Source organism: Nonomuraea sp. NPDC049152 (assembly GCF_040648355.1).
Taxonomy (GTDB): Bacteria; Actinomycetota; Actinomycetes; order Streptosporangiales; family Streptosporangiaceae; genus Nonomuraea.
Genome location: NZ_JBEZDO010000003.1, coordinates 446,450 through 491,187 on the forward strand (window position 1 = coordinate 446,450; position 44,738 = coordinate 491,187).

Here is a 44,738-nt window from a genome sequence, read left to right on the forward strand (position 1 = left end):
GGCCGTGATCGCCGAGCAGAAGTTCGACTCGCTCGGCCTTGTCTGGCCGCGCGAGGTCGCCCCCGCCGACGTCCACATCGTCGGCACGGGCAAGGAGAACCAGGTCGAGGTGGCCGTCCAGCTCGCCGAGGAGCTCGAGTCGCGCGGCCTGCGCGTCCTCGTCGACGACCGTCCCTCGGTGTCGCCCGGCGTGAAGTTCAAGGACGCCGAGCTGCTGGGCCTGCCCACCATCCTGGTGATCGGCCGCGGCCTCAGCCAGGGGGTCGTCGAGCTGCGCGACCGCGCGACCGGGACCAAGGAGGAGATCCCGCTCGCCGAGGCGGCCGAGCGCGTACTCGCCGCCTGCCACAACTGACCCACCCGGCATTACGGCACCCCCGAGCCCGGTGGTACGACACATCCGGGCCCGGCGGTACGGCGCGCGCGGGGGGTCCCCGGCGGTACGGCACGCACGGGTCAAGGCCACCGGGGTCACCGGTGGCCGCCCGTCCAGCACGCCGCTCCAGCGCGACTTCGGCAGGCCGCCGTTACATCGCCCCGTCACGGGAAGCTGTGTCCGTGTGAAGCATCGACGTTGACGGGGTGCGGACCTTCTACCGGGAGGCCGGCCCGCAGGACGCCCCTGTCGTGCTCCTCCCGCACGGCTACCCGTCGTCCTCGTTCCAGTTCAGAAACCTCATGCCCGCGCTGGCCGACCGCTGGCGCCTGGTCGCGCCCGACTATCCAGACTTCGGCTACAGCGCGACGCCCGCGGACTTCGCCTACACCTCATCCAGAACGGTGACATCTACGAGGACGAGCTCGGGCCCAAGTACAAGCCGCTGCGGGCCTACCTGAGGGAGCATCGCCCGCCCACGCTGATCGTCTGGGGTCCGCAGGACGGCTACATGCCCGAAGGCGCCGCCCGTGCCTACCTGCGCGACCTGCCCGACGCCGAGCTGCATCTGCTGGAGGGCGGGCACTGGGCGCTGGAGACCGACCTGGACCAGATCGTCGCCCTCGTCCGCGCCTTCCTCTCCCGCCTGGCGCCCCTGTAGCCCCTGGCGGCCGGTTAGTAGCGGTAGTGGCGGTGTCCGCGCCCGCCCAGCGACTTGCTGAGGTGGAAGCCGCCGGGGAGCCTGAGCGTGAGGTGGCGGCGGCCGTCGGGGGTGGTGCTGACGTGGAACCTGCGGTTGCCGAAGCTGTGGCCGACCCCGTGGCGAGAAAGGTGGATCCTGAACGGTCCCAGCTTGATCGACTTGCGGTAGTGCCAGCCCATCGATCCTCCTTGGGGAAAAGTCCGTGGTGCCCTGAAAACGAAGGGCACCACGGAAGAGTTCCCTGATCAGCGGTGAGAGCTGCTCCCCATGGTCTTGCGCCAGTGGAAGCCGCCGGGGAGGTTCACCGACAGCGTCCGGCGCCCGTCGGCGGTCTTCGTCACGCGGAAGGCCCGGTTGCCCCAGCTGTGGCCGACGCCGCCGCGTGAGAGGTTGAGTCGGAACGGGCCTATTTTGATGGACTTCCTGAAGCTCCAGCCCATGAATGCCTCCATCGGGGGGAATGTGACCCACCCCCGCTACCCGTGACGATCGTTTCCAACCTGTCCCGAGGCGGCGGCTCATCTGGTGCACGGTGGCCAACCAGATCATGGCTTCGTGCTGTTCGGGCTCGCGTTCGTAGATCCGGACGAGCCGACGGATAACGGGCCAGCCGGGCGAACGTTCTTTCCACCACCCACCTGCGGGGCAGGACGGCGAAGCCGCGTTATCAGGAACCCGCTCCTGTTCGCGGGCACATCCTGCCAGGCAACCTGTACGACGGCTCGCACCGCGCGGCCCTGCGCCCCCGTCCGTGCCCCGCCACGGGCTGCGGCTGCCACATCGGGTACGTCCACCTGGAACCACTCGGCCTCTACGACGTCTTCACCGGCGGCATCCTCGAATGCATCCCGAATTTCTAGTCCGGACCGAACCTTTCGACCCGTCACCGGCGTCGGTAACGGTTGAGAGGAGTCGCCTTGGACCGCAATGACAGCTTCCGCGAGTTCGTCGCCGCGCATCAGCAGGCGCTGATGCGCACCGCGTACCTGCTCGCGGGGGACGCCCCTCAGGCCGAGGACCTGCTGCAGAGCGTCCTGCTGAAGGTGCTCGGACGCTGGTCCAGGCTGTCGCGCATCGAGCACCCCGAGGCGTACGCGCGCAAGGCGCTGGTGAACCAGTACATCTCGTGGCGGCGGCGCCGGGTCACGACCGAGTTTCTGACCGCCGAACCGCCCGACCGGCCGTACTCGAGCGAGGACTCCACCGTCGCGCGGCTCGTCATGCGCCAGGCCCTCATGCGGCTACCGCCCCGGCAGCGGGCGGTGATCGTGCTGCGTTACTACGAGGACCGGACCGAACGCGAGACCGCCGAACTGCTGAACTGCTCGCTCGGGACGGTCAAGAGCCAGACCCACTACGCGCTGGCCCGCTTACGCGCTCTGGCGCCCGAACTGGCACCGAAGCTCGCCGACATGGAAGCCGAGGAGGCAAACCGATGACCTGGCTGCGGGACGTGCTCGTCGACCTGGCCAACGACTCTCCGCAGGTGGACCTGGCCGAACGCACGATCGCGACGCATGACCGCAGGCGGCGTACCGCGGTCTCGCTCCTCGCGGCGGCCATGGTCGTGGTCACCGCGCTCGGCGTGACGGCCGCCATCCGCCTGCTGCCCTCTGAGCCGCAGGAGGCCGCCTCGACCGGTGACCTGCCAGCGCGCGGGGTGGGGCCGCTGAGCCACGCTTACAAGACCTTCTGCGAGCCGGACAGCGGCAAGGCGCCGTCTGGCTGCCGCGACGGGGGCTGGCGGGTGGTCACCCGGAGTGGCAAGACCTACCACGTGCCGGAGGCGCTGCCCAGCCTTGCCCCCGGCCGGACAGGCCTGCGCGACAGCCCGCTGGCGATCAGCCGGGACGGCCGCAAGATCGCCTACTACAGTGCCAAGGAAGGCACCTTCCAGGTCCGCGACCTGGCCTCGGGCCAAAAGACGACGGCTCCGAGCAAGGTGCCGAAGGACTGGCTGGGCAGCGTCTCGCGTCTGATGCTGTCGGACGACGGCCGGTTCGTGGCCTTCAGCAAGGTCCCCGAGTTCAAGGACCCCGCGCTGCTCATCGACATGCGCGACAGGGTCGTCCGCCAGTTGCCGAACCGCTGGGTCCCCATCGGCCTGTCACAGGATGGCGCCACCATCACGCTCGCGCAATACTCGCCCAGGTCACGGTTGCGAACGATCTCGAACCTGCGGCCGAGCTCCTCAGGGGGCAACACCACATCATCGGTCATCCTGCCGGGGCACTACTTCTTCAGCCCGCTCGCCCCCGACGGGAAGAGCGTCGCGGTGATCGAGAACCGCAGCACCGCCGAGAAACCCTGCCGCCAGGGCAACCTCGCCCTCATGGACTCGTTCACCGGCGAGAAACGGAAGACGACCGTCATCAGCGGTTTGTCCCCGGACGTCAGCCAAATCTCGCTGCGCACCTGGCTCAGCGCCGACGAGGTTACCGCTCTCACCATGTCCGTGCGGTGCAGGCCGGCGTCCGAGGTGCCGGACGACGAGCCCGCGGTGATCGACCCGCCGTACCGGACCATGACCGTCTACGCGGTGAACGTCAGGACAGGCAAGGCCAGGAAGCTCACGACGTACAGAGCGCAGGGCTTCTTCGAGATCGTCCTGCCTGGCCCTCCCGGGGCGATGTGACCTCGTCATGGAAGGCGAGGATCGTCTGTTCGGGAGAGGCGGGGCGGTCAGCCGGTGGGGGTGGGAGAGGGTGGCTGGGGCGCACGCGGGGGCATGCCGGGGAAGGCGGTGACCGTGGGGCGGAAGCCGTACGACCTGACGGCCGACTCCTGCATGGCGAGCGCCGCCATGCGGCGGGTCGTGGCCTGGGCGGCGGCGGTCAGCTCCAGGTAGGCCGCGGTGACGCCCGCCTCCACGAGGACGGCCAGCCGTACGGCCTCCGTCGCGTTGCCCGGCACCACGGGAAGCGTGTAGGCGGCCTCGGGCTCGGCCGGCTTGCCGCCCCCTGAGGAGATGAGCGCGCGCAGCTGGTCGCGTCTGGCCCTGTGGGCGTCGAAGGCGGCCGTCACCTTGGCCCGCAGCGATCCCGTCGTGCGCGCGCCCATGAGGCCGTAGGCGTAGATGGCCGCGTGCTCGGCGGCCAGCGCCTTGTTCATGGCCGCCACGTCGTTCGCAGCCCCCGTGGTCAGTCCCGTGGCGAGTCCTGTGGTGCTCACAGCGACCTCGGCAGGGCGAGGGCGTGCAGGGCCTCGCAGGCCCCGATGCTGGCGATCAGCTGGGCCAGGGAGGGGGAGGCCGTGCCGAGCTGGCGGGCGCGCATGGCGGCCGCCTTCCGCTCGGTGTCGCGCAGCCTGGTCAGCGACACCTTCGGCGGCTTCTTCGATGGGGAGGGCGGCGAGGAGGGTGTGGCGGAGGCCGAGGGCGTGGTCTCGGCGGGCAGGCGCTCACGCAGCGCGGCCAGGTGCTCCTCGTGCCGCGCCATGAACGGCGTCAGCTTCGCGCCGCCCGCGCCCACCAGGACGGCGTAGAGGCCGATCGTGCGCTCCTTGTCGGCGATCAGCTCGCGCAGCAGGAGGTGCTCGGGGTCGGGCGCCTTCGAGGCGGCGGGCTCGGGCGGCCCCGCCGTACAGCCGGAGAGCGCCGCCATCGCCGCGCCGCCCGCGAGCACGGCACGCCGGGACAGGGGACGCAAGGAGAACCTCCGGTCGGGTGAGGAAGGCACACAGCATGGTAAGGGCTGGGACGTGCCGTTGGCGCGTTCCGCCTGATCGTGCCGTGGTGCGATATGGTCTCGCTCTCTTGAGTCCGCGCCGCTCGACCCTGTCGAGTGGCGCCCTTTCCGTGCCTTGGTACGGATAGGGTATGGAGCAGTCGTCGACTGAGCGGCCGCCATCACGGGCGGTCATGGATCGCAACACAATAGGGAGGTCGATATGGGCAGCGCATCATCCCGCGACCACCTGATGAAGCTCCTGGAGCCCGTCGTCGCCACAGCAGGCCTCGACCTGGAGGATGTCTCGGTCACCAAGGCGGGCAAGCGAAGCCTGCTGCGCGTGGTCGTCGACAAGGACGGCGGGGTGACGCTCGACGACATCGCCGAGGTCAGTCAGGCCGTGTCCGACGCGCTCGACAACGACGACACGATGGGCCAGTCGCCCTACACGCTCGAGGTCTCCTCTCCGGGCGTCGACCGCCCGCTCACCGAACCGCGCCACTGGCGGCGCGCGGCCAAGCGCCTGGTCAAGGCGGAGCTGCGAGACGGCGGCCTGGTCGAGGGCCGCATCCGCGGCGCCGACGACGACGGTGTGGAGATCGACGTCGAGGGCACACTGCGCAGGATCGACTATCAGGACCTGACCCGAGGACGGGTGCAGGTGGAATTCCGCCGGTTCGAGGACGAAGAAGACGACCTCGACGATGACGGCGACGAGGGCTAAGGGGGAAGCCTCGTGGACATCGACATGAGCGTCCTGCGCAGCCTTGAACGGGAGAAGGACATCTCCTTCGACCTGGTCGTGAAGGCGATCGAGGACGCGCTGCTGATCGCCTACTTCCGCACGGAGGGCGCCGCGGCCAAGGCCAGGGCGGAGCTCGACCGCGCCACCGGGCACGTCACCATCTACGCCGCCGAACTCGACGACGAGGGTGACATCGTCAGGGAGTTCGACGACACCCCCAACAACTTCAGCCGCATCGCGGCCACGACCGCCAAGCAGGTCATCCTGCAGCAGCTGCGCGACGCCGAAGACGAGATCAACTTCGGTGAGTTCGCCAGCCGCGAGGGTGAGCTGGTCTCCGGCGTCATCCAGCAGGGGCAGGACCCCCGCGTGGTGCTCGTCGACCTCGGCAAGATCGAGGCCGTGCTTCCGCACAACGAGCAGGTGCCCGGCGAGGACTACGTCCACGGCGAGCGCATCCGCGCCTACGTGGTGCAGGTGAAGAAGGGCCACAAGGGCCCGTCGGTGACGCTGTCGCGCACCCACCCCGGGCTGGTGAAGAAGCTCTTCGCGCTGGAGGTGCCCGAGATCGCCGACGGCACCGTCGAGATCGCGGCGGTCGCCCGCGAGGCGGGGCACCGTACGAAGATCGCGGTTCGCTCGCGCAAGCCGGGCGTCAACGCCAAGGGCGCGTGCATCGGGCCGATGGGCTCGCGCGTGCGCAACGTGATGACCGAGCTCCACGGCGAGAAGATCGACATCATCGACTGGTCGGAGGACCCGGGAGAGTTCGTGGGGAATGCCCTGTCTCCCTCGCGTGTTTCCCATGTTGAGGTTCTCGATCTGGAGGGCCGAGTGGCGCGCGTCACGGTGCCCGACTACCAGCTTTCCCTGGCCATCGGCAAGGAGGGGCAGAACGCCCGGCTGGCGGCCAGGCTCACGGGGTGGCGGATCGACATCCGTCCTGACACCCAGGCGGATGATCCCGCCGGTTCCGTAGATGCGTCCAAGCGGTAAGCTGGAATATGGTGGCCAGGCGGCCCCGCTGAGAACATGCGTGGGCTGCAGGGTTCGCACGGCTAAGTCCGAGCTGCTCCATCTGGTGCTGGTCGAGGGCCACGTGGTCCCTGACCTGCACGGACGGCTTCCCGGCCGGGGTGCCTCGCTGCATCCCGACCTGAGCTGTCTGGAGCTTGCCGAGCGTCGCCGAGCGTTTCCGCGTGCGTTTCGCGTGCCGGGGCCGCTTGACGTCTCGCGACTGCGAGCGCACCTAGAGGGAGAACCACATGTCATGTAGGACGCCGAGTTGATGGGCGGAGTCAGATTGCTATGAGCGCCTGATGAGCACGCGGCGATGAAGACGTCAAGGTAACGACGGTCCGGACGGCACTGCCAGCCTCCCGGGCCGAGTAAGGGAGTGCAGTGGCGAAGGTCCGGGTATACGAGCTCGCTAAGGAGTTCGGCGTTGAGAGCAAGGTCGTCATGGCCAAGCTCCAGGAGATGGGAGAGTTCGTCCGTTCGGCGTCCTCGACCATCGAAGCGCCGGTAGTCCGCAGGCTCACCGAAGCTTTGGGCGTATCCAAGCCCACGAAGGGCGGCGGTTCGTCGTCCAAGCCGCAGCCGCCGAAGGCTGCGCCCCGACCGGCTGACAGCCAGGTCGGTAACGGCGCCGCGGAGGCGCCTGTCTCCTCGAGCCCGCGTCCGGGCCCGATTCCGAAGCCGGGGCCCCGCCCCGGTCCCGCCGGTGGCACTCCGCGCCCGCCGGTTCCGATGCCTCACCAGGCGCAGCCGGAGGCCGCGCCCGTCGAGGCTCCTCGCGAGGCGCCTCAGGCCCCGCAGGCTCCCAGATTCGAGGGTCCGCGCCCCACGCCCGGTCCCCGTCCGAGTCCCGCGGCCCGTCCCGCCCCGCGTCCCGGCCCCGCCCAGCAGGGCGGCCGCCCCTCCGGTCCCGGTGGCCAGCAGTCCGGCGCACCGCGTCCCGGTGGCCAGGGTGGTCCGGGCCAGCGTGAGGGTGGGCGTCCAGGACCGAAGCCGGGTCCCCGTCCGGGCCCCCGTCCGGGCAACAACCCGTTCTCGTCCAACGCGACCGGCATGGGCCAGCGTCCGCCGCGTCCCGGCGGTCCTCGTGAGGACCGTCCTCGTGAGGACCGTGGTCCGCGTCCCGGTGGTCCCGGTGGCGCTCCGCGTGACGGCGCGATGCCGCGTCCGCCCGCCGGTCGTGGCCAGGGCGGTCCCGGCGCGGGTGGTCCGCGTCCCGGGCCTGGCGCCGGTGGTCCGCGTCCCGGTCCCGGTGCGGGTGGTCCCCGCCCCGGTGGGCCGCGTCCCAACCCGATGATGATGCCGCAGGGTCGCCCTGCCGGCCCCGGCGGCGGTGGCGGCGCAGGCCGTCCCGGCGGTGGCGGCGGCGGTCGTCCCGGTGGTGGCGGAGGCGGCCGTCCCGGTGGTGGCGGCGGCTTCGCCGGTCGTCCCGGCGGTGGCGGTGGCGGTGGCTTCGCCGGTCGTCCCGGCGGCGGCGGTGGCGCTGGTCCGCGCACCGGCACCGGCGGTCCCGGTGGCGGCGGCGGTGGTTTCGCCGGTCGTCCCGGTGGCGGCGGTCGCGGTCGCGGCGGCGGTACGGCAGGTGCGTTCGGCCGCCCAGGCGGTCGTCCCGCGCGTGGTCGCAAGTCGAAGCGCCAGAGGCGCCAGGAGTTCGACAACATGTCGGCGCCGGCGATCGGCGGCGTGCAGGTTCCTCGCGGCAACGGCGCGACGATCAGGCTCCCGCGTGGTGCGTCGCTGTCCGACTTCGCCGACCGCATCGGCGCCAACCCGGCGTCGCTGGTGCAGATCATGCTGCACCTCGGCGAGATGGTGACCGCCACGCAGTCGGTCAACGAGGAGACCCTGCAGCTGCTGGGCGCCGAGCTCGACTACAACATCCAGGTCGTCAGCCCGGAGGAGGAGGACCGCGAGCTTCTCGAGGCCTTCGACATCGAGTTCGGCGAGGACGAGGGTGACGAGGGCGACCTCGCCGCGCGTCCGCCGGTCGTGACCGTCATGGGTCACGTCGACCACGGTAAGACGAAGCTGCTCGACGCCATCCGCAAGACCAACGTGGTGGCGCGCGAGGCCGGTGGCATCACCCAGCACATCGGTGCCTACCAGGTCTCCGCCGAGCACGAGGGCGAAGACCGGAAGATCACCTTCATCGACACCCCCGGTCACGAGGCGTTCACCGCCATGCGTGCCCGTGGTGCCAAGGCCACGGACATCGCCGTCCTGGTGGTCGCGGCCGACGACGGTGTGAAGCCGCAGACCATCGAGGCGCTCAACCACGCCCAGGCGGCCGACGTGCCCGTCGTCGTCGCGGTCAACAAGGTCGACAAGGAGGGCGCGGACCCGAACAAGGTGCGGGCCCAGCTCACCGAGTACGGCCTCGTCGCCGAGGAGTTCGGCGGCTCGACCCTGTTCGTCGACATCTCCGCCAAGAACGGGACCGGCATCGAGAACCTTCTCGAGGCCATCCTGCTCACCGCGGACGCCGAGCTCGACCTGCGGGCCAACCCCTCGATGGACGCCCAGGGCATCACCATCGAGGCGCGCCTGGACAAGGGCCGCGGCCCCGTCGCGACCGTCCTGGTCCAGCGCGGCACGCTGCGCGTCGGCGACTCCATCGTCTGTGGCGAGGCCTTCGGCCGCGTCAGGGCGATGCTCGACGACAACGGCGACCCGGTGGAGGAGGCCACGCCGTCCTTCCCGGTCCTGGTGATGGGTCTGACCGCGGTCCCGAGCGCCGGAGACAACTTCATCGTCGTCTCCGACGACCGGATGGCCAGGCAGATCGCCCAGCAGCGCGCGGCGCGCAAGCGCAGCGCCGACATGGCGAAGTCGAGCCGTCGCCGCACCCTCGAGGAGCTGTTCAGCGACCTCGAGAAGGGCCGCGTCGACGAGCTCAAGCTCATCATCAAGGGTGACGTGTCCGGTTCGGTCGAGGCACTGGAAGACGCCCTGCTCAAGATCGACGTCGGCGACGAGGTCAGGCTCCGTGTCCTGCACCGCGCCGTCGGTGCGATCACCGAGTACGACGTCAACCTGGCCGTCGCCGACGACAACGCGGTGATCATCGGCTTCAACGTCAGGCCCGAGCCCCGGGCCCGCGACCTGGCCGAGCGCGAGGGCGTCGACATCCGCTACTACTCGGTCATCTACCAGGCGATCGAGGAAATCGAAGCGGCGCTCAAGGGCATGCTCAAGCCCGAGTTCGAAGAGGTCCAGATGGGCACCGCCGAAGTCCGCGAGGTCTTCAAGGTGCCGAAGATCGGCAACGTCGCCGGTTCGCTGGTCCGGTCGGGCACGATCGTCCGCAACAGCAAGGCCCGGATCATCCGGGACGGCGTCGTCATCGCCGACAACCTCACGGTGTCGTCGCTGCGTCGCTTCAAGGAGGACGCGACCGAGGTCCGTGAGGGCTTCGAGTGCGGTATCGGTGTCGGGTACAACGACATCAAGCTCGACGACGTCATCGAGACGTTCGAGATGCGGGAGAAGCCGCGCGTGTAACGCGCGGTCAGGCGCCCGGCGGAGTCTTCGCCGGGCGCCTCTCGCACGCCAGGGTCCGTTCGGATCTCCCGCCCGGGTGCCGGGACGCTCATCGGGCCTCCCCGGGGCTGCCGGGTCTCGTGTCCTCCCGGGTTCCTCCGAGTGGGCGCGGCCCGGTGTGGGCCGGGGTCGCCGTGGGTTCGCCGGGCCTGCCGGGTCTCGTGCCGGGCCTTCGGGGCCGGTACGGCTCGGCCGGTTTCGCGCGGGCTGGAGCCGTACGGACTCGTGCGGTGTGCAGTCTCACCCAGGTGATCCGGACTAACGGGTCGTGTGGGAACGTTGTCGATAATGGCGTCGTCCGTGTGCGCACGGATGGCGCCGCACCGCACGCCGGGGGACGGCCCGGGCGCGCGGGGCGTGCGAGGAACCGGGTAGGGCCTTCCACCGCGGCCCGTCCGGACGGCCTCGCACGCGACCGGAAAACGGACTCGCGGTGGTTGCCAACGATGTATGTCGGTGCCCTGACCCTGGACATCCTGCTCGGCGACGTTCACTCGCTGAAAGAGAAACGATCCGTGGTGCGTCCCATCGTCGCCGAGGTGCAACGGCGCTTCCCCAGCGTCGCCGTCGCCGAGACCGGCCATCTCGATCTGCATCGCAGGGCGGAGATCGGCATCGCCGTCGTCTCCGCCACCGCGGGCAACTGCGGCGAGGTGATGGACGCCTGCGAGCGGTTGGTGGCCTACCGCCCCGATATCGAGTTGCTGTCGGCCAGGCAGCGGCTCTACAACGACGAAGATTGACCGAACACTAGGGGGATCGAAGATGGTGGACGCCGCACGAGCGCGCAAGCTCGCCGACCGCATCCAGCAGATCGTCGCCGAGATGCTGGAGCGCCGGATCAAGGACCCGCGGCTGGGCTTCGTGACCGTGACCGACACGCGCATCACCGCTGATCTGCGGGAGGCGACGGTCTTCTACACGGTGTTCGGCTCCGAGGCCGAGCGTGCCGACAGCGCCGCCGCGCTGGAGAGCGCGAAGGGCATCATCCGCTCGGAGGTGGGCAGGCAGACCGGCGTGCGCTTCACGCCGACGCTGACGTTCAAGCACGACCCGTTGCCCGACAGCGCTCGCCAGATGGACGAGCTGTTCGCCGCGGCGAAGGAGCGTGACGAGGAGGTCGCCAAGCGCGCCCAGGGCGCCTCCTACGCGGGCGAGGCCGACCCGTACAAGAAGCCGGAGCTCGACGAGGAAGAGGACGAGCCCTCCGACCGCGCGGGATACTCCGCGACGTGACGCCGGACGCGCGCGACGAGACCCGCCGCCCGTCCGCCGGACCTTTCCCGGGCACGGCGGGCGGCGGTGCGGCGCGCCCCGCGTCCTCCAACCGTGACCCCGAGCGCGACGGCCTGAACGCGCCCGCGGGTGGCGGCCCGCGCGGGGGCGCGTCAGGGGCGATCTCCGAATCGGTATGGGACGAGGCGCTCGGCCTGATCCGCGACGCCGACGAGGTGGCGCTGGCCTGCCACATCTCGCCTGACGGCGACGCGCTCGGCTCGATGCTGGCCGCGGCCAAGGCGCTGACGGCGATGGGCAAGCGGGTCGTCGCCTCCTTCGGCGACCGCAGGTTCGCGGTGCCCAGGCTGCTGCGCTTCCTTCCCGCCCAGGACCTGCTCACGGTCCCCTCGGCCTTCCCCGCCGAACCCGAGGTGATGATCACCTTCGACTCCTCGACACTCGACAGGCTCGGGCTGTTGGCGGTCAACGCCGCCAAGGCGCGCGAGGTGATCGTCATCGACCACCACCCGTCCAACGACGGCTTCGGCACCGTCAGCCTCATCGACCCCGGTGTTGCGGCGACCGCCGTCCTGGCCGAGGAGCTGATCCGGCGTCTCGGGCAGCCGCTCGACCGCGACATGGCGACGCTGCTGTACGTCGGGCTGGTGACCGACACGGGGTCGTTCAGGCACTCCTCGACCACGCCCGCCGCGCACGAGATGGCGGCCAGGCTGGTGGCGGCGGGGCTGCGCACCGACGAGATCGCCCGCGAGCTGTGGGACCGGTCGCCGTTCGGGTATCTGAAGGTGCTCGGCGCGGCGCTCGACCGCGTGGTGCTGGAGGACGACCTGGTGTGGACGTACATCAAACACACCGACAGGGCCGCGTACGGCCTGCCGTACGACGAGGTGGAGGGGATCATCGACGTGATCCGCCGCACCGACGAGGCCGACGTCGCGGTGGTGCTGAAACAGGACGACGACGGCGTGTGGCAGGTGTCCACGCGCTCCAAGGGCGGCGCGGACGTCGGCGCGATCTGCACGGCGCTCGGCGGCGGCGGCCACGCCTACGCGGCGGGGTTCACCTCGCACGACGGTGTGGAAGCGACGATGGACCGGTTTCGAGAACTGCTGAGGAAAAGGTAAATGGCCGAGAGCGGTCTGATCATCGTGGACAAGCCCGCCGACTGGACCTCCCACGACGTGGTCGGCAAGATGCGGCGCATCGCGGGCACCAGGCGCGTCGGGCACGCCGGCACGCTCGACCCCATGGCGACAGGGGTGCTGGTGATCGGCGTGGAGAAGGCGACCAGGCTGCTGGGGCACCTGGCGCTGACCGAGAAGGTGTACGAGGCGACGATCAGGCTCGGCGTCACGACCAACACCGACGACGCCGAGGGCGAGGTCACGGCCACCACGCCGACGGACGGCGTGACGGCCGAGGCCGTGCGCAAGGGGATCGAGGCGCTGACCGGGCGGATCATGCAGATCCCACCGCAGGTTTCGGCGATCAAGGTGAACGGCGAGCGCGCCTACAAGCGGGCGCGGGCCGGTGAGGAGGTCGAGCTGGCGGCCCGGCCGGTCACCGTCCACGACTTCGACGTCACGTCCATCGACGGGCCCGAGGTCAAGGCCACGATCAGGTGCTCGAGCGGGACCTACATCAGGGCGCTCGCCAGGGACCTGGGGGCGGCGCTCGGGGTCGGCGGTCACCTGACGTACCTGCGCAGGACCAGGGTGGGGCCGTACGACCTGTCGCTCGCCAAGACGATCGAGGAGCTGACGGGGGAGTGCGTCGTGCTGCCGATCGGGGAGGCCGTCACCGCGGCCTTCCCCCGGCGGGACGTGACCGAGGACGAGGCGCGGGTGATCTCCCACGGGGGGCGGCTGCCTTCGGCGGGCCTCGGGAAGGGGCCGATCGGGGTGTTCGGGCCCGAGGGCGAGTTGCTTGCGCTGGTGGAGGAGCAGGGCCGCCTCGCCAAACCCCTGGCGGTCTTCGTCGGCTGACCTTTCGGCGACGCCGGGTGTTCTGGGAGCGGCCGGTGGGGTTACGGCTTGCGGGCGACCATGATGTCGCGGACGATCGCCTGGTCCACCCAGTGGGCGAAGTCGGGGTAGGCCCGCACGTCGAGCCCGTTCGAGGTCAGGATCGCCGCCAGATCGTCGCGTGACCCGCCGTAGGTGTTCCAGGCGATCCCGATCGCCCCTCCGGGCCGCAGCAGCTCGGCCCACACCGGCACCGCCTTGGCGATCAGGTCGAGCGGGCTGCGCGACAGGCCTGTGGAGCCCTTGCTGCCGTGCTGCACGCCGTACGGCGCGTCGGTCACGATGACGTCGAACGAGCGCGGCTTGAAGAACTCGCGGCTGCGCAGGGTGTCGGCGTTGACCACGGCCACCTGCTGCGTCTCTCCCGCCTTGAACGCCTCCTTCGACAGCCCGAACGACACGTTGAGCCGCCGTCCCACCAGCGCTCGCTCCCGCCTGACCGGCACGGTCTCAGCGGTGTGCTTGAGCCGCTTGTTCTTCAGCCACGTCCTGAGGAAGCCGCCGTAGGCGTCGAAGTCCTTGCCGTCGACGTCGATGCCGTAGGCGTCGTAGCCGTACATGAGGGCCTGGTTGAGGGTCGTGCCGCGCCCGCACATCGGGTCGAAGACCGACAGGTGGCCGTCCAGCGGGAAGTCCGAGGCGAGCACGGTGACGTTGAGCAGCAGCTTGGTGAAGTGCTCGTTGGTCTTGCCCGCGTACTTCTGGATGGTGATGAGATCGCTGGAGAGCCGGTCGAGCGGCCGCATCTCCATGGGCCGCAGCAGGTCGCCCTCCATGCCGAAGATCGCGTAGACCGACGACAGGTTCGACAGGAGCGCCAGGTCGGGCTCGTCGGCCTCGAACGTCACGTACGGCACGCCGCCGATCCGCGTCTCCTCCACGTCGGAGACGGTGGCGAAGACCTCGAGCTCGCTGCGGGTCAGGCGGACGGAGCTCTCGCCGTAGACCCGGTTGAAGGCGGGCAGGATCAGCAAGGCGTAACGGGACATGCAGCGGATGGTACCGCCTGGCCGTTCGCGCTGTTCCCGACGGGAACGCCGGTGCGCGCCCTCACCCCGTTGCGAACCACCCCGCACGGCATGGCACGCTTGAGGGTGTTTGATCCGCCACGAGACGCATCACGAGACGAATGGGGCGCGGGCGTGCAGGAGTCGGAAAGATCCGTCGTCACGGTCGGTGTGTTCGACGGCGTGCACCTCGGTCACCGGCCAGTGGTCGAGCGCGCCGTGGCCGTCGCCCGCTCGCAGGGCCTGCCGTGCGTGGCCGTCACGTTCGAGCCGCATCCCGCCGAGGTCCTCAGGCCCGGCACCCAGCCGCCCCGTCTGACCACCGCCAGGCACAGGGCGGAGCTGTTGACCGCGCTGGGCGTGGACGAGGTGTGCGTGGTGCCGTTCACGATGGACCTGTCGCGCCTCAGCCCCGCCGACTTCGCGCAGAGCGTGCTCGCCGACCGGCTGCGCGCCGCCGTGGTCGTGGTCGGCGCGAACTTCACCTTCGGCCACCAGGCCGCCGGTGACCCGTCGACCCTGCGTGAGCTGGGCGGCAAGTATGACTTCACGGTGGAGGAGATCCCCCTGGTGTCCGGTGTTTCATCCACTCTTGTCCGCGAGCTCGTCGCCGCGGGGGACGTCGAGTCCGCCGCCCAGGCGCTCGGCCGCCCGCACCGGGTCGAGGGCGTCGTCGTCCGCGGCTACCAGCGCGGCCGCCAGCTCGGCTTCCCCACGGCCAACGTCGAGACCCCGCCGAACACCGCCATTCCCGCCGACGGCGTCTACGCGGGATGGCTGCGGTGCGTGGCCGTCGGCAACCTGCCCGCGGGCTACGACGGCTGCGTCTGGCCCGCGGCAATCTCGGTCGGCACCAACCCCACCTTCGAGGGCGTGCCGCGGACGGTGGAGGCGTACGCGCTCGACAGGGACGACCTCGACCTGTACGGCATGCACGTGGCCGTCGACTTCGGCGCGCGCCTGCGCGGGAACACGAAGTTCGACTCGATCGAGGCGCTCATCGCGCAGATCCACGCTGACGTCGACGAGGTTCGCCGCCTGACCGGCGGAGGGCCTGAAACCGCGTAGGGGATCCTCAGGGCTCGGGCGGACTCGCATCCCACGACCGAGGCTATCGTTGGGAACCTATGGGAGGTCATGTGGGATCCGGCGGCCGTCGAGCCCTGACGACGCTGCGCGCCGACTGCGAGCGCTGCGTCGGGTTGTGCTGCGTCGTGCCCGCCTTCGCGGCCTCGGCCGACTTCGCGATCGACAAGCCGGCGGGGAAGGCGTGCCCCAACCTGCGCGCCGACCACCGCTGCGGGATCCACAGCCGGCTGCGGGAGAAGGGCTTTCCCGGGTGCACGGTCTACGACTGCTTCGGGGCCGGTCAGCAGGTCACCCAGTCGGGCCTGGCGGGCAGGGCGGCCGAGGTGTTCCCCGTCATGCGGGACCTGCACGAGCTGCTCTACTACGTCACCGAGGCGCTGGGCTGGCCGGCCGCCGAGCCCGTGCGCGAGGAGCTGGGCCGTACCGCCGACGAGATCGAGGGGCTGATCGGCGGTGACGCCGACGTCATCGCCAAGGTCGACACGGGGGCGCTGCGCGCCGAGATCAGCCCGCTGCTGCTCAGAGCCAGCGAGCTGGTCCGCAACCACGGCGGCCGGGTCGGGCGCAAGATGAAGACGGACCTCATGGGCGCCAAGCTCAAGGGCGCCGACCTGCGCCGCGCGACCCTGCGGGGCGCCTACCTGATCGGCTCCGACCTCAGGGGAGCGGACCTGCGCGAGGCCGACGTCATCGGCGCCGACTTCAGGAACGCCGACCTCGGCGGCGCCGACCTCAGGGGCTGCCTGTTCCTGACCCAGTCACAGCTCGACGCCGCCAGGGGCGACGAGACGACGCGCATCCCGCCGTCGCTCACTCGTCCGGGACACTGGCGACAGCGGTGATCTCCACCAGCTGCCCCGGATACCCGAGACAGGCCACCCCGAGCAGCGTGGAGGCGTGCGGGCCCACCGACAGCCCTGACGCCCTGACGACCCGCCAGACGGTGGAGAGATCCGCCGGATCGTCGGAGACCACGTAGACGGTGCTCGCCAGCACCCGGCCGAGCTCGCTTCCGACCGCGCGCAACGCGGTCTCCAGGTTGGCGAGGACCTGCTCGGTCTGCGCGGCCAGGTCGGACGGCCCGACCAGGTCGCCCTTCTCGTCCAGCGGGACGGCGCCCGCCATGAACGCCAGGCGCCGGCCCGCCTCGACCACCCCCGCGTGGGCGTAGCCGGGCGGGGGGAACAGGCTAGGAACGGTGATCTGCATGGGCAGAGCCTGTCAGACTGGTGGCCGCGGGTCGTACTGGATAAACGCCGCGGCTGGCGGGCCGCCGACGGCCGCTGGGGCAAGGCCGGTCATGAACGATGTGTCAGGGGACGGACCGCGATGGTAACCTTGCATGTCGGCTCTGTAACGGTGGCGCTGCGCGCTGCCCTGAAGTGCCTTCTCGCGGCGACTGTAGGCACGCACGGTCGCTCGCTATCTCATCTCATTGACGCGTGTCCGTAGATTGAAGGAGAGCCGTGTCCCTCGACACCGCTGCCAAGAAGGCAATCATCAGCGAGTACGCGACGGCCGAGGGCGACACCGGGTCGCCCGAGGTGCAGATCGCGCTGCTCAGCAAGCGCATCAGCGAGCTCACCGAGCACCTGAAGACGCACAAGCACGACCACCACAGCCGTCGTGGTCTGCTTCTGCTCGTCGGTCGCCGGCGCCGCCTGCTGAAGTACCTGCAGAACAACGACATCGCGCGTTACCGTGCGCTCATCGAACGCCTCGGCCTGCGCCGATAGACTGTGAAGGGAGCGGCGCTCGGCGCCGCTCCCTTCTCATATAGCTCCCGGCGCGCCTAGTGTCGGACAACTGAATAACCGAGACACACTGAAAGCCCCCGCGTCCGCTACAGCACCATGCGACCCGCGACGCCTGCGGGCCGGTCCTCGGTAGTGGCTTCCGGTCATAGTGACCGGGCGCTTCGATCGAAGACCGGCGCTGCACCTTACGAAGGGTGCCGGTGAAAGAGGGCGCGGGAGACCAACTCATCTAGGAGGTCCCCCGTGGAGGGTGTCCACACCGCCGAAGCCGTCATAGACAACGGCTCTTTCGGCACGCGCACGATCCGGTTCGAGACTGGACGGCTCGCGCGGCAGGCGGCCGGCTCGGCCGTCGCCTACCTCGACGGCGAGACGATGGTCCTGTCCGCCACCACCGCGTCCAAGAATCCCAAGGACAACCTCGACTTCTTCCCGCTGACGGTCGACGTCGAGGAGCGCATGTACGCCGCGGGCCGCATTCCCGGCTCGTTCTTCCGCCGTGAGGGCCGTCCCTCCGAGGACGCCATCCTCACCTGTCGCCTGATCGACAGGCCGCTGCGCCCGTCCTTCGTCAAGGGCCTGCGCAACGAGGTCCAGGTCGTGGCGACCATCATGGCGCTGAACCCCGACCACCTCTACGACGTGGTCGCGATCAACGCCGCTTCACTGTCCACCCAGCTGGCGGGGCTGCCCTTCTCCGGCCCGATCGGCGGCGTCCGCGTCGCGCTGATCGACGGCCAGTGGGTCGCCTTCCCGACCCACCCCGAGCTGGAGCGCGCCACGTTCGACATGGTCGTGGCCGGTCGCGTGCTCGAGGACGGCGACGTCGCAATCATGATGGTCGAGGCCGAGTCGACCAGGCACACGCTCAAGCTCGTCGCCGACGGCGCGGTCGCCCCGACCGAGGAGACCGTCGCGCAGGGCCTGGAGGCGGCCAAGCCGTTCATCAAGGTGCTATGCGAGGCGCAGTCCAAGGTCGCCAAGGTCGCGGCCAAGGAGACGGCCGAGTTCCCGGTCTTCCTCGACTACCAGGAAGACGCGCTCGAGGCGGTCGAGGGCGCGGTCAAGTCCGAGCTCGCCGCCGCGCTGACGATCGCGGGCAAGCAGGAGCGCGAGGCCGAGCTCGACAGGGTCAAGGGCCTGGTGGCCGAGAAGCTGCTGCCCGACTTCGAGGGCCGCGAGAAGGAGCTGAGCGCCGCCTTCCGCAGCCTGACCAAGAAGCTCATGCGCGAGCGGGTCGTCAAGGAGGGCGTCCGCATCGACGGTCGCGGTCCCAAGGACATCCGCGCGCTCAACGCCGAGGTCCACGTGGTCCCGAGAGTCCACGGCTCGGCCCTGTTCGAGCGCGGCGAGACCCAGATCCTGGGCATCACCACGCTGAACATGCTGCGCATGGAGCAGGTCGTCGACACGCTCAACCCCGAGCGGACCAAGCGCTACATGCACAACTACAACTTCCCGCCCTACAGCACGGGCGAGACCGGCCGCGTGGGTTCGCCCAAGCGGCGCGAGATCGGTCACGGCGCGCTGGCCGAGCGGGCGCTGGTCCCGGTCCTGCCGACGCGTGAGGAGTTCCCCTACGCGATCCGCCAGGTCTCCGAGGCGCTCGGCTCCAACGGCTCGACCTCCATGGGCTCGGTCTGCGCCAGCACCATGGCGCTGCTCGACGCGGGTGTCCCGCTCAAGGAGATGGTCGCGGGCATCGCGATGGGCCTGATCGGCGAGGGCGACACTTTCGTCACCCTGACCGACATCCTCGGTGCCGAGGACGCCATGGGCGACATGGACTTCAAGGTCGCCGGCACCAAGGAGGTCATCACCGCCCTCCAGCTCGACACCAAGCTCGACGGCATCCCGGCCTCCGTGCTGGCCGCCGCGCTGAAGCAGGCCAAGGGTGCCCGCCTGGCGATCCTCGACGTGATGCAGGAGGCGATCGACTCTCCGGCGGAGATGAACCCGACCGCGCCGCGCATCATCACCATCAAGGTCCCCGTCGACAAGATCGGCGAGGTCATCGGCCCCAAGGGCAAGATGATCAACCAGATCCAGGACGACTCGGGCGCCGAGATCACGATCGAGGACGACGGCACGATCTACATCGGCGCCACCGACGGCCCGTCGGCCGAGGCCGCGCGCAGCGCGATCAACGCCATCGCCAACCCGCACATGCCCGAGGTGGGCGAGCGCTACCTGGGCACGGTCGTGAAGATCGCCGCCTTCGGCGCGTTCGTCTCGCTGATGCCGGGCAAGGACGGCCTGCTGCACGTCTCCCAGATCCGCAAGCTGCACGGCGGCAAGCGCATCGAGAACGTCGAGGACGTCATGGGCGTCGGCGAGAAGGTCCAGGTGGAGATCGCCGAGATCGACTCGCGCGGCAAGCTCTCCCTGGTTCCGGTCGAGGTCATCGAGAAGGAGGCCGCCGCCAAGGAGGCCGCCGGTTCGGGTGCCGAGGAGGAGGCCGCTCCGGCCGCCGCCGCCGAGGCCGCTCCCGCCGAGGACAAGTCGCGCGACGACAAGCCCCGCCGTACCCGCACCAGGGTCCGCAAGCCCGCGGGCGAAGGGGAAGACCGGAACTCGTGACCGAGGGTAGCGAGGGCACCATCAGACACAGCGCGGCTGTTGTCATGGGGCCTCCGGAGGAGGGCTCGTGACAACGACCACACTGCATCCGGGCAAGGACGGTGCGGGGATCGTCAGGCGCACCGTCCTGCCCGGCGGGCTGCGTGTGGTGACCGAGACCATGCCGACCGTGCGTTCCGTCGCGGTCGGCATGTGGGTCGGCATCGGTTCTCGTGACGAGGCCCCCGAGCACACGGGGGCCACCCACTTCCTCGAGCACCTGCTGTTCAAGGGCACTCCCACACGCGACGCCATGGAGATCTCCGCGTCCATCGAGGGCATCGGCGGCGAGATCAACGCCTTCACCGCCAAGGAGTACACCTGCTACTACGCGCGGGTGCTGGACGAGGACCTGCCGCTGGCCGTCGACGTGCTGGCCGACGTGGTCACCTCATCGTTGGTCACCGAGGAGGACGTCGAGTCCGAGCGTGGCGTGATCCTGGAGGAGATCGCCATGCACGACGACGACCCCTCCGACGTGGTGCACGAGCAGTTCTCCGCCGCCCTGTACGGCGACTCGCCCATCGGGCGGCCGATCCTGGGCACCGTCGAGTCCATCAACGCCCTCGGGCGTGACCGGATCGTCGAGTACTACCGCGCCTACTACCAGCCGCCGCGCACGGTCGTCTCCGTCGCGGGCAACATCCGGCACGAGCAGGTGGTGGAGCTGGTGGCGCGGGCGTACGAGCGGGCGGGCGCGCTCGAAGGGCCACGTGAGTGCACGCCGCCGCGAACGAGCGGCCCAGGGGCGCGCACCCAGTCCGAGGTCCGGGTGCTCGACAGGCCCACCGAGCAGGCCAACCTCGTGCTGGGCACGACCGGCATGTCGCGCACCGACGACCGCCGGTTCGCGCTCGGCGTGCTCAACGCGGCGCTGGGCGGCGGCATGTCGTCCAGGCTGTTCCAGGAGATCAGGGAGAAGCGCGGGCTGGCCTACTCCGCTTACAGCTACACCTCGGCCTACGCCGACACGGGTCAGTTCGGGATCTACGTCGGCTGCATGCCGTCGAAGATCGACGACGTGCTCCAGATCTGCCGCGACGAGGTGGCCAGGGTGGTGTCGGACGGGATCACCGAGGAGGAGATCCTGCGCGGCAAGGGCCAGATGCGCGGCGGGCTGGTGCTCGGGCTGGAGGACACCGGGTCGCGGATGTCGCGGATCGGCAAGAACGAGCTGGTCTACGACGAGCTGATGTCGGTGGACGAGGTGCTGTCGCGGATCGAGGCGGTCACGCCGGAGGAGATCACGGCGGTGGCCAAGGACGTCCTGAGCCGCCCGCTGGCGCTGGCGGTCATCGGCCCGTACGCGGACAAGGACTTCTCCTCGGCGATCTCCTAGTCACCGCGCAAGCGTTTCTTCCCGCTCTCACGGCAGGCGGGGTCGAGGCCACCGGGGTCACCCGGTGGCCTTCCGCTTTCCACGCCACTCCAGCGGGACTCCGGTGCTCGCCGTCACGCCGGGGTCGTCAGAGGCCGCCGCGTGACGGCGGCCCCGCTATGGTGGGGGACGTGATTAGAGTGGGTGTGCTCGGGGCCCGTGGCAGGGTCGGCATCGAGGTGTGCAAGGCCGTCGAGGCGGCAGGTGACCTGGAGCTCGTGGCGGCGGTCGACAAGGACGATCCGATCGAGTCGCTGCAGGGCGCGCAGGTGGTCGTCGACTTCACCCATCCCGACGTGGTCATGGGCAACCTCGAGTGGGCCATCTCCCACGGCATCCACCCCGTGGTCGGCACCACCGGGTTCGACGAGGGACGGCTGGCCACCGTGCGCGGCTGGCTGGAGCGCTTCCCCGGCACCAACTGCCTGATCGCGCCGAACTTCGGCATCGCGGCCGTGCTGATGATGCACTTCGCCCAGCAGGCCGCCAAGTACTTCGACTCGGTCGAGATCGTCGAGCTGCACCACCCGAACAAGGCCGACGCCCCCTCGGGCACCGCCCGCCGTACCGCCGAGCTGGTGGCCGAGGCGCGCGCGAAGGCCGGGATGGGGCCGATGCCCGACGCGACCAGCTCCGAGCTCGACGGGGCGCGCGGCGCCAACGTCAACGGCGTCCACGTCCACGCCGTACGGCTGGCCGGGCTGATCGCCCACCAGGAGGTGCTGCTCGGTGGTGACGGTGAGATTCTGACCATGAGGCACGACACGATGAACCGCGCCTCGTTCACGCCCGGCGTGCTGCTCGGGGTGCGCAGGGTGGGCGAGCTGCCAGGCCTCACGGTGGGCCTGGAGCACCTCCTCGACCTGTGACAGGAGGATGTGCCCATGCCGGAGCACGGGCACATCCCGCGGAGGGCTCCGGCCCCGCACGGCCGGTCGCGATCATCACACTAATGCCAAAGTCGACCATCCCCTGAAAGGTGAGTGCGTGTCGTTGGTGCGTTGGGCGGACAAAGAGGAGTTGCCGGGCCTGGCCGAGGTGGAGCGGGCGGCCGACGGGCTGTTCGCGCAGGTCGGAATCGTTTTCCCGCCCGGGACGACAATGATCGAGGAATGCGACGACCCCGGCAGGGTGCTCGTCGAGGGGAGGGGCTTCGCCATGATCAGCATGGTCGACGGCAACGTGCATCTCGACCAGCTCGCTGTCCATCCCGACAGCATGCGGCAGGGGATCGGCGGCAGGCTGATGACGGCCGTGATCGACCACGCGCTGGCCGTGGGCGCGCCGGGGGTGACGCTGACGACGTTCCGCGACGTGCCGTGGAACGGGCCGTGGTACGAGCGCCACGGGTTCGCGGTCATGGACGAGCCGGGCCCCGAGCTGCGGGCCATCGTCGAGCACGAGCGCGAGCTCGGCATCGAACTCGCACCACGGATAGTGATGTACCGTCCCGTAGTGTGAGGTTTCGCGATGAACTGTGGCGGGCGATGGACGGCATCTACCGCCAGATCCTGCGGCATCCCTTCCTCGAAGGGCTGACCGACGGGTCGCTCCCGCGCGAGGCCTTCCGCCACTACGTCATGCAGGAGGCGCACTTCCTGCCCGACTACGCCAGGGCCCTGGCCGCCTGCGCGGCCAGAGCGCCGCAGCCGGCCGCCGTGCACAGGTTCGCCGCCGACGCGGCCAGGACCGTCGAGGTCGAGCACAGTCTGGTGGTCGAGCTGCTGGCGGCGTTCGGGCTCGACGTGGCCGAGGCCCTGAAGTCGCCCGCCGGGCCCACCACCGTCGGCTACGCGTCGTACCTGGTGCGGACGTGCTCGCTCGGCGCGTTCCCCGAGGCGCTCGGCGCGATCGTGCCCTGCTACTGGATCTACGCCCGCGTCGGGGAGAAGCTGCTGGCCGACTCCTCGCCCGACCCGCTCTACGCGTGGTGGATCGAGACCTACGGCGGCGAGGACTACCAGGACACCGTCGCGGGCGTGCTCGACCTGCTCGACGGCCTCTCGCTGACCGCCGACGAGCGCGAGCGGCTGGTGGAGCGGGCGGTCACCACCGCCCGCTACGAGTGGATGTTCTGGGACGCGGCGTGGCGCCAGGAGAGCTGGCCATGCGGCTGAGGGACCTCGTCCAGGACGACCACCTCGCGCTGAAGGTGCTGACCGGCCACGACCTGCTCGACCGCAGGGTGCGCGGCGTCGCCACCACCGACCTGCCCGACCCGTCCCGCTTCGTCAAGCCGGGTGAGCTGGTGTTGACGGAGCTGACCTGGCACACCGGCGCAGACTCCTCCACCGCGTTCGTGCGCAACCTGGGGGAGGTGGCGGCGCTCGTCTGCGGGACGGCGCTCAAGGTGCCGCCGTCCGACCTGCTCGACGCCTGCGCCGTCGCGGGACTCCCGCTGCTGACGCTTCCGGTGGACGTGCCGTTCAGCCAGCTCACCGAGCACGTGCTGCGGGCGCTGATCGCCGAGCTCGGCTCCACCCCCCGCAGGCCGTACGGCGGGCGCAGGCGCCTGGCCAGCACGCTGGTGGACGGCGGCAGCCTCACCAAGCTGGTCGACACCGTCGCGGGCGAGCTGGACGTGCCCTGCTGGGTGATGTCGCCGACCGGACGCGTGATCGTCGGCTCGCAGCCGCTCGACGAGAGCTCACGTGTCCGCCTCGCGCACACGTTCCTGACGGCGCGCTTCCTGCCCGGCATGGTCGACCGCCTGTCGGTCTTCCCGATCAGCAAGGGCGCCCCCCACCGGATCGCCAACTGGTTCCTCGCCTACAGAGGAGAGGGCGCGCAGGGCGACAGCGAGGACGTCCTGGTCGAGCTGGCCGCTCTCGTCGCCCTCGAACGCTCCCGCCTGGAGGCCGCCCAGCGCATCGAACGCCGCGTCCTCGACCAGCTGCTGCGGCTCCTGGAGTCGGGCGAAGCGTCCCTGCCTGGAGTCGTCTCCCGCCTCCACACCCTCCACGTGGAGACCGAGCACGGGCTGCTCGTCGTCGCCCTGACGGCCGCGGGGCCCGAGGCGAGCGTCGCCGTACTCGACGAGCTGCTCCGCCCCCTCGCCCCCGGCATCGTGACCGCCTCGGGGGAGGAGGCCGTCGCGCTGGTGCCCCTCGCGGGCAACAGCGCGGCCGAGCTGACCGATCACCTGGTGAAAGGCGCGCGCATCCTCGAAGCGGGCCTGGGCGACGAACGGATCGCGCTCGGCGTCAGCAGCGTCACCACCGGGCCCGCCGGGCTGAGCGGGCTCATCGAAGAGGCCAGACACGCCCGCTCCCTCGCCTCGCTCGGCGCCGACAGGGTCAGCGTGGTCACCGGCGACGACGTCAGCTCGCACCGGACGTTGCTGGTGGCGATCCCCGACCCGCTGCGGCGCTCGTTCAGGGCCAGGCTGCTGGGACGGCTGGAAGCCTATGACGCGACCAACCAGACCGACCTGCTGGAGACGCTGGAGGCGTTCCTGGAGGAGTCGGGATCGTGGTCGGCGACGGCGGACCGGCTGCACGTGCACGTCAACACGCTGCGCTACCGGTTGAAGCGGATCGAGGAGCTGACCGGCCGGTCGCTGAACTCGTGGGACGAACGCGTGGACTTCCTGCTGGCCCTTCGGATGCGCTAACGGTTGAGAAGGATCTTCAGCAGGTCCTCAGGGGCGTCCCGCATGAGGTTGTGCCTGCTGTCCAGCGCATGGGTCGTCCAGCTCGGGTCGTCGCGCAACCGCTGGTAGATGGGGGTGAACGGCGACTCGCCGTCCCATCCTGCCGCGTACACGTAGTCCCTTCGCCTGAACCGCGCGAGGTCGCCGGTGAGCCGGATCGGCTGCAGCAGCGAGGCGAGCGGATGGGGCGTGGCACGCGGATCGAAGAACGGCAGGGGCGGTACGGCGTAGCCGGTCTCCGTCACGTCCATGTACCACTTCCGCTCCTGGTCGGAGACGAGGGCCCAGCAGGAGTCACCGTGCCGCGGCACGACGGCGTCCAGGTACACCAGGGAGTCCACCCGGTCCGGCACGCGGTCCGCCGCCCCGGTGATCACCATGCCGCCGTAGCTGTGGCCGACCAGCACCGCGTCCTCGACGTTCTCGGCGGCCAGCAGTCCGGCCACGTCCTCGATGTGCGTCTCGAGGTTCACTCCCGCGCTCAGCAGGTGGCCGCGCTCGCCGAGCCCGGTCAACGTCAGCGGGTACACGCGGTGACCGTGGTGTCGTAGCCGTTCGGTGAGTGGCTCGTAACTCCAGCCGCCATGGCACATGCCGGGTACGAGAACGAAGGTCGCCACAGGGCTCCTCCCGGTTGCGGGTGGACGGGGTCAGCGGGTGGGAGGGGCGAACTCGGGCTGGTCGAGCAGGCGCAGCCAGCTGCCGTCGGGCTGGCGCCGTACGACCTGCGCGCGGGCGCCGGCCCCGTCCGTCGGCGGGGTCGAGGTGAGGGCGATGTCGCCGCTGATCAGCGTCGGCAGCGGTTGTTCCGGCTCGAAGCGGGGGCGGTCGGCCAGCACCTTCTCCCACAGCGCGCGGATCGCCTCCCTGCCCACCGTCTGGCTGCCTGGCGGGTAGGCCAGCACGGCGTCCTCCTCGTAGAGCGCGGCGACTCCGGCCGCGTCACCTGCGTTGGACCGCTCGACGAACAGGCGGGTGAGGTCTTCGGGCCGCATGGCCTTCTCGTATTCCGACATGGATTCCTCCTGGTGGTGGGCTCGCAGGTCCCAGTCTGGTCGGCCGCGGCGTCAGAAGTCCAACAGATGGATCTGATAGGAACTAGAATCCACAGTTATGGAGCTGAGGCAGCTGGAATACTTCGTCGCGGTCGCCGAGGAGCAGAGCTTCACCCGGGCGGCCGAGCGGGTGCACATCAGCCAGTCCGGCGTCAGCGCCCAGATCCGCCAGCTGGAGCGCGAGCTCGGCGCCGAGCTGTTCGACCGGTCGGCGCGCAACGCCACGCTGACCGTCGCGGGAAAGGCCGCGCTCCAGCACGCCCGCGCCGCTCTCGCCGCCGCGGAGGCCGTCGGCCAGGCGGTCGGCGAGGTGACCGACCTGATCCGGGGCCGGCTCACGATCGGGATGGTCATCGGCTGCACCATCACGCCGCTGTTCGACGCCCTCGCCGCCTTCCACCGGGCCCATCCGGGCGTGGAGATCTCGCTGCTGGAGGACAACTCGGACCGGCTCGTCGAGGGGGTGCGCACCGGCGCCGTCGACCTGGCCCTCGTCGGGACGGCGACCGCCACCCCCGGTGGGCTGAACGCGCTGACGATCATCAGCGAGCGGCTCGTCGTGGCGGTCCCGGACGGGCATCCCCTGGCGAAACGGCGGCGGGTCACGCTGCGCGACCTGGACGCCTATCCGATCGTGTGCATGCCACCAGGCACCGGCCTGCGCACGGTGTTCGACCAGGCCTGCGCGGCGCAGAGCCGCCAACCGGTGATCGCGCTGCAGGCCAGCGCCGCGGACGCCATCGCCGACCTCGCCGCCCGCGGGCTCGGCGTCGCCATCCTCAGCGAGTCGATGGCCGCCCGCTACCGCGACCGGCTCACCGCGCTCCTGATCGACGACGTCGAAGCGCCCGCGCTCCTGGCCCTGGTCTGGAAGGGCACGCACAGTCCCGCGGTGCGTGAGCTGCTCGTGTACGGCCGTCAGGCGTTCGCCCAGGCCGAGCCGGGCAGGTTACTGGCCGCCGGCGGGTGGCTCCTCCGCAGGGAACAGGATCGGGCTCAGCAGATGTCGCGTGCGTTCAGGTGAGGGTTCGTTGCCCATACGGGAAACGATCACCTCGCGCATCTCACTGATCATCTCGGCCAGCTCCGCCTGGCTCAGCCAGAGCGCGTGCTGGCGGTAGCCCACCAGGTCGGCGGCCGGATCGGGGTCGCGGTCGAGGTAGGCGTTGAACTCGGCCAGCAGCGTGGCCATGGCCGTGGCGAACCCGCGGCGGTGGTCCTCCAGCGACGCCGACGCGGCCGTGTCGGCGTCGATCACCGCCCGCGCTCGCTGCAGCCGGTACCGGCGTTCGACGGCGCCGCGCACCCGCTGCTCGCCGTCCGTCACGAGGAGGCCTCCGTCGGCCAGCAGGCCGACGTGCCGGTACACGGTGGCCTTCGAGACGTCGGGCAGGAGCGCGCACAACTGGGAGGTCGTGAGTGTCCGGCCGCCGGACATGGCGTGCACGATGCGGAGTCGCACCGGATGCAGGAGCAGATCCACCGTGTCCATGGACAGACGATCTCACACTTGATAACTTTCTCAAAATTGAGAACAATGACATTCGAGGGAGCGAACCATGCCTAAGCCATCACCTGGAGCCCAGCCCGAGGCGGCCATCGTCGCCGCGCCACCGCTTGGACGCCTGCACGACGTGCGAGGGCGGCGGCTGATGCTGCACCGATCCGGCACCGGAGGACCCGCCGCCGTGTTCCTGCCGGGAGCCGGACTGGTCGGCCTGGACTACCTGAACATCCACGACCGCGTCGCCGAACTGACCACCAGCGTGCTCTACGACCGCGCGGGCACCGGCTGGAGCGAGCAGGCCGAACTGCCCCGCACCGCCGCCGAGGTCACCGACGAGCTGCTCGACCTGCTGCGCGCCGCCGACGTGCCCGCCCCTTACGTGTTGATCGGACACTCCCTGGGCGGCGCCTACGCGCGCCACTTCGCGCGGCGCTTCCCCGACGAGGTGGCCGGCCTGCTCCTGCTGGACCCCTTTCACGAGGACCTCGTCGCCCAAGCGCCCGAGGAGGCACGGCAGATGCTGGAGGGGATGAAGAACCCGCAGCTACCGGAGTTGACAGAGGAACAGATCGAGCGCGCCCGCGGCCCGATCGCCGAGCAGTTCGCCACGTGGCCCGAGACCGTCCGCCTGGCGCTCGTCGAACACCACCTCGCCTCGTGGCGGACCGGCTGGTACGAGGGCAGGAACCTCTACGACGAGGTCGCCGGCGAACTCAGGCACGCGCCCGAGCTCCCCGACGTCCCCCTCATCGTGCTCACGGCCGCGGGACACGACCCCACCCAGGCCCAGCTCTGGCCCGAGCATCTCCTCCGCGAGATCAACGAGGTGAAACACGCCCTGCACGCGAAACTCGCCGCCTCGGTCCCGCGCGGCGAGCACCGCGTCCTCGACGACGCCGGGCACGGCTGGATCCACGAGGAGCGCCCGGACGCCGTGCTCCAAGCGGTCGCCGACCTTCTCGCCCGACCCCACTAGATCACGGCGTGCCGGCCGGGCGCTGCCCGAGCCCCGATGCGCGAAGCGCTCCCCGGGAGGCCCGCGCCGTCAGGATTTGGCGGCGTACGACTCCAGCTCGGCCAGATATCCGTCCTTCACATGCCGGGGCAACCACGTGATCTCGAAGGCGTTCCGCTGCACCTGCAGCAGCTCCTCCCTGGACAGCTCCAAAGCCTCCAGGTTCTCCTGCACGTACCCGGGGAAGTACGCCGGATCGTCGGAGTTGATCGTGACCAGGACCCCCAGATCCAGCAGTTTCCTGATCCCCTCTGCCTTCGTCGAGTCCGTGACGATCGAGTTGGAGATCGGGCAGCACGTCAGCCCGATCCCTCTGTCGATGACCCGCTGCACCAGCGCGGGGTCCTCCAGGATGTTGACGCCGTGGTCGATCCGGTCGACCTGGATCTCGTCGAGGCACTGCCGGATGTGCTCGACGGAGTTCTCCTGGTCGACGTCGCAGTGCATGGTCAGCAGGTAACCCTCCTGCCTGGCCCGCGCGTAGACCTCGGCGAACTTCGCAGGGGGGTTGCCCTTCTCGTCGGAGTCGAGGCCGACGCCGACGATCCACTCCCTGTACGGCAGCGACTCCAGCAACGTCGCCATGGCGTACTCGGCCTGGAAGTCCCGCAGGAAGCACATGATGAGCTGGGCGCGGACGCCGAGCTGGGCGTGGCCGTCGATGAGCGCCCTGCGCAGGCCGCGGATGACCACGTCGAACGGGACGCCGCGGGAGGTGTGCGCCTGCGGGTCGAAGAAGATCTCCGCGTAGCGGACGTTCTGCGAGGCGGCCTTGCGCAGGTACGCCATGGCCAGGTCGTAGAAGTCGGGCTCGGTGCGGAGCACGCGCATGCCCTCGTAGTAGACGCCGAGGAAGGAGGGCAGGTCGTCGAAGGCGTAGGCCGCGCGCATCTCCTCCACCGACGCGTACGGCAGGGCGATGCCGTTGCGCTGGGCCAGCTCGAACTTGAGCTCCGGTTCGAGAGTGCCCTCGATGTGCAGGTGGAGCTCACACTTGGGCAGTCCGGCGATGAAGTCGTTCAATGGATGACCTCCACGATCTCGAGGTTGACGCAGTCGACCAGGCCGAGGTCGGTGACCGCGTAGTCGGGGATGGCGGTGATGGACAGGAAGAACAGGTACATCAGCGGCGCGGGCAACGCGCACCCCAGCGAGCGTGCCACGTCGTCGAGCCGCTCTTCCAGCACCGCCATCTCGGTGGCGGGAAGGTCGGACACGATGCCGGCGACGGGCAGCGGCAGCGACTCCACGACGGTGCCGTCGACGACGATGACCTGGCCGCCGCCCATCGCCGAGACGGTGTTGACGGCCAGCGCCATGTCGGAGCGGGAGGCGCCGACGCAGATGATGTTGTTGTCGTCGGGCGCGGCGCTGGTGGCGATGGCGCCCTTGCGCAGGCCCATCCCGCTGACCATGGCGACGGGCCTGTTGCCCGTCTTGCCGTACCTCTCGACGACGGTGACCAGCAGCGCGTCGTGCTCGACGGACGGCTCGACGACGCCGTCGACGACGGGCAGCGTGACGTCGCGCCGCCTGCGGACGAAGACCTGCTCGGTGAAGCCGAGCGTGAGCACGGTGACCTCGTCGGCGTCCGAGCGCAGCGCCAGTTCGTCGGCGGTGACCTCGCGGACGGGGAAGGGCCGCACCTCACCCCTGGCCGGTGGTACGGCGGGCACGACCATGGCACCGTCCCTGGCCACCAGGCGGCCTCCGGCGACGACCTCCCTGATCGTGAAGTTCTCGAGGGAGTCCACGATCAGCACGTCGGCGAAGCGCCCCGGCGCGATGCTGCCGACCAGGTCGTCGATGCGGTACATCTCGGCGCAGTTGACGGTCGCCATCTGGATCGCCGTGACGGGGTCCACGCCCGCCTTGATCGCCATCCTGACCAGCTTGTCCATGTGGCCGCCCGCCAGGACGTCGGCCGCGTGGACGTCGTCGGTGCAGAACGCGACGCGGCGCGCGCCGACCTTGGCGACGACCTGGATGTTCTCCTCGAGGAAGTGCGCGACCGACGACTCGCGGACGATCGCGTAGATGCCCTGGCGGAGCTTCTCCAGCATCTCCTCGTGGCTGTAGGACTCGTGGTCGAGCCTGATGCCCGCGGCGGCCAGGCCCGCGATACGGCGGGCGTCCGACAGGGGCGCGCAGCCGAAGATGGGCAGCCGCCTCTTGTGGGCGAGTTCGAGCGCCTCCATCACGGCGGGGTCGCCGTGCTCGACCATCTCCTGCACGGTCTCCCAGACGCCCACGCACTCGGGCCACTCGTGGGCGACGCGGTGCTCGGCGGGGCCGAAGGTGTGGCCGACGGTCGACTGCGGCACGGTGTAGGGGGCCTTGGCGGGGGCGCCCCACCAGATCCGCATGCTGGTCCCGGCCGCCTCGTTCAGCGCCTGCCGTACCCCGTCGAGGCCCTCGGCCACGAGGATCTGGTCGAGGCCCGAGACCACGCTGGTGGTGCCGAAGGGGACGACCAGGTTGGCGAAGCTGGTCACCGACAGCTTGCTGCACTCGATGTGCAGGTGGCCGTCGATGAGGCCGGGCACCAGGAAGCCGCCGCGCGCGTCGATGATCTCGGTCAGCGGGCCGCGCTCGAGGGAGGGGCCGACGGCGGCGATCCTGTCGCCGCTGATGCCGATCTCGGCCGGGTAGAGCTCGCCGGTCAGCACGTTGACGAGCGTGCCGTTGGTGATGATCGTGTCCGCGGGCTCGCGGCCGTAGGCGACGTCGAGCAGGTCATGCATGGGCGAGCTCCTTGACGGGGACCGGACGGCGGTCCAGGGCGGCGTAGACGATTCCGGCGACGACGAAGCCGGCGAAGATGCTGAAGTCGGAGCCGCCGGTCGCGCCGGAGATCCAGCCGACGAACACGCTGGAGTTCAGCCAGAGCGCGGCGGCCACCATGCCGAAGGCCTGGGCGATGAGGCCGGACCAGCGGACCTGGCCGGGCGCGTGCTCGTCGAAGAGCGACTCGGCGTCGTAGCGGCCCCTGCGGCGCAGCCAGTCGGTGACGTACACGCCCGCCCACGGCGCCAGCCAGATCACCAGCAGGCCGAGGAAGGCGTTCAGCATCGTGTTGAACGAGTCGGAGGTGATCGCGACGAACGTGATGATCACGCACAGGATCAGGTCGAGGACGACCGCCAGCCACCGCTTGACGTTGATCCCCGCCGCCTGCAGGTTCAGGCCGGAGGAGTAGAGGTCGGTGGTGTTCGCGGCGAAGAGCGTGACCACGGTCAGCAGCAGGTACGGCACGACGAACCAGGACGGCAGCGCGCCCGGCAGACCCGAGATCGGGTCGCTGGCGTTGGTCACGACCGTGGCGACGGCCGCGCCCAGGACCATGAGCAGCAGGTACGGCACGAAGCCGCCCAGGAACGCGTAGCCGAACACCGCCTTCCTGGAGGAGTCGACGGGCAGGTAGCGCGAGTAGTCGCCGCCGAGCGGCGCCCACGACAGGCCGCCGCCCGACATCACCAGCATGACCGCCAGCGTGAACGTCGAGAAGTCCGCCGTGCCCGCGGCCGACAGGTTCGCCTTGGGCGCGACCAGGATCGCCATGATCACGAACATGGCCAGGAACACCCAGGTGAGGTACTTCTGCGCCTTCATGACGGCGGAGTGCCCGATCAGCGGCAGGATGAGCTGGATGACCGCGGCGACCAGCACGATGGCCACCTTCAGCCCGAGGCCGTCGCTCTGCACCCCCGCCTGCTCCAGCAGCGTGAGCCCGGCCAGGGTGATCATCACCATGCCGCCCGCCTCGAAGCCGACCATGTTCAGCCAGCCGAAGAAACCGAGCACGCGGGCGCCCTTGTTGCCGTAGGCGGCCCGGGAGATCGCCATCGTGGACGTGCCCTGCTGCATCCCCTGGATGCTGCTGAACCCGACCAGCGGGAAGGCCAGCAGGTTGCCGATGACGATGGCCGCCACCGCCTGCCAGAAGCTCAGCCCCATCGCGACCACGATCGTGCCGTAGACCACGGTGAACACGGTCGTCGTCGTGCCTGCCCAGAGGAACAGCAGGTCACGCGGGCGGCCGTACCGTTCGGCCGCAGGAACCAGCTCGATCCCGCGTTGCTCCATGGACGGTCCCTTCCGGAGTCACTGAATATCCGGATTCAGTGAACCAGGCGGGTCTGACCAGGGCGCTTATCCGCGCGTACGAGCTCGGCTCGTCGGTTTGTATCCGCCTACAAAGTGATCGCCAGGCCGACGGCGAACAGCAGGCCGTAGGCCATCTGCAGCTTGCCCGTGGCCTGCAGGACGCCGATGAGCGCGGGGCCCGTCGCGCCCGACCGGACGGTCTTCACCGGGCCGATCGCCAGCGGCGCCGCGAGCACCGGCAGCGCGGCGAACGGCGTGAACGGGATCAGCAGCAGCGGGATCACGAGCGGGGCGACCAGGCACACGGTGTACATCACCCTAGTGCGTTCGGCGCCGAGGACCACGGCCAGCGTGCGCTTGCCCGCGGGGCCGTCGGTGACGACGTCACGCAGGTTGTTGATGACGAGCATCGAGCACGACAGCAGGCCGATCGGGATCGAGGCCGCCAGCGCCACCCACGACAGGTGCCCTGTCTGGACGAAGGCGGTGCCCATCACCGGGACGGGGCCGAAGAAGACGAAGACGGCGGCCTCGCCGAGCGCGCGGTAGCCGTACGGGCGCTTGCCGCCGGTGTAGAACCAGGCGGCGGCGATCGCGGCCGCGCCGACCAGCAGCACCCACCAGGCCTGCGTGGCGACCACCAGCGCCAGGCCCGCGACGGCGGCCGCGGCGAAGCAGCCGAGCGCGGCGGTCAGCACCTCGCGCGGCGCCGCCACGCCGGAGCCGACCAGGCGCATGGGGCCGACCCGCTGGTCGTCGGTGCCCCTGATGCCGTCACTGTAGTCGTTGGCGTAGTTGACCCCGATCTGCAGCAGCAGCGCCACCAGCAGCGCCACGACCGCGCGCCACCAGATCGGGCTGCCCTCGCCGATCGCGACGCCCGTGCCGACCACGACAGGCACGACCGCGTTGGGAAGGGTACGGGGGCGCGCTCCCGCCACCCACTGGTTGAGAGTCGCCATCAGCTGATGTCCGTCGTGAGCCTGACCATCCGGATCGGACGGCCCATGTCCAGTACGCGTTCGGCCATGTCCTCGCCCCAGCCCGCCGACTCCAGGAAGCCGAGCACCGCGTAGTTCTCGGCGAAGACCCAGGTGACGATCTGGCGGAAGCCATCCTCGCGGAGGTAGTCGACGGTCGCGTTGAGCAGGCGGCTGCCGTGGCCGCGCCGGACGAAGTCGGGGTCGACCAGCAGCGTCAGCATCTCGGCCGTCACCGTGGGGTCGAGGTCGGGGTCTTCGGCGGGGGCATGGGAGGCCAGGCCGACCACCCGCTCACCGCCGCGCGGAGTGACAGGGGCGTTGGCGCCGCCGAGGCCGAGAGCGGGGAAACCCTCGGTGTCCAGGATGGTCTCCACGGCCACCAGGACGCGGTGCATCCGCGTGGGAGGCGCGACGATCGCGTCGTCCCACTGGCGCAGCCACATCTTCTCGGCCGCGGGACCTGTCATCTGCTCAAGCGGCCCCTCGGGAAGGAAGTCCCGATAGCCGTATCGCCAGGCGCGGATCTGAGTGTTCGCAACCTGGAGCACATCCTCGCGCCGGGCCGCCCGGACGCCTACGTCTGCCATCTCGGCCCGCTCCTTCGCCTGCCGTTGTGCCCGCGACCGGAGGATCTCGAGGGCACGTGTAACACCGTATCGGTGATTCGGGGCTCGCGAAGACGCCTGGCTCGATAAGCGCGGGTGTTCGTCCGGTTACGGGACACCATCGTAAACGCTTGATCAGCCCAGCCGGGCGTAGGCGTCGGCCAGTCTGCGCACTCCTTCGGTCAGCTCCGCCACGTGGACGGCCGCGCCGTGCGTGAGCCGGAGGCGCGGGCCGGGCGGCTCGGCGGGGTAGTAGATGCGGCCGGGGCTGACCTGAACGCCGTTCCTGCGCGCCTCCTCGACCAGCGCGGCCTCGTCGACGTGCGGCGGCAGCCGTACCCACACATGCTTGCCTCCGCGCGGCACCAGGTGCGGCTCGGCCTCGGGCAGCAGGGCGGCCAGGGCGGTGAGCAGCGCCGTGCGGCGCGTGGCCAGCTCCGTGTGGACCGCGGCCAGGTGGCGGGGCCACGCGGGCGAGCTGACGAACTCCAGCGCCGTCTCCTGCAGAGGCCTGGCCACGACGAACGACTCCACGAGCTGGCTGGCCCTCAGCCGGTGGGCGGCGGGGCCCCTCGCGATCACGGCGGCCAGGCGCAGGCTGGGCGCGAGGATCTTGGTGAGCGAGCAGACGTGGACGACCGTGCCGTAGCGGTCGAGGGCGACCATCGGCGTGGGCGCGTGCTCGGTCAGGTAGCGGGCGTAGTCGTCCTCGATCACGAACGCGTTGTGGGCCCTGGCGACCTGGAGCACCTGCTCCCTGCGCCTGTCCGTGAGCGTCGCGCCCGTCGGGTTGTGCAGCGTCGGCTGGCAGTAGAAGACCCGCGCGCCCGTCACCGCGAACGCCTCGGACAGCAGGTCGGGCAGTACGCCGTCGGCGTCCATCGGCACCGCCGCCGTCCGCAGGCCCGCGGCCTTGGCCGCGGCCATCGCGCCAGGGTAGGTGGGCGTCTCCATCAGCACGGTCGTGCCGGGGGCCGCCAGCGCGCGGAAGGCGTGGCTGAGCGCGGCCTGCCCGCCGCTGACGATCAGCGCGTCGGCCGCCGTCACCTCACCGCCCGCCTGCCTGGCGAACCAGGCCCGCAGCTCGAGCACGCCCGTCAGCGGGGGCATCGCCCACGCGTCCACGCGCTTGACCGCCCTCGAAGCCGCCGCGGACAGCTGCCTGTCGGGGCGCATGGCGGCGTTCAGGTAGCCGCCGGTCAGCGGGATCACGTCCTCGGGCGGCGGGGTGAGCAGCGCCGTGACGCCCGAGTCGTCGATCACCCTGTCGCCGAGCGCCACCGTCTGCCACGACAGGTCGGAGACCTCCCTCAGCGGCGCGGGCCGAGGGGCGACGAAGGCGCCGCTCCCTGGCCTGGTGATGACCCTGCCCTCGGCGGCGAGCTGCCCGATCGCCCTCGACACGGTCACGGGACTGACCCCGTGGCGCCGCATCAGCTCACGACTGGACGGCAGCCGGTCACCCGGTTGCCTCGCCGCGATGTCCTCGCGCAGCATCGCGGCGATCTGGGCGATACTGCTATCGTCTTTCATGAGAGATAACAATAGCGCTATCGTGTCCAGCGGAGTAACGGTTCCTCGCCCCGTCGAGCACGCGCGGCGCGGCACCCTCCTCGCCTTTCTCGGCGTGCTCGCCTTCTCCGGCTCCTTTCCCGCCACCGTGCTCGCGATGCGCGGCTTCGACCCGTGGCTGGTGGCGATCGGGAGGGCGCTGCTGGCCGGGCTCGTCGCGCTGGCCTGCCTCAAGGCCGCCCGCCTGCCTCTGGTGCCGCCGCGCGCCCAGTGGGGCCCGTACGCGCTCATCTCTCTGGGCGTGGTCTTCGGCTTTCCGGTCTTCAGCGGCCTGGCGCTGCACCTGGGCGCCAGCACCGCCCATTCCGCCGTGGTGATCGGCCTGCTGCCCGCCGCCACCGCCGCGTTCGCCGTCTGGCGCGCGGGCGAGCGTCCCCGCCCGCTGTTCTGGATCGCCTGTACTGCCGGAGCCGCCGCGATCACCGTCTTCACCGTCTCCCAGGGCGGCGGGAGCGTGTCCCTCGCGGACGTCCTGCTGGTCGCCGCGCTCCTGTCGGCCGCCATGGGCTACACCGAGGGCGGCCGGCTGGCCCGCACCACGCCCGGATGGCAGGTCATCTCCTACGCCCTGGTGATCTCCCTCCCCGTGACGCTGCCCGTGTCCGTCGCGCTGGGCCTCGCCACCCCGATCACGCTCACCCCTGCGTCCGTCGGCGGGTTCCTCTACGTCGGGATCATCTCGATGTTCCTCGGGTTCGTCCCCTGGTACGCGGGCCTGGCCCAGGGCGGCATCGCCCGCGCGGGACAGACCCAGCTCACCCAGCCGCTGCTGACCCTGGTCTGGGCGTGGCTGTTCATGGGCGAGCGGTACGGCGTGGCCACCGTGCTCGGCGCGCTCGCCGTCCTGGTGTGCGTGGCGGTCACGCAGCGGAGCCGTACGTAGCGCTTGAAAGACGTGACACCTCAGCGCAGGATGGGGGCAGGAGGTGTCACAAAACATGGCCGACCTCACGATCCCCGAAGGCGGATTCTGGCCAGCGCCCGAGATCCCCCAGCCGAACATCTATCCGATGGAATGGCGGGTCGAGACCGAGAAGCTGGCGGCTATCTACGAGAAGTCCAAGCGCATGGTCTGGAACCCCTCCGACCTGCCATGGGACGGACTCTCCCCTGACGACTTCACGGTCGAGCAGCGTCTGGGGATCATGTACTGGTTCGCCGTCCTCGCCAACTTCGACGCCTCGGGGCCCGCGGTGTTCGCCCGCGCGACCATCCAGGCGTTCGAGAAACACGAGGAGGACCCGGTCCGCAAGTGCTTCTTCTCGATCACCAGGGACGAGATGAACCACGAGGAGTGCTGCCAGCGCACCATCGCCAGGCTGTGGCCGGGCGGGCCCCTCGACTGGACCCCCGTCACCGACCTGGAGAAGGCGGCGCACAACAACATCGGGTGGCTGTACCACAACGGCGGGCGCTACTGGAACGGCTACAACTCGGCGGTGGGCAAGTACTCGCTTCCCGTGCTGTTCACGTCGTTCATGATGGGGGAGATGGCGGCCTCGACGCTGTTCAGGGGGATGGCGTCGGGGACGAAGCATCCCGTGTTCAGCGAGATGTTCCAGCGCATCGGCAGAGACGAGTCCCGACATCTTCAGATTTGCATGACGATTCTGGAGAACGAGTGGCCGGGGCTCACCGACGACGTCCGCTCCCTCATCACCCGGCAGTTGCGGGCGGGCTTCGTCTTCCTGTCGATGATCCTGTGGGAGCCGCCTGAGGGCTTCTGGGACCTGCCCCCGTACTTCCTCGCCAACCACCGGGTGCTGATGGACCACGCGAGGACGGCCGGGCTGGGGGTGCTGTCGTACGAGGAACAGAAGGAGAACTGGCGCGTGGCGATGGCCAGGGTGCGAGCGATCGTGGAACGGTGGGGGATCGAGTTCCCCGCCATTCCCGAACTGGACATCGAGGGCGTCTCCGTCGACTTCATCGACCCCGAGGAGATCATCCCGGTGTTCTGACTTCCCCGTGCTCCGTAGCCGGCGTTCGCACGGCGCCGTCCCGCGAGGCTCGTACGGCGCGGCCTCGCGGGAGGGCATGTCTTCCCTGGACGGCATGGCCTCGCGGGACGGCACGGCCTCGCGAGACGGCGCGGTCTCTTGAAGCGGCGCGGTCTCGTGGGACGGCGCGGTCTCCTGGAGCGGCGCGGTCTCGTGGGGCGGCGCGGTCTCTTGAAGCGGCGCGGTCTCGTGGGGCGGCACGGTCTCCTGGAGCGGCGCGGCCTCGCGAGGAGGCGTGGATCCGTGCCGGAGTGCGGATCTTCGTAGTCGGGCCCTGGGTAGGCTGCGGATCATGTGGGGACGAATCGACGGGCTCAGAATCCTGGGGCTCGGCACCCCGGGTGACCTGCGCACCCGGCTGAACGACCTGGTCATGTCCGGCGCCAAGACCGGCACGGCCAGCCTCCTCGAGTCCGACTACCGCGCTGAGAACGAGGAGCTCGAGCACGTCGGCGAACGCCTCGCCCTCGTCGACGACAACGACGGCTGGCTCGCCGAGGTAGAGGTCACCGCGGTGGAGGTCGTCCCGTTCAACGAGATGACCTGGGAGTTCGCCGAATCGGAGGGCGAGGGGTACCGCTCGGTGGAGCACTGGGCCGAAACCCACCGCCGCTTCTGGACCGCGGCCGGATACGAGGTCCATGACAACACCGAGGTCGTCTGCATGTCCTTCCGCCTGACCAAGGGCGACAGCCGCCCATCCTCAGGAGTCCCGGCCTCCGACTCCTGAGAACGGACAGGAGTCCCTTGGTGAGCTGATGAGCGGCGGCAGCCGTCCGTCTTCGGGAGTCGAGGCCTCCGGCTCCTTGGGACGGGCGGGAGCCCCTCGGTGAGTTGACCAGCGGCGACAGCCGTCCGTCCTCAAAGTCCCGGCCTCCTGACGGACGGACAGGAATCCCTCGGGGAGATGTAGTTCCCCGAGACGGAGACGGTGTCGATTGTGGTGCGGGTGCCGGACTCGTCGCGCCGAGAGTCCCGACAGGACGTTGGACGAGCGCGCCGGCCAGACCGGCTGCTGACGGCCGGGGCGCCCGGAGCCGAGACCCGGGACGGGATCAGGCGATCACCCGATCGATGGTTCCGCAACGCCACGGGCGTCATGGACGGCAGGTGCTGTGCGAGTGCGCGACGCGCCTGCCGAAGGTGGCATGAACCCCTCCCCGGGGCGAGGCGACCTCTTCCTCAGGACGGAGGTCGGCCGAGCAGTGCGGCCGGAACGCCGGAGCTGGGCTGCGGTAGGCGAACGGCCGTGCGTCGGCCGTCGAGGTCGTCAGCCCTCCTCAGCACCCCGCCTCATGAACGCCCAGGTCTGGAGCCCACGGGGCGCGGGCGAGGGAGGGCTCTTCCGCCGGCCTTACGAGGCCGGACGGGTGTCAGTCGTTGCCTCTTCGACGACTGGTGATGCTGTCGGGACCGAGGCTGTCTCCAATGCCGTCGCCGATGCCCTCATGGTGGTTGCCATGCCGAGCACGGCATTTGGCGGGGTTCTTGCGGCTGTCGCAGGGAGCCGCCGAGGAAGCGAGAACGGCCGTGACCGAGACGGTCCCGGCCACCGGTTCGGCATTGGCGAGCTGTGCTGGCATCGTCACCGGCACGATGAGAGCGGAGGCTCCCATCGCCCCGGCCGCGAGTGCGTTCCTGATCTTGCTCATGACAGATGACTCCATGGTGAATCAGTTGCGCGCCCTGGGCGATGCCCGGGCTGACGGAGTGCCGAATCGGCATCGCGTGAAGAGCCGATTCAACGTTGAACTTGTATTCCACGCTAGGAGCGAGAACTTCGGCGGTCACCTAGAGAAATCCAAAGCCTGAAGGCGGTCGGATTACCCTCTCGCCATATAGAGCGATATGGGCGTCACTTACTGTGATATTTCGCCACGCCTCCGCATCGGAAGCCCTGTGTGACTCGCGGGAGGACACCGCGCCCGGATTGCAATATTCCGGCAAGCCGTCACGACGAGGACGGCTCCGCTCTTTACTAGGCCAACACTTCGGATATGTGCGGTGAGACCGGGAGTCTCGCGCACACCTGAGCCGTAGCTGGCCAGAACGGCCACTGAGCGGCGTAGACAGCTTTCACCTGCACTTTCCCTTTTTGGGGGACTCAGGCGTGGCGTGGCGTCACAAGACAGCCATCAATGGCTGTAAGCATCCTTGTTGTTACGTTGAGTCACTCAGCGAACGAGCATCGGGCCGTATTCCGGCCAGCGAGTAAGTCGCGGCCACAGGCCGCGTTCCGAGAGGAACGGTATTTCTATGTTCACGCCACATCCCCGAACAGATGTCACCGTCACACCTACGCTGCCGAAGCGACACAGGGCGCTGGCGAGGGCGGCGCAGCTGACCCTGGCGGGATCCGTCTCCGTGGTCCTCGGCGCCAGCTTGTGCTCGGCCGCCCTCGCGTCCCCGGTTACGGATGACCAGTCCGACTCGGAAGTGGTCGCGGCATCCGGTCCCCATCCGGACCACCGCCGCCCTTCGCTGAGGAGGGAGGCCGCGAGGAAGTGCCGACCCAGGAACTTCTTCAGGTTCCGCAACTTCGAGCCGAGGAACTTCTTCATTCCCCGTAGCCGCTTCATCGACGGCCCCGGAGGCACGGTCACGGCGTCGGTGAGGCGCCAGCACCGCGTGTACTTCGAGGTGGAGATCGAGCGGATCAAGGCCAGCGACATCACCACGACGTTCGACCAGAAGCAACTGGTGCGCGCTCTGGCAAACAATGTGAACCCGCTGCTCGCCGAGGAGCACATCGTCGAGGCCGGGCACGAGTACACCCACGAGGTCTCCAAGGGCAAGTACGGCAACCTGTGGTACCGCGTCTTCGGCTACCGGGTGGGCTTCACGGCATGGCGGAAGTGGGAAGACTGCAGCGTGCACCCGATCGCCACCGGTATCGCCAACGTCCCCGGAAGGGTCGAGGGCTGGCGGTACTGGGAGACCGACCACCCGCGCTTCAGGGGTCACAGGCTGTCGTTCAAGTAAGGACACCGGCGGTGACCCTGTCGGCCGGCCACAGCTGTGGACAGCCGACGGTGACCGCACCTCCAGCGGCCCCGCATCCGGGCCGCTGGACACCCTGGCCCCGGCGAAAGCCGGGGCCAGGGCCGCTTCACGACCAGCCTGATCGCGAAAACCGGCCGACAGCGGGCCGGTGCCGTCTCGCAGCCGTCGAGCATGAAGCCGAACGCCGCGGTCGTCGTCCTCGAAGCGGATACACGGGCTGTCGGGAATTGGTCGAAGCCGCCGCCGAGGATCAGAGCGAGCACCTACGGGTGGACCTCGGTCGGCATGCCCCCCGGCCACGGGATTTCCAGTGCTGTAGCTGGGCCCGCCCGCCATGTCCCACGTGTGGACGAACTGACGGTCGCAGTGCGGAAGGAGGACCCGCGCTGGCGAGGCCGCGATCCTCGACATGTTCCTGATTTCGAGCCCACATGTCCTCAGGTGCTCACTGCAGTGTTCCGTCGTCTCCATGTTCTTCTGTCCGACCGGCGGCTCGGGCTCAGAAGTCCTGGCCTACGGCTTCGGAGTACGGCCAGGAATCCCTCGGCGCGACGTAGCTTCCCCGATACGGGACCGTGAAGACCAGGCCACGCTCACGGAGTTTGGCGACAGCCTCCCTTGCGGTCACCTTCGCGACCCCGAACTCTCTCATCAGCTCTTTCTCGCTGGGGATGGACTTGTTCGGGCATAGCTCGCCGGACCTGATTCGCAGGGTGATCTCGGCGGCGATCACCTCGTAGAGCGGGACGTTCCTCCGCTTGCGTGGCACGCCGTGTTCGCCCACGAACGTTCCTTCCCCTTGGACCGTGTGGGCTAGGCCCCATTCCCTGAGCTGCTCAGCCACCTGTCGGGCCGTAGCGCGTGCGACGCCGAACTCGACCTCCAGCATGGCCTCGCTGGGAACGGCATCGCCACGGCATAGCGCGCCGCTGGCGATTCGGTCGCGCAGGACGTTAGCTATCTGCCTATACAAAGGTATGGGGCCGTCTCGGTCAAGCACAGACGTAGGATAGACGCCTTGATACAAGCAGTCGAGGGAATTCAGGCCTGGGGCCACGACTCCTGCGGTGATACGAAGCTTCCGCGCGCGGGGACCGTGTAGATCCATCCCTGCTCGCGGAGGAGCGCCATGGCGCGCCGTACCGTCTCGCGAGCGACTTCGTACTCCTGCACCAATGCCGTCTCGCCGGGAATGGGACGGCGGGGTTGTAGTTGCCCGCTTCTGATGCGCTTCTCGATGTCGCCGGCGATCTGCTTGAACAGTGGGGTTTTGCGGGGGCTGCGTGGTGCTTCGCCCGGATTGCCGACGAATGTTCCCTCGCCTTGGACGGTGTATATGAGCCCTTCCTCGCGAAGCACATGGATGGCGCGGCGGGCGGTCGTCCGCGCCACCCCGAACTCCTTCTGGATGTCCGTCTCGCTGGGCACGGGATGACCCGCCGAGAGGCCGTCGATGCGCTGCCTGATGATCTCAGCGATCTGGAGATAGAGGTGAGTGTCTCCGTCGTAGTCGAGCACATACGAAAGCTAGGCGAACGGGTACTAGGTGTCGCATAACGCTCCGGCCGATTGGGCAAGTCATTGCGACTTACTAGACGTAGAGATACGACCAGACGTATTCTTCGATGGTGGAGCTGGACGACTGGGAAGAGGTCGTCTGCGTCAGTCGACACGTCGCCGACCTGGTTGACGCGTACGTGCCGATTGACTGGGCGGCAGAGGCGCCACGAGCAGATCGGGTGCGGGTGAAGTCCTTCACGTGTGACTGCATGCCGGTGTTCTACGAGCTTTGTCAGGCGGCGGGACTGATGTTCATCCGGCGTCTGAGCCGAGGAGGAGACGTGACCGTGGTTCATGAGTCGCCGTGGCTGCGTAGCGCCCTGGTGGAGGAGTTGTGGGAGGAGTTGCTTCGGGGGGAGGCTCGGTGATCATGTTCTGGAGGGTGGTGACGTGGCGCGCGTACCTGGCGGGCGCGCGGCAGCGCCCTCGGCTCGGACGCCATCGCTCCGGAACGCGGTCCTGGGGGTGGTGGATGCCCATGCTCGGACTGTCCGAAGGCGGCGTTCATCGCGGCCGATGGGACTGACGTGTGTCCTGCGGCCTCATGGGTCGTACCTCGGGCGCGATGCCCTGCCGTCCGAGGTGCACGGCCTCTCGCGGAAGTCATCCCAGGTTCGTCGCTTCCGCGAGAGGCCACTTCGGAGAGCCCGGCCCGGCCCCGCTGGAGAGGGTAGGGGTCGGATCGGTCCCGCGCCGCATCGCGTGGGACCGGCTCCGGAGCTGGGCTGTTAGACGTACCTCGGGCGGATGCGGTCCTCTCGTCCGCCCGAGGTGCTCGGCCTCTCGCAGGGGCCATCCCCTTACGCAGTCGCCCCTGCGAGAGACCATCTCCGGCGGGTCAGGCGCGGCCCGCCGGAGGCGACGTGGGTGGTCGCGGGCTCCGGTGGCGCGGGATTCACCTGGAAAGGAGTGCCTCGGGCGGGATTCCCACACCCTCCCGCCCGAGGTGCGCGGTCTCTGTGGGCGTCGTTCCCGGATGGAGCGCTCGTCGCGGAGGCCACTCCGGCAGGCGAGGTCCAGCCTGACGGAGGCCGCGTGGCGGTGGTCCCGTACTGCGCTGCGGGACCACCTGGGCGGTGTGACTCAGTCGTGCCTCGGGTGGAATGGTCGCTCGTCCATCCGAGGTGCCCGGCTTCTGTGGGAATCGTCACCGGTGTCCGTCCGTCACCGTCCCCCAGAGGCCGACTCCGGCGGGCCGGGCAGCTCGGGCTCGGCCCGCCGGAGGCTCGGCGGTGGTGATTCTGTATCGCGATCGCGGAGTGAGCGGCCTCCTCGGATGGCGAGCCTCGGCTCCGCCGGGGAGGAGGGCTGCCCGGCGGGCGTCGGAGACTTCGCCGTTCCGGTGGCGTCGGGTGGTCGTCGGCTGGGCGAACGGGTCGATGGGTCTCCGGGTTTGGGGTGAGGTCCCCGGAGGCCCCTCGGGTGTTCGGCCAGGCGGCGGCCCGCTCCTAGCGCCCTTCGGGTTGTGGGGGCAGGGGGATGCGGCGCCAGGCGGTGTCGGTGACGATCACGTGGTCGAGGAAGCGCAGCCCCACCGTGTCGGCGGCGTCCGCGAGGCGCTGGGTGGTGGCCAGGTCGGACTCGCTCGGGTCGAGGGAGCCGCTCGGATGGTTGTGGGCCACGCCGAACGCGGCCCCGCCCGACGTGAGCACCGTCGTGATGATCTCCCGGATCGGAGCGGACGTGTGGTCGGCGCCGCCCTCGGTCATGAGAGCGCGGCGCAGGACCGAGCCGCGGGGGTCGCAGATCACCACCACCAGGCGCTCACGAGGGTGGCCGCGGAGCAACGGGGCGGCCTGGGAGGCGAGGTCGCCCGACGAGGTGACCCTGGCGCGGGCCGGGCCCTCCTGCGCTCGCCGTACGAGATGGAAGGCGGCGGCGATGCGGGCCGCCTTGGCGGGGCCGACGCCGCGGACGGCGAGCAGGCGGTGGGCGTCGGAGCGGGCCAGCTCGCCCAGGTCGCCGCAGTGGGCGATGAGCTGAGCGGCGAGGTCGACGGCGTCGCTCTCCCTCGTGCCGTGGCCGAGGAGGAGGGCGAGCAGCTCCCGGTCGGCGAGCGCTGCGGCACCGCTGGCGAGCAGGCGCTCGCGCGGGCGGTCGGCGATGGGCAAGTCCTTGACGCGCAAGCGACACCTCCGGATCGGCACCCTGCAGGTTTATCAACGGGCACCGACAAATCCGGGCCGGGCGGTGCGCCGGACCGGGGCCCGAAGGGGCCGGGCGGATGAGGGCGGTGGTCGCGCGAGGCGGGGGTGGGAGACGGGGTGCCTCCGCCCGAAGAACAGAACGCGGGGGGCCGCATGGGGAGCGGTGGTGGAGGTGCGAAGCGGGGGGAGGACGACGCCGCGGGGTGCGGTGGTGGTTGTGCGCGGCGGAGGTGGGGCGTTGTGGTGGTGGGGGTGGGGCGGCCGGGGGGGGGGGGGGGGGGGGCCCCCCCGGGGTGGGCCGGGGGGGGGGTGAAAATGATAGCCCAAGGAGTTGGCGCATTATAAACGGGAGCCCCGGTGCACCCCAGTG

Annotated in this window: 48 protein-coding genes and 1 pseudogene (1 of these 49 cut by a window edge); 30 read left to right on the forward strand and 19 right to left on the reverse strand. The window is 69.9% G+C overall.

From position 1 onward, the window contains the following. The 3 genes from AB0B45_RS08605 to AB0B45_RS08615 form a co-directional block, all read left to right on the forward strand. Nucleotides 1-355, forward strand: the end of a protein-coding gene (locus AB0B45_RS08605; RefSeq protein WP_358127417.1) for a proline--tRNA ligase. It extends 1,391 nt beyond the left edge of the window; only the last 355 of its 1,746 coding nucleotides appear in the window; its start codon lies beyond the left edge, outside the window; it ends in the stop codon at nt 353-355. 227 nt (nt 356-582) lie between these two features. Then, nucleotides 583-837 carry an alpha/beta fold hydrolase gene (locus tag AB0B45_RS08610; protein WP_358127420.1) on the forward strand — a complete coding sequence of 85 codons (255 nt, stop codon included), beginning with the start codon at nt 583-585 and terminating at the stop codon, nt 835-837. Next, the gene (locus AB0B45_RS08615) at nt 822-1,037 is read left to right on the forward strand and encodes an alpha/beta hydrolase (protein ID WP_358127574.1); all 216 of its coding nucleotides are present in this window, start codon (nt 822-824) and stop codon (nt 1,035-1,037) included. Before AB0B45_RS08610 ends, AB0B45_RS08615 begins: the two co-directional genes overlap by 16 nt. Before the next feature lie 14 nt (nt 1,038-1,051). On the opposite strand, the gene AB0B45_RS08620 is transcribed toward AB0B45_RS08615, so the two are convergent. Together AB0B45_RS08620 and AB0B45_RS08625 are read right to left on the reverse strand one after the other, a co-directional pair. Beyond that, entirely contained in the window at nt 1,052-1,258 is a 207-nt protein-coding gene (locus AB0B45_RS08620) for a DUF4236 domain-containing protein (protein ID WP_358127423.1), read from the reverse strand. 66 nt (nt 1,259-1,324) lie between these two features. Then, entirely contained in the window at nt 1,325-1,531 is a 207-nt protein-coding gene (locus AB0B45_RS08625; RefSeq protein ID WP_358127426.1) for a DUF4236 domain-containing protein, read from the reverse strand. Between the two features lie 252 nt (nt 1,532-1,783). On the opposite strand from AB0B45_RS08625, the pseudogene AB0B45_RS08630 reads away from it, so the two are divergent. The 3 genes and pseudogenes from AB0B45_RS08630 to AB0B45_RS08640 all read left to right on the forward strand — a co-directional run. Continuing rightward, a pseudogene (locus AB0B45_RS08630) lies at nt 1,784-1,939 on the forward strand (radical SAM protein); the annotation flags it as partial. A 57-nt stretch (nt 1,940-1,996) separates the two neighbouring features. After that, on the forward strand, nt 1,997-2,518 hold the full coding sequence (locus AB0B45_RS08635) for a SigE family RNA polymerase sigma factor (protein ID WP_358127429.1): 522 nt from the start codon (nt 1,997-1,999) through the stop codon (nt 2,516-2,518). Continuing rightward, nucleotides 2,515-3,714, forward strand: a complete 1,200-nt coding sequence (locus AB0B45_RS08640; protein WP_358127432.1) for a hypothetical protein — start codon at nt 2,515-2,517, stop codon at nt 3,712-3,714. The genes AB0B45_RS08635 and AB0B45_RS08640 overlap by 4 nt, the downstream gene beginning before the upstream one ends. 47 nt (nt 3,715-3,761) lie before the next feature. Here the strand turns inward: AB0B45_RS08640 and AB0B45_RS08645 are convergent, their stop codons facing one another. Beyond that, nucleotides 3,762-4,250 (reverse strand): ferritin-like domain-containing protein, encoded by a 489-nt coding sequence (locus tag AB0B45_RS08645; protein ID WP_358127435.1) that lies wholly within the window; start codon nt 4,248-4,250, stop codon nt 3,762-3,764. Next, nucleotides 4,247-4,726 (reverse strand): hypothetical protein, encoded by a 480-nt coding sequence (locus AB0B45_RS08650; RefSeq protein WP_358127437.1) that lies wholly within the window; start codon nt 4,724-4,726, stop codon nt 4,247-4,249. The genes AB0B45_RS08645 and AB0B45_RS08650 overlap by 4 nt, the downstream gene beginning before the upstream one ends. Before the next feature lie 241 nt (nt 4,727-4,967). Here AB0B45_RS08650 and rimP point away from each other — a divergent pair, with 241 nt between their 5' ends. The 8 genes from rimP (at nt 4,968) to truB (ending at nt 13,273) form a co-directional block, all read left to right on the forward strand. Further along, entirely contained in the window at nt 4,968-5,471 is a 504-nt protein-coding gene (rimP, locus tag AB0B45_RS08655; protein ID WP_358127440.1) for a ribosome maturation factor RimP, read from the forward strand. Between the two features lie 12 nt (nt 5,472-5,483). Continuing rightward, on the forward strand, nt 5,484-6,488 hold the full coding sequence (nusA, locus tag AB0B45_RS08660) for a transcription termination factor NusA (protein WP_358127444.1): 1,005 nt from the start codon (nt 5,484-5,486) through the stop codon (nt 6,486-6,488). Beyond that, complete coding sequence (locus AB0B45_RS08665; protein WP_358127448.1) at nt 6,472-6,768, forward strand: YlxR family protein; 297 nt, start codon at nt 6,472-6,474, stop codon at nt 6,766-6,768. Before nusA ends, AB0B45_RS08665 begins: the two co-directional genes overlap by 17 nt. A 125-nt stretch (nt 6,769-6,893) precedes the next feature. Next, on the forward strand, nt 6,894-10,010 hold the full coding sequence (infB, locus tag AB0B45_RS08670; protein ID WP_358127452.1) for a translation initiation factor IF-2: 3,117 nt from the start codon (nt 6,894-6,896) through the stop codon (nt 10,008-10,010). 485 nt (nt 10,011-10,495) lie between these two features. Beyond that, on the forward strand, nt 10,496-10,792 hold the full coding sequence (locus tag AB0B45_RS08675) for a DUF503 domain-containing protein (protein WP_358127455.1): 297 nt from the start codon (nt 10,496-10,498) through the stop codon (nt 10,790-10,792). Between the two features lie 22 nt (nt 10,793-10,814). Then, complete coding sequence (gene rbfA, locus AB0B45_RS08680) at nt 10,815-11,285, forward strand: 30S ribosome-binding factor RbfA (protein ID WP_358127458.1); 471 nt, start codon at nt 10,815-10,817, stop codon at nt 11,283-11,285. Further along, a complete protein-coding gene (locus tag AB0B45_RS08685) occupies nt 11,282-12,412 on the forward strand; it encodes a bifunctional oligoribonuclease/PAP phosphatase NrnA (RefSeq protein ID WP_358127460.1) in 1,131 nt (376 codons plus the stop codon). Before rbfA ends, AB0B45_RS08685 begins: the two co-directional genes overlap by 4 nt. Continuing rightward, nucleotides 12,413-13,273 (forward strand): tRNA pseudouridine(55) synthase TruB, encoded by an 861-nt coding sequence (gene truB / locus AB0B45_RS08690; protein WP_358127463.1) that lies wholly within the window; start codon nt 12,413-12,415, stop codon nt 13,271-13,273. 41 nt (nt 13,274-13,314) lie between these two features. On the opposite strand, the gene AB0B45_RS08695 is transcribed toward truB, so the two are convergent. Then, nucleotides 13,315-14,301, reverse strand: a complete 987-nt coding sequence (locus AB0B45_RS08695; protein ID WP_358127465.1) for an SAM-dependent methyltransferase — start codon at nt 14,299-14,301, stop codon at nt 13,315-13,317. A gap of 153 nt (nt 14,302-14,454) precedes the next feature. On the opposite strand from AB0B45_RS08695, the gene AB0B45_RS08700 reads away from it, so the two are divergent. Together AB0B45_RS08700 and AB0B45_RS08705 are read left to right on the forward strand one after the other, a co-directional pair. Then, entirely contained in the window at nt 14,455-15,387 is a 933-nt protein-coding gene (locus AB0B45_RS08700) for a bifunctional riboflavin kinase/FAD synthetase (RefSeq protein WP_358127468.1), read from the forward strand. Nucleotides 15,388-15,458: 71 nt separating this feature from the next. Continuing rightward, entirely contained in the window at nt 15,459-16,250 is a 792-nt protein-coding gene (locus AB0B45_RS08705; protein ID WP_358127471.1) for a pentapeptide repeat-containing protein, read from the forward strand. Here AB0B45_RS08705 and AB0B45_RS08710 read toward each other — a convergent pair. Then, complete coding sequence (locus AB0B45_RS08710; protein ID WP_358127474.1) at nt 16,219-16,617, reverse strand: RidA family protein; 399 nt, start codon at nt 16,615-16,617, stop codon at nt 16,219-16,221. The genes AB0B45_RS08705 and AB0B45_RS08710 overlap by 32 nt on opposite strands. A 257-nt stretch (nt 16,618-16,874) precedes the next feature. On the opposite strand from AB0B45_RS08710, the gene rpsO reads away from it, so the two are divergent. The 7 genes from rpsO to AB0B45_RS08745 all read left to right on the forward strand — a co-directional run bounded on the left by rpsO (nt 16,875) and on the right by AB0B45_RS08745 (nt 24,775). After that, nucleotides 16,875-17,144: a 30S ribosomal protein S15 gene (gene rpsO, locus AB0B45_RS08715; RefSeq protein WP_183657365.1), complete on the forward strand. Its 270-nt coding sequence runs from the start codon at nt 16,875-16,877 to the stop codon at nt 17,142-17,144. 264 nt (nt 17,145-17,408) lie between these two features. After that, nucleotides 17,409-19,745: a polyribonucleotide nucleotidyltransferase gene (locus tag AB0B45_RS08720; RefSeq protein ID WP_358127477.1), complete on the forward strand. Its 2,337-nt coding sequence runs from the start codon at nt 17,409-17,411 to the stop codon at nt 19,743-19,745. 67 nt (nt 19,746-19,812) lie between these two features. Then, a complete protein-coding gene (locus AB0B45_RS08725; RefSeq protein ID WP_358127480.1) occupies nt 19,813-21,123 on the forward strand; it encodes a pitrilysin family protein in 1,311 nt (436 codons plus the stop codon). 170 nt (nt 21,124-21,293) lie between these two features. Further along, complete coding sequence (gene dapB, locus AB0B45_RS08730; protein WP_358127482.1) at nt 21,294-22,031, forward strand: 4-hydroxy-tetrahydrodipicolinate reductase; 738 nt, start codon at nt 21,294-21,296, stop codon at nt 22,029-22,031. Between the two features lie 118 nt (nt 22,032-22,149). Next, a complete protein-coding gene (locus tag AB0B45_RS08735; RefSeq protein ID WP_358127485.1) occupies nt 22,150-22,623 on the forward strand; it encodes a GNAT family N-acetyltransferase in 474 nt (157 codons plus the stop codon). Beyond that, on the forward strand, nt 22,620-23,279 hold the full coding sequence (tenA, locus tag AB0B45_RS08740; protein WP_358127487.1) for a thiaminase II: 660 nt from the start codon (nt 22,620-22,622) through the stop codon (nt 23,277-23,279). The genes AB0B45_RS08735 and tenA overlap by 4 nt, the downstream gene beginning before the upstream one ends. Continuing rightward, nucleotides 23,270-24,775 (forward strand): helix-turn-helix domain-containing protein, encoded by a 1,506-nt coding sequence (locus tag AB0B45_RS08745; RefSeq protein WP_358127490.1) that lies wholly within the window; start codon nt 23,270-23,272, stop codon nt 24,773-24,775. The genes tenA and AB0B45_RS08745 overlap by 10 nt, the downstream gene beginning before the upstream one ends. On the opposite strand, the gene AB0B45_RS08750 is transcribed toward AB0B45_RS08745, so the two are convergent. Next, a complete protein-coding gene (locus AB0B45_RS08750) occupies nt 24,772-25,434 on the reverse strand; it encodes an alpha/beta fold hydrolase (protein WP_358127493.1) in 663 nt (220 codons plus the stop codon). The two genes, AB0B45_RS08745 and AB0B45_RS08750, sit on opposite strands and share 4 nt — an antisense overlap. A 30-nt stretch (nt 25,435-25,464) precedes the next feature. Continuing rightward, nucleotides 25,465-25,830, reverse strand: a complete 366-nt coding sequence (locus AB0B45_RS08755; RefSeq protein WP_358127496.1) for a nuclear transport factor 2 family protein — start codon at nt 25,828-25,830, stop codon at nt 25,465-25,467. 97 nt (nt 25,831-25,927) lie between these two features. Here AB0B45_RS08755 and AB0B45_RS08760 point away from each other — a divergent pair, with 97 nt between their 5' ends. Beyond that, complete coding sequence (locus AB0B45_RS08760) at nt 25,928-26,893, forward strand: LysR family transcriptional regulator (RefSeq protein ID WP_358127499.1); 966 nt, start codon at nt 25,928-25,930, stop codon at nt 26,891-26,893. Here AB0B45_RS08760 and AB0B45_RS08765 read toward each other — a convergent pair. Beyond that, nucleotides 26,819-27,361, reverse strand: coding sequence for a helix-turn-helix domain-containing protein (locus AB0B45_RS08765; RefSeq protein WP_358127501.1), 543 nt, complete (start codon nt 27,359-27,361; stop codon nt 26,819-26,821). The genes AB0B45_RS08760 and AB0B45_RS08765 overlap by 75 nt on opposite strands. 67 nt (nt 27,362-27,428) lie before the next feature. Between AB0B45_RS08765 and AB0B45_RS08770 the strand changes: the two genes are divergently transcribed. Beyond that, nucleotides 27,429-28,352: an alpha/beta hydrolase gene (locus AB0B45_RS08770; protein WP_358127504.1), complete on the forward strand. Its 924-nt coding sequence runs from the start codon at nt 27,429-27,431 to the stop codon at nt 28,350-28,352. A 69-nt stretch (nt 28,353-28,421) separates the two neighbouring features. On the opposite strand, the gene AB0B45_RS08775 is transcribed toward AB0B45_RS08770, so the two are convergent. The 6 genes from AB0B45_RS08775 to AB0B45_RS08800 form a co-directional block, all read right to left on the reverse strand. Beyond that, nucleotides 28,422-29,414: an adenosine deaminase gene (locus AB0B45_RS08775; RefSeq protein ID WP_358127507.1), complete on the reverse strand. Its 993-nt coding sequence runs from the start codon at nt 29,412-29,414 to the stop codon at nt 28,422-28,424. Beyond that, nucleotides 29,411-31,135 carry an adenine deaminase C-terminal domain-containing protein gene (locus AB0B45_RS08780; RefSeq protein WP_358127509.1) on the reverse strand — a complete coding sequence of 575 codons (1,725 nt, stop codon included), beginning with the start codon at nt 31,133-31,135 and terminating at the stop codon, nt 29,411-29,413. Before AB0B45_RS08780 ends, AB0B45_RS08775 begins: the two co-directional genes overlap by 4 nt. Beyond that, nucleotides 31,128-32,477, reverse strand: coding sequence for a cytosine permease (locus AB0B45_RS08785; protein ID WP_358127512.1), 1,350 nt, complete (start codon nt 32,475-32,477; stop codon nt 31,128-31,130). The genes AB0B45_RS08780 and AB0B45_RS08785 overlap by 8 nt, the downstream gene beginning before the upstream one ends. Before the next feature lie 107 nt (nt 32,478-32,584). Beyond that, nucleotides 32,585-33,460: a 1,4-dihydroxy-2-naphthoate polyprenyltransferase gene (locus AB0B45_RS08790; RefSeq protein ID WP_358127515.1), complete on the reverse strand. Its 876-nt coding sequence runs from the start codon at nt 33,458-33,460 to the stop codon at nt 32,585-32,587. Beyond that, a complete protein-coding gene (locus tag AB0B45_RS08795; protein ID WP_358127518.1) occupies nt 33,460-34,068 on the reverse strand; it encodes a GNAT family N-acetyltransferase in 609 nt (202 codons plus the stop codon). Before AB0B45_RS08795 ends, AB0B45_RS08790 begins: the two co-directional genes overlap by 1 nt. 153 nt (nt 34,069-34,221) lie before the next feature. Continuing rightward, nucleotides 34,222-35,619: a PLP-dependent aminotransferase family protein gene (locus AB0B45_RS08800; RefSeq protein WP_358127521.1), complete on the reverse strand. Its 1,398-nt coding sequence runs from the start codon at nt 35,617-35,619 to the stop codon at nt 34,222-34,224. A 22-nt stretch (nt 35,620-35,641) separates the two neighbouring features. Here AB0B45_RS08800 and AB0B45_RS08805 point away from each other — a divergent pair, with 22 nt between their 5' ends. The 3 genes from AB0B45_RS08805 to AB0B45_RS08815 all read left to right on the forward strand — a co-directional run bounded on the left by AB0B45_RS08805 (nt 35,642) and on the right by AB0B45_RS08815 (nt 38,388). Then, on the forward strand, nt 35,642-36,541 hold the full coding sequence (locus tag AB0B45_RS08805) for a DMT family transporter (RefSeq protein WP_358127524.1): 900 nt from the start codon (nt 35,642-35,644) through the stop codon (nt 36,539-36,541). A 55-nt stretch (nt 36,542-36,596) separates the two neighbouring features. Beyond that, nucleotides 36,597-37,619 (forward strand): hypothetical protein, encoded by a 1,023-nt coding sequence (locus AB0B45_RS08810; RefSeq protein ID WP_358127527.1) that lies wholly within the window; start codon nt 36,597-36,599, stop codon nt 37,617-37,619. A gap of 331 nt (nt 37,620-37,950) precedes the next feature. Beyond that, a complete protein-coding gene (locus tag AB0B45_RS08815; protein WP_358127530.1) occupies nt 37,951-38,388 on the forward strand; it encodes an ASCH domain-containing protein in 438 nt (145 codons plus the stop codon). Nucleotides 38,389-39,031: 643 nt separating this feature from the next. Here AB0B45_RS08815 and AB0B45_RS08820 read toward each other — a convergent pair. Next, a complete protein-coding gene (locus AB0B45_RS08820) occupies nt 39,032-39,310 on the reverse strand; it encodes a hypothetical protein (RefSeq protein WP_358127533.1) in 279 nt (92 codons plus the stop codon). Between the two features lie 958 nt (nt 39,311-40,268). Between AB0B45_RS08820 and AB0B45_RS08825 the strand changes: the two genes are divergently transcribed. Further along, nucleotides 40,269-40,640 (forward strand): hypothetical protein, encoded by a 372-nt coding sequence (locus AB0B45_RS08825; RefSeq protein WP_358127536.1) that lies wholly within the window; start codon nt 40,269-40,271, stop codon nt 40,638-40,640. A 520-nt stretch (nt 40,641-41,160) separates the two neighbouring features. Here AB0B45_RS08825 and AB0B45_RS08830 read toward each other — a convergent pair. Together AB0B45_RS08830 and AB0B45_RS08835 are read right to left on the reverse strand one after the other, a co-directional pair. Next, the gene (locus AB0B45_RS08830) at nt 41,161-41,661 is read right to left on the reverse strand and encodes a GntR family transcriptional regulator (RefSeq protein ID WP_358127539.1); all 501 of its coding nucleotides are present in this window, start codon (nt 41,659-41,661) and stop codon (nt 41,161-41,163) included. A gap of 41 nt (nt 41,662-41,702) precedes the next feature. Continuing rightward, the gene (locus tag AB0B45_RS08835) at nt 41,703-42,179 is read right to left on the reverse strand and encodes a GntR family transcriptional regulator (RefSeq protein ID WP_358127542.1); all 477 of its coding nucleotides are present in this window, start codon (nt 42,177-42,179) and stop codon (nt 41,703-41,705) included. Nucleotides 42,180-42,289: 110 nt separating this feature from the next. On the opposite strand from AB0B45_RS08835, the gene AB0B45_RS08840 reads away from it, so the two are divergent. Next, nucleotides 42,290-42,589 (forward strand): hypothetical protein, encoded by a 300-nt coding sequence (locus tag AB0B45_RS08840; RefSeq protein ID WP_358127545.1) that lies wholly within the window; start codon nt 42,290-42,292, stop codon nt 42,587-42,589. 1,080 nt (nt 42,590-43,669) lie between these two features. On the opposite strand, the gene radC is transcribed toward AB0B45_RS08840, so the two are convergent. Then, entirely contained in the window at nt 43,670-44,347 is a 678-nt protein-coding gene (radC, locus tag AB0B45_RS08845) for a DNA repair protein RadC (RefSeq protein WP_358127548.1), read from the reverse strand. Nucleotides 44,348-44,738: the final 391 nt, after the last annotated feature.

Bases quoted from the DNA above. Each gene is read 5' to 3' on its own strand.
- AB0B45_RS08620 (WP_358127423.1), bottom strand. From the start codon at position 1,258: ATGGGCTGGCACTACCGCAAGTCGATCAAGCTGGGACCGTTCAGGATC.
- AB0B45_RS08625 (WP_358127426.1), bottom strand. From the start codon at position 1,531: ATGGAGGCATTCATGGGCTGGAGCTTCAGGAAGTCCATCAAAATAGGC.
- AB0B45_RS08640 (WP_358127432.1), top strand. From the start codon at position 2,515: ATGACCTGGCTGCGGGACGTGCTCGTCGACCTGGCCAACGACTCTCCG.
- rimP (WP_358127440.1), top strand. From the start codon at position 4,968: ATGGGCAGCGCATCATCCCGCGACCACCTGATGAAGCTCCTGGAGCCC.
- AB0B45_RS08665 (WP_358127448.1), top strand. From the start codon at position 6,472: ATGCGTCCAAGCGGTAAGCTGGAATATGGTGGCCAGGCGGCCCCGCTG.
- AB0B45_RS08675 (WP_358127455.1), top strand. From the start codon at position 10,496: ATGTATGTCGGTGCCCTGACCCTGGACATCCTGCTCGGCGACGTTCAC.
- rbfA (WP_358127458.1), top strand. From the start codon at position 10,815: ATGGTGGACGCCGCACGAGCGCGCAAGCTCGCCGACCGCATCCAGCAG.
- truB (WP_358127463.1), top strand. From the start codon at position 12,413: ATGGCCGAGAGCGGTCTGATCATCGTGGACAAGCCCGCCGACTGGACC.
- AB0B45_RS08695 (WP_358127465.1), bottom strand. From the start codon at position 14,301: ATGTCCCGTTACGCCTTGCTGATCCTGCCCGCCTTCAACCGGGTCTAC.
- AB0B45_RS08710 (WP_358127474.1), bottom strand. From the start codon at position 16,617: ATGCAGATCACCGTTCCTAGCCTGTTCCCCCCGCCCGGCTACGCCCAC.
- AB0B45_RS08745 (WP_358127490.1), top strand. From the start codon at position 23,270: ATGCGGCTGAGGGACCTCGTCCAGGACGACCACCTCGCGCTGAAGGTG.
- AB0B45_RS08755 (WP_358127496.1), bottom strand. From the start codon at position 25,830: ATGTCGGAATACGAGAAGGCCATGCGGCCCGAAGACCTCACCCGCCTG.
- AB0B45_RS08760 (WP_358127499.1), top strand. From the start codon at position 25,928: ATGGAGCTGAGGCAGCTGGAATACTTCGTCGCGGTCGCCGAGGAGCAG.
- AB0B45_RS08765 (WP_358127501.1), bottom strand. From the start codon at position 27,361: ATGGACACGGTGGATCTGCTCCTGCATCCGGTGCGACTCCGCATCGTG.
- AB0B45_RS08770 (WP_358127504.1), top strand. From the start codon at position 27,429: ATGCCTAAGCCATCACCTGGAGCCCAGCCCGAGGCGGCCATCGTCGCC.
- AB0B45_RS08780 (WP_358127509.1), bottom strand. From the start codon at position 31,135: ATGCATGACCTGCTCGACGTCGCCTACGGCCGCGAGCCCGCGGACACG.
- AB0B45_RS08785 (WP_358127512.1), bottom strand. From the start codon at position 32,477: ATGGAGCAACGCGGGATCGAGCTGGTTCCTGCGGCCGAACGGTACGGC.
- AB0B45_RS08790 (WP_358127515.1), bottom strand. From the start codon at position 33,460: ATGGCGACTCTCAACCAGTGGGTGGCGGGAGCGCGCCCCCGTACCCTT.
- AB0B45_RS08795 (WP_358127518.1), bottom strand. From the start codon at position 34,068: ATGGCAGACGTAGGCGTCCGGGCGGCCCGGCGCGAGGATGTGCTCCAG.
- AB0B45_RS08800 (WP_358127521.1), bottom strand. From the start codon at position 35,619: ATGAAAGACGATAGCAGTATCGCCCAGATCGCCGCGATGCTGCGCGAG.
- AB0B45_RS08810 (WP_358127527.1), top strand. From the start codon at position 36,597: ATGGCCGACCTCACGATCCCCGAAGGCGGATTCTGGCCAGCGCCCGAG.
- AB0B45_RS08815 (WP_358127530.1), top strand. From the start codon at position 37,951: ATGTGGGGACGAATCGACGGGCTCAGAATCCTGGGGCTCGGCACCCCG.
- AB0B45_RS08820 (WP_358127533.1), bottom strand. From the start codon at position 39,310: ATGAGCAAGATCAGGAACGCACTCGCGGCCGGGGCGATGGGAGCCTCC.